At 72.5% G+C, this 55,840-nt stretch carries 57 protein-coding genes, 2 pseudogenes and 1 riboswitch; of the genes and pseudogenes, 11 read left to right on the forward strand and 48 right to left on the reverse strand.

The window, feature by feature from the left end:
* Positions 1–605 precede the first annotated feature (605 nt).
* Positions 606–1,898 (reverse strand): tyrosine--tRNA ligase, encoded by a 1,293-nt coding sequence (gene tyrS, locus O7620_RS12000; RefSeq protein WP_278126970.1) that lies wholly within the window; start codon positions 1,896–1,898, stop codon positions 606–608.
* A 106-nt stretch (positions 1,899–2,004) separates the two neighbouring features.
* Here tyrS and O7620_RS12005 point away from each other — a divergent pair, with 106 nt between their 5' ends.
* The gene (locus tag O7620_RS12005) at positions 2,005–2,388 is read left to right on the forward strand and encodes a PaaI family thioesterase (protein ID WP_192580100.1); all 384 of its coding nucleotides are present in this window, start codon (positions 2,005–2,007) and stop codon (positions 2,386–2,388) included.
* An 18-nt stretch (positions 2,389–2,406) separates the two neighbouring features.
* Here the strand turns inward: O7620_RS12005 and O7620_RS12010 are convergent, their stop codons facing one another.
* The 3 genes from O7620_RS12010 to O7620_RS12020 form a co-directional block, all read right to left on the reverse strand.
* Complete coding sequence (locus O7620_RS12010; protein ID WP_151487735.1) at positions 2,407–3,732, reverse strand: hemolysin family protein; 1,326 nt, start codon at positions 3,730–3,732, stop codon at positions 2,407–2,409.
* Between the two features lie 127 nt (positions 3,733–3,859).
* On the reverse strand, positions 3,860–4,501 hold the full coding sequence (locus tag O7620_RS12015) for a hypothetical protein (RefSeq protein ID WP_278123096.1): 642 nt from the start codon (positions 4,499–4,501) through the stop codon (positions 3,860–3,862).
* Positions 4,502–4,510: 9 nt separating this feature from the next.
* Positions 4,511–5,011 (reverse strand): GNAT family N-acetyltransferase, encoded by a 501-nt coding sequence (locus O7620_RS12020; RefSeq protein ID WP_278123097.1) that lies wholly within the window; start codon positions 5,009–5,011, stop codon positions 4,511–4,513.
* Between the two features lie 194 nt (positions 5,012–5,205).
* On the opposite strand from O7620_RS12020, the gene O7620_RS12025 reads away from it, so the two are divergent.
* Positions 5,206–6,084 (forward strand): universal stress protein, encoded by an 879-nt coding sequence (locus tag O7620_RS12025; RefSeq protein WP_278123098.1) that lies wholly within the window; start codon positions 5,206–5,208, stop codon positions 6,082–6,084.
* Here O7620_RS12025 and O7620_RS12030 read toward each other — a convergent pair.
* From O7620_RS12030 to O7620_RS12050, 5 genes are all read right to left on the reverse strand, one after another.
* Complete coding sequence (locus O7620_RS12030) at positions 6,077–6,712, reverse strand: FMN reductase (protein WP_151487739.1); 636 nt, start codon at positions 6,710–6,712, stop codon at positions 6,077–6,079. The two genes, O7620_RS12025 and O7620_RS12030, sit on opposite strands and share 8 nt — an antisense overlap.
* On the reverse strand, positions 6,709–7,851 hold the full coding sequence (locus O7620_RS12035) for an LLM class flavin-dependent oxidoreductase (RefSeq protein WP_278123099.1): 1,143 nt from the start codon (positions 7,849–7,851) through the stop codon (positions 6,709–6,711). The genes O7620_RS12030 and O7620_RS12035 overlap by 4 nt, the downstream gene beginning before the upstream one ends.
* A 161-nt stretch (positions 7,852–8,012) precedes the next feature.
* Entirely contained in the window at positions 8,013–8,288 is a 276-nt protein-coding gene (locus tag O7620_RS12040) for a MoaD/ThiS family protein (protein WP_151487741.1), read from the reverse strand.
* A 1-nt stretch (position 8,289) separates the two neighbouring features.
* Positions 8,290–9,375 carry an exo-alpha-sialidase gene (locus O7620_RS12045; RefSeq protein ID WP_278123100.1) on the reverse strand — a complete coding sequence of 362 codons (1,086 nt, stop codon included), beginning with the start codon at positions 9,373–9,375 and terminating at the stop codon, positions 8,290–8,292.
* A gap of 88 nt (positions 9,376–9,463) precedes the next feature.
* Positions 9,464–10,105: a DNA-3-methyladenine glycosylase gene (locus tag O7620_RS12050; RefSeq protein ID WP_278123101.1), complete on the reverse strand. Its 642-nt coding sequence runs from the start codon at positions 10,103–10,105 to the stop codon at positions 9,464–9,466.
* A gap of 176 nt (positions 10,106–10,281) precedes the next feature.
* Between O7620_RS12050 and O7620_RS12055 the strand changes: the two genes are divergently transcribed.
* The 3 genes from O7620_RS12055 to O7620_RS12065 all read left to right on the forward strand — a co-directional run bounded on the left by O7620_RS12055 (position 10,282) and on the right by O7620_RS12065 (position 11,807).
* Positions 10,282–10,791 (forward strand): hypothetical protein, encoded by a 510-nt coding sequence (locus O7620_RS12055; RefSeq protein WP_278123102.1) that lies wholly within the window; start codon positions 10,282–10,284, stop codon positions 10,789–10,791.
* Positions 10,792–10,822: 31 nt separating this feature from the next.
* The gene (locus tag O7620_RS12060; RefSeq protein WP_151487745.1) at positions 10,823–11,248 is read left to right on the forward strand and encodes a DNA-binding protein; all 426 of its coding nucleotides are present in this window, start codon (positions 10,823–10,825) and stop codon (positions 11,246–11,248) included.
* A gap of 205 nt (positions 11,249–11,453) precedes the next feature.
* Positions 11,454–11,807: an MmcQ/YjbR family DNA-binding protein gene (locus tag O7620_RS12065; protein WP_278123103.1), complete on the forward strand. Its 354-nt coding sequence runs from the start codon at positions 11,454–11,456 to the stop codon at positions 11,805–11,807.
* Positions 11,808–11,850: 43 nt separating this feature from the next.
* On the opposite strand, the gene argH is transcribed toward O7620_RS12065, so the two are convergent.
* From argH to O7620_RS12110, 9 genes and pseudogenes are all read right to left on the reverse strand, one after another.
* Positions 11,851–13,314, reverse strand: a complete 1,464-nt coding sequence (gene argH, locus O7620_RS12070; RefSeq protein ID WP_151487747.1) for an argininosuccinate lyase — start codon at positions 13,312–13,314, stop codon at positions 11,851–11,853.
* 76 nt (positions 13,315–13,390) lie between these two features.
* Positions 13,391–14,602: an argininosuccinate synthase gene (locus tag O7620_RS12075; protein ID WP_278123104.1), complete on the reverse strand. Its 1,212-nt coding sequence runs from the start codon at positions 14,600–14,602 to the stop codon at positions 13,391–13,393.
* Entirely contained in the window at positions 14,599–15,114 is a 516-nt protein-coding gene (locus O7620_RS12080; RefSeq protein WP_151487749.1) for an arginine repressor, read from the reverse strand. Before O7620_RS12080 ends, O7620_RS12075 begins: the two co-directional genes overlap by 4 nt.
* Positions 15,111–16,046, reverse strand: a complete 936-nt coding sequence (gene argF, locus O7620_RS12085) for an ornithine carbamoyltransferase (protein ID WP_278123105.1) — start codon at positions 16,044–16,046, stop codon at positions 15,111–15,113. The genes O7620_RS12080 and argF overlap by 4 nt, the downstream gene beginning before the upstream one ends.
* Entirely contained in the window at positions 16,043–17,350 is a 1,308-nt protein-coding gene (locus O7620_RS12090) for an acetylornithine transaminase (RefSeq protein WP_278123106.1), read from the reverse strand. Before O7620_RS12090 ends, argF begins: the two co-directional genes overlap by 4 nt.
* Positions 17,347–18,234 (reverse strand): acetylglutamate kinase, encoded by an 888-nt coding sequence (gene argB / locus O7620_RS12095; RefSeq protein ID WP_151487751.1) that lies wholly within the window; start codon positions 18,232–18,234, stop codon positions 17,347–17,349. The genes O7620_RS12090 and argB overlap by 4 nt, the downstream gene beginning before the upstream one ends.
* The gene (gene argJ / locus O7620_RS12100) at positions 18,231–19,403 is read right to left on the reverse strand and encodes a bifunctional glutamate N-acetyltransferase/amino-acid acetyltransferase ArgJ (protein WP_278123107.1); all 1,173 of its coding nucleotides are present in this window, start codon (positions 19,401–19,403) and stop codon (positions 18,231–18,233) included. Before argJ ends, argB begins: the two co-directional genes overlap by 4 nt.
* A complete protein-coding gene (gene argC, locus O7620_RS12105; protein WP_278123108.1) occupies positions 19,400–20,401 on the reverse strand; it encodes an N-acetyl-gamma-glutamyl-phosphate reductase in 1,002 nt (333 codons plus the stop codon). The genes argJ and argC overlap by 4 nt, the downstream gene beginning before the upstream one ends.
* Before the next feature lie 299 nt (positions 20,402–20,700).
* Positions 20,701–20,904 (reverse strand): annotated as a pseudogene (locus O7620_RS12110) (transposase family protein); the annotation flags it as partial.
* Between the two features lie 71 nt (positions 20,905–20,975).
* Here O7620_RS12110 and O7620_RS12115 point away from each other — a divergent pair.
* A complete protein-coding gene (locus O7620_RS12115; protein ID WP_278123109.1) occupies positions 20,976–21,335 on the forward strand; it encodes a peptidase inhibitor family I36 protein in 360 nt (119 codons plus the stop codon).
* 54 nt (positions 21,336–21,389) lie between these two features.
* On the opposite strand, the pseudogene O7620_RS12120 reads toward O7620_RS12115, so the two are convergent.
* From O7620_RS12120 to O7620_RS12165, 10 genes and pseudogenes are all read right to left on the reverse strand, one after another.
* Positions 21,390–21,967: pseudogene (locus O7620_RS12120) on the reverse strand (transposase family protein); the annotation flags it as partial.
* A 294-nt stretch (positions 21,968–22,261) separates the two neighbouring features.
* A complete protein-coding gene (gene pheT, locus O7620_RS12125; protein WP_278123110.1) occupies positions 22,262–24,808 on the reverse strand; it encodes a phenylalanine--tRNA ligase subunit beta in 2,547 nt (848 codons plus the stop codon).
* A gap of 41 nt (positions 24,809–24,849) precedes the next feature.
* Positions 24,850–25,917 (reverse strand): phenylalanine--tRNA ligase subunit alpha, encoded by a 1,068-nt coding sequence (gene pheS / locus O7620_RS12130; protein ID WP_151487758.1) that lies wholly within the window; start codon positions 25,915–25,917, stop codon positions 24,850–24,852.
* Positions 25,918–26,136: 219 nt separating this feature from the next.
* Positions 26,137–26,988: an RNA methyltransferase gene (locus tag O7620_RS12135; RefSeq protein WP_278123111.1), complete on the reverse strand. Its 852-nt coding sequence runs from the start codon at positions 26,986–26,988 to the stop codon at positions 26,137–26,139.
* Positions 26,989–27,017: 29 nt separating this feature from the next.
* Positions 27,018–27,410: a 50S ribosomal protein L20 gene (gene rplT, locus O7620_RS12140; RefSeq protein ID WP_184184750.1), complete on the reverse strand. Its 393-nt coding sequence runs from the start codon at positions 27,408–27,410 to the stop codon at positions 27,018–27,020.
* A gap of 32 nt (positions 27,411–27,442) precedes the next feature.
* Positions 27,443–27,637 carry a 50S ribosomal protein L35 gene (gene rpmI / locus O7620_RS12145; protein ID WP_007458415.1) on the reverse strand — a complete coding sequence of 65 codons (195 nt, stop codon included), beginning with the start codon at positions 27,635–27,637 and terminating at the stop codon, positions 27,443–27,445.
* A gap of 20 nt (positions 27,638–27,657) precedes the next feature.
* Positions 27,658–28,305: a translation initiation factor IF-3 gene (infC, locus tag O7620_RS12150; protein WP_151487760.1), complete on the reverse strand. Its 648-nt coding sequence runs from the start codon at positions 28,303–28,305 to the stop codon at positions 27,658–27,660.
* A gap of 623 nt (positions 28,306–28,928) precedes the next feature.
* On the reverse strand, positions 28,929–29,402 hold the full coding sequence (locus O7620_RS12155; RefSeq protein WP_278123112.1) for a PH domain-containing protein: 474 nt from the start codon (positions 29,400–29,402) through the stop codon (positions 28,929–28,931).
* Between the two features lie 191 nt (positions 29,403–29,593).
* Complete coding sequence (gene hisG / locus O7620_RS12160; RefSeq protein ID WP_151487762.1) at positions 29,594–30,439, reverse strand: ATP phosphoribosyltransferase; 846 nt, start codon at positions 30,437–30,439, stop codon at positions 29,594–29,596.
* A gap of 45 nt (positions 30,440–30,484) precedes the next feature.
* Positions 30,485–30,766 carry a phosphoribosyl-ATP diphosphatase gene (locus O7620_RS12165; protein ID WP_225854096.1) on the reverse strand — a complete coding sequence of 94 codons (282 nt, stop codon included), beginning with the start codon at positions 30,764–30,766 and terminating at the stop codon, positions 30,485–30,487.
* A 116-nt stretch (positions 30,767–30,882) separates the two neighbouring features.
* Between O7620_RS12165 and O7620_RS12170 the strand changes: the two genes are divergently transcribed.
* Genes O7620_RS12170 through O7620_RS12180 form a run of 3 tightly spaced genes read left to right on the forward strand, consistent with a single transcriptional unit; the run spans position 30,883 to position 33,334 of the window.
* Positions 30,883–31,746 carry a transporter substrate-binding domain-containing protein gene (locus tag O7620_RS12170; protein WP_278123113.1) on the forward strand — a complete coding sequence of 288 codons (864 nt, stop codon included), beginning with the start codon at positions 30,883–30,885 and terminating at the stop codon, positions 31,744–31,746.
* Complete coding sequence (locus O7620_RS12175) at positions 31,743–32,588, forward strand: amino acid ABC transporter permease (RefSeq protein ID WP_151487764.1); 846 nt, start codon at positions 31,743–31,745, stop codon at positions 32,586–32,588. Before O7620_RS12170 ends, O7620_RS12175 begins: the two co-directional genes overlap by 4 nt.
* Before the next feature lie 2 nt (positions 32,589–32,590).
* On the forward strand, positions 32,591–33,334 hold the full coding sequence (locus tag O7620_RS12180) for an amino acid ABC transporter ATP-binding protein (RefSeq protein ID WP_151487765.1): 744 nt from the start codon (positions 32,591–32,593) through the stop codon (positions 33,332–33,334).
* A gap of 89 nt (positions 33,335–33,423) precedes the next feature.
* Here the strand turns inward: O7620_RS12180 and ribH are convergent, their stop codons facing one another.
* The 7 genes from ribH to rpe all read right to left on the reverse strand — a co-directional run bounded on the left by ribH (position 33,424) and on the right by rpe (position 39,673).
* Positions 33,424–33,924, reverse strand: a complete 501-nt coding sequence (ribH, locus tag O7620_RS12185) for a 6,7-dimethyl-8-ribityllumazine synthase (RefSeq protein ID WP_151487814.1) — start codon at positions 33,922–33,924, stop codon at positions 33,424–33,426.
* A gap of 2 nt (positions 33,925–33,926) precedes the next feature.
* Positions 33,927–35,192 (reverse strand): bifunctional 3,4-dihydroxy-2-butanone-4-phosphate synthase/GTP cyclohydrolase II, encoded by a 1,266-nt coding sequence (locus tag O7620_RS12190; RefSeq protein ID WP_151487766.1) that lies wholly within the window; start codon positions 35,190–35,192, stop codon positions 33,927–33,929.
* A 61-nt stretch (positions 35,193–35,253) separates the two neighbouring features.
* Positions 35,254–35,943 (reverse strand): nicotinamide riboside transporter PnuC, encoded by a 690-nt coding sequence (gene pnuC, locus O7620_RS12195; RefSeq protein WP_278123114.1) that lies wholly within the window; start codon positions 35,941–35,943, stop codon positions 35,254–35,256.
* Positions 35,943–36,560 (reverse strand): riboflavin synthase, encoded by a 618-nt coding sequence (locus O7620_RS12200; RefSeq protein WP_151487768.1) that lies wholly within the window; start codon positions 36,558–36,560, stop codon positions 35,943–35,945. Before O7620_RS12200 ends, pnuC begins: the two co-directional genes overlap by 1 nt.
* Before the next feature lies 1 nt (position 36,561).
* Complete coding sequence (gene ribD / locus O7620_RS12205) at positions 36,562–37,623, reverse strand: bifunctional diaminohydroxyphosphoribosylaminopyrimidine deaminase/5-amino-6-(5-phosphoribosylamino)uracil reductase RibD (protein ID WP_278123115.1); 1,062 nt, start codon at positions 37,621–37,623, stop codon at positions 36,562–36,564.
* 160 nt (positions 37,624–37,783) lie between these two features.
* Positions 37,784–37,954, reverse strand: a riboswitch (FMN riboswitch).
* Between the two features lie 80 nt (positions 37,955–38,034).
* Positions 38,035–38,991 (reverse strand): response regulator, encoded by a 957-nt coding sequence (locus tag O7620_RS12210; protein ID WP_151487770.1) that lies wholly within the window; start codon positions 38,989–38,991, stop codon positions 38,035–38,037.
* Position 38,992: 1 nt separating this feature from the next.
* The gene (gene rpe / locus O7620_RS12215; RefSeq protein ID WP_278123116.1) at positions 38,993–39,673 is read right to left on the reverse strand and encodes a ribulose-phosphate 3-epimerase; all 681 of its coding nucleotides are present in this window, start codon (positions 39,671–39,673) and stop codon (positions 38,993–38,995) included.
* A gap of 253 nt (positions 39,674–39,926) precedes the next feature.
* Between rpe and O7620_RS12220 the strand changes: the two genes are divergently transcribed.
* Positions 39,927–40,817: a septum formation family protein gene (locus O7620_RS12220; RefSeq protein WP_151487772.1), complete on the forward strand. Its 891-nt coding sequence runs from the start codon at positions 39,927–39,929 to the stop codon at positions 40,815–40,817.
* A gap of 84 nt (positions 40,818–40,901) precedes the next feature.
* Positions 40,902–41,792, forward strand: coding sequence for a septum formation family protein (locus tag O7620_RS12225; RefSeq protein ID WP_278123117.1), 891 nt, complete (start codon positions 40,902–40,904; stop codon positions 41,790–41,792).
* 84 nt (positions 41,793–41,876) lie between these two features.
* On the opposite strand, the gene O7620_RS12230 is transcribed toward O7620_RS12225, so the two are convergent.
* The 13 genes from O7620_RS12230 to O7620_RS12290 form a co-directional block, all read right to left on the reverse strand.
* The gene (locus O7620_RS12230) at positions 41,877–43,355 is read right to left on the reverse strand and encodes a transcription antitermination factor NusB (protein ID WP_278126971.1); all 1,479 of its coding nucleotides are present in this window, start codon (positions 43,353–43,355) and stop codon (positions 41,877–41,879) included.
* The gene (fmt, locus tag O7620_RS12235) at positions 43,310–44,236 is read right to left on the reverse strand and encodes a methionyl-tRNA formyltransferase (protein ID WP_278123118.1); all 927 of its coding nucleotides are present in this window, start codon (positions 44,234–44,236) and stop codon (positions 43,310–43,312) included. Before fmt ends, O7620_RS12230 begins: the two co-directional genes overlap by 46 nt.
* Before the next feature lie 5 nt (positions 44,237–44,241).
* Complete coding sequence (gene def, locus O7620_RS12240) at positions 44,242–44,802, reverse strand: peptide deformylase (RefSeq protein ID WP_278123119.1); 561 nt, start codon at positions 44,800–44,802, stop codon at positions 44,242–44,244.
* Positions 44,803–44,847: 45 nt separating this feature from the next.
* Positions 44,848–46,116 (reverse strand): cytochrome P450, encoded by a 1,269-nt coding sequence (locus O7620_RS12245; protein ID WP_278123120.1) that lies wholly within the window; start codon positions 46,114–46,116, stop codon positions 44,848–44,850.
* A gap of 141 nt (positions 46,117–46,257) precedes the next feature.
* Positions 46,258–47,241, reverse strand: coding sequence for an AAA family ATPase (locus O7620_RS12250; protein ID WP_151487778.1), 984 nt, complete (start codon positions 47,239–47,241; stop codon positions 46,258–46,260).
* Positions 47,242–47,498: 257 nt separating this feature from the next.
* Positions 47,499–49,517 (reverse strand): primosomal protein N', encoded by a 2,019-nt coding sequence (locus tag O7620_RS12255; RefSeq protein WP_278123121.1) that lies wholly within the window; start codon positions 49,515–49,517, stop codon positions 47,499–47,501.
* Positions 49,518–49,576: 59 nt separating this feature from the next.
* On the reverse strand, positions 49,577–50,770 hold the full coding sequence (gene metK / locus O7620_RS12260; RefSeq protein ID WP_151487780.1) for a methionine adenosyltransferase: 1,194 nt from the start codon (positions 50,768–50,770) through the stop codon (positions 49,577–49,579).
* A gap of 87 nt (positions 50,771–50,857) precedes the next feature.
* On the reverse strand, positions 50,858–52,066 hold the full coding sequence (gene coaBC, locus O7620_RS12265) for a bifunctional phosphopantothenoylcysteine decarboxylase/phosphopantothenate--cysteine ligase CoaBC (RefSeq protein WP_151487781.1): 1,209 nt from the start codon (positions 52,064–52,066) through the stop codon (positions 50,858–50,860).
* A 14-nt stretch (positions 52,067–52,080) separates the two neighbouring features.
* Positions 52,081–52,344 carry a DNA-directed RNA polymerase subunit omega gene (gene rpoZ, locus O7620_RS12270; RefSeq protein WP_007075826.1) on the reverse strand — a complete coding sequence of 88 codons (264 nt, stop codon included), beginning with the start codon at positions 52,342–52,344 and terminating at the stop codon, positions 52,081–52,083.
* Positions 52,345–52,408: 64 nt separating this feature from the next.
* On the reverse strand, positions 52,409–52,942 hold the full coding sequence (locus O7620_RS12275) for a guanylate kinase (protein WP_278123122.1): 534 nt from the start codon (positions 52,940–52,942) through the stop codon (positions 52,409–52,411).
* Positions 52,943–52,967: 25 nt separating this feature from the next.
* On the reverse strand, positions 52,968–53,285 hold the full coding sequence (gene mihF / locus O7620_RS12280; protein WP_007458370.1) for an integration host factor, actinobacterial type: 318 nt from the start codon (positions 53,283–53,285) through the stop codon (positions 52,968–52,970).
* A gap of 178 nt (positions 53,286–53,463) precedes the next feature.
* Positions 53,464–54,300 carry an orotidine-5'-phosphate decarboxylase gene (pyrF, locus tag O7620_RS12285; RefSeq protein WP_278123123.1) on the reverse strand — a complete coding sequence of 279 codons (837 nt, stop codon included), beginning with the start codon at positions 54,298–54,300 and terminating at the stop codon, positions 53,464–53,466.
* Positions 54,301–54,371: 71 nt separating this feature from the next.
* Complete coding sequence (locus O7620_RS12290) at positions 54,372–55,646, reverse strand: adenosylmethionine--8-amino-7-oxononanoate transaminase (protein ID WP_278123124.1); 1,275 nt, start codon at positions 55,644–55,646, stop codon at positions 54,372–54,374.
* Positions 55,647–55,840 lie beyond the last annotated feature (194 nt).

The following is a 55,840-nucleotide window of genomic DNA, read 5'->3' on the forward strand; positions in this document are numbered from 1 at the left end:
TGCCAAAGGAATCCCAACCAGCCAAACCGAAGCCTGACCAGTCCGGGGTATAAATCATAATTGGCACTGGCTTTACAAGCACCCTGTTGAGTTCTCAAAGAACAACCACACACCGATCAGAAGCCCCACATTCCGTGGAACCCGTTTCGGGGCTTTTCCGCTCTGCGTCCCGGCGCTTTCCAGCGCCAGGCACTTTCACTACGTTACCCGCTCGTTTCCGCTGTGTCAAACCGGTGTTTCGCGGTTCGTCATGCTTCATCCGGTAATGCGGGCACCATGTCTCGACCGGCTCACGCCGCTCTCGTCACGGATTTGGCAGGCCGGCCGTCGCGGTTTCCCGCGAGCTCGCCCGGTGCCCTGCCGATTGCCAACCATACCCGGTCGGTTTCGCCGCACCAAATCCGCCTCGCGGCGTTTCTGGTGGCACCTCCCGGTCCGGGGTCCGGTGGGCAAGCCGCCCGACCCCGAGGCCTTCGCCGCGCTCCGGCCGCTTTCGGCTTTCGCCTGTTTCGTCCGTTCCGCGCTGGCAGAGAGAAAGTTACGCGTCCGGCGGAGTGATCGTCAAATCCGCCGGACGCGTCCCCCGTCACATTGTCGACGGTTGGCTATTCACCCAGCTCAACGCCCGCAAACGAGCGCTTGCCCCGGCGCAGCACCAGGTATCGCCCGTGCAGCAGATCGGCCGGGGACACCGTCGCGTCGACCTCGGTCACCCGGTCGTTGTTGACGTACGCGCCGCCTTCGGCGATCACCCGACGCGCCTCCTTGAGGCCGGTCGCGAGCCCGGAGTCCCGCAGGAGCCCGGCCACGTCGGGCAGCTCGCCGGTGAGGCGGACCAGGCCCGCCTCGGTCAGGGCGGCGCGCAGCGTCTCCGGGGCCAGCTCGTCGAGCGAACCCCTGCCGAACAACGCCTGGCTGGCGGCGACCGCCTGCCGGGCCTCCTCGGGGCCGTGCACCAACGTGGTGAGCTCCTCGGCGAGCGCCCGCTGGGCCAGCCGGGCGGCCGGCCGCTCGGCGGTGGCCTTCGCCAGCTCCTCCAGCTCGTCGCGGCTACGGAAGCTGAAGTACCGCAGGTAGCGGTCGACCTCCCGGTCGTCCACGTTGAGCCAGAACTGGTAGAACGCGTACGGGCTGGTCATCGTGGGGTCGAGCCAGACGGCGCCGCCCTCGCTCTTGCCGAACTTCGTACCGTCGGCCTTGGTGACCAGAGGCGTGGTGAACGCCTGCACCGGCCCCGCGCCTCGCCGGCGGACGTAGTCGACGCCGGCGGTGATGTTGCCCCACTGGTCGGAGCCACCGAACTGGAGCTGACAGCCGTGCCGACGGTGCAGCTCGAAGAAGTCGTTGGCCTGCAACAGCTGGTAGCTGAACTCGGTGTAGCTGATGCCCGTCTCCAGCCGGGCCCGCACCACCTCCCGGGCCAGCATCTTGTTGACCGGGAAGTGCTTGCCCACGTCGCGGAGGAACTCGATGATCGACATCTCGCCGGTCCACTCGAGGTTGTTGACCAGCTGGGCCGCGTTCTCACCGGTGTACGACACGAAGGGCGCGAGCTGGTCACGGATGCGGCTGACCCAGCCGGCGATCACGTCGGGCGGGTTGAGCGTCCGTTCGGCGCTCTCCTTCGGGTCACCGATCTGCCCGGTCGCCCCGCCGACCAGCAGCAACGGGCGGTGGCCGGCGAGTTGCAGCCGGCGGGCCATGAGGACCTGCATGAGGTTGCCGACGTGCAGGCTCGGCGCGGTCGGGTCGAAACCCACGTAATAGGTGGCGGCGCTCCCACCGTCGAGCAGCTCGCGCAGCTCGTCGAGGCCGGTCGAGTCCTGGATCAGGCCACGCCAGAGCAGGTCGTCGGTCAGGGAGTCCCGCCCGGGCGGCGGGGGGCTGCTGTCGGTCACGGTCACCGATTCTCCCCCATCGCCGGTGCCGACCCGTACCGGGTTTGGCGCAACCCGCCCCGGTTAGGCTTGCGCCCCGTTGATCGAGGAGGGTTTCGCCGTGGAGATGCCGGATCTGACGGGTGGGTTCGTCGCCCTGCTCGGCCTGACGTTCGAGGAGGCGACCGCCGACCGGGTGGTCATCACGTGGCGGGTCCGCCCGGAGCTGCACCAGCCGTTCGGCATCCAGCACGGCGGGGTGTACTGCTCGGTGGTGGAGACCGCGGCCAGCGTGGGTGGTTCGCTCTGGCTGGCCGACCGGGGAACGGTCGTCGGGGTGTCGAACCAGACCGACTTCCTGCGGGCCGTCCGCGACGGCGAGCTGAGCGCGGTTGGCACTCCGGTGCACCGGGGGCGCAGCCAGCAGCTCTGGCAGGTGGAGATCACCGACGCCGACGAGCGGCTGGTCGCCCGCGGACAGGTGCGTCTGCAGAACCTCTCCCGCGACTGAGCGGGCGACACCCGAGGGTCAGCTACGGGCGTCGTCCAGCACCGGCTCGACGTCGGGCTCGGCCTCCGCCTCGTCGGGCACCCGGCTCAGCCGTACCTCCGTGATGGCCCGGTGGTCGATGCCGGTGACCATCAGCTCCCAGCCGTCCAGGGTCACGTCCTCCCCGGCGACGGTGGGGATGTGCCCGAGGCGGGCCAGCACCAGCCCGGCGACGGTGGTGTAGTCGCCGGCCGGGCGCGAGGGCAGCTCGACGCCGATGTCCGGCAGGTCGTGCACCGGGAAGGTGCCGGGCAGCACCATCGCGCCGTCCGGCTCGCGACGCACCGAGCTCACGTCCCGGTCGGTCTCGTCGTAGATCTCCCCGACGATCTCCTCCAGGATGTCCTCCAGAGTCACGATGCCGTCGACGGCGCCGCGTTCGTCCACGACCAGCGCGATGTGCTGGCGCTCGGCCTTGAACTGGCGCAGCGCGTCCACCACCGGCAGGGAGTCAGGCAGCAGCATCGGCGGGCGGGCGATCTCGTCGACCGGCCGGTCGTCGGGCACGCCCACCAGGTCACGCAGGTGGATCACACCGGCGGTGTCGTCCAGGCCGCCGTGGCGCACCACCGGCGCCCGGGAGTGCCCGGTGGCGGCCAGCACGAGCCGCGCGGCCTCCGCGGTGGTCCCGCTGTCGAGCGTGAAGACCTGCAACCGGGGTACGAGCACAGCCCGCAACCGCCGGTCGGCGATCTCCACGGCGCCGGCGATGATGGTGCGCTGCTCCTTGGTGAAGCCGTGGTTGCCGGCGACGATGTCGCGCAGCTCGTCCGGGCCGATCTCCTCCGGCTGGTGCTTGGGGTTCAGCCCGACCAGGCGGACGACCAGGTCACTGGTGGCGCCGAGCGCCCAGACGGCCGGGCGGGTGAGGCTGGCGAGCAGGTCGAGCGGGCGGGCCACCAGCAGCGCCCACCGCTCGGCGGACTGCATGGCGATCCGCTTGGGGGCCAGTTCGCCGAAGACCAGGGTGACGAAGGTCAACGCGAGGGTGACCACCACGATGGCCACCGTCTCGGCGGCGTTCCCGAACACCCCGAGCAGCGGCACGAGAGGTTTGGCCAGGGAGACCGCCGCCGCGGCGGAGGCCAGGAAGCCGGCCAGGGTGATGCCGATCTGGATGGTGGCGAGGAAGCGGTTCGGGTCCTTGGCGAGCCGGGCCAGCACCCGTCCGGCCCGGCTGGTGCGTTCCAACCGTTGGATCTGGCTGTCCCGCAGCGACACCAACGCCATCTCACTGCCGGCGAAGAGCGCGTTGATGACGACCAGGATTCCGACCAGGGCCAGTTGGCTCCCGTAGCTCTGCACGCCCGGTTCGCTCCCTCTGCGGTGGTGGCGCCGGCCGGTACGCGCGGCGCCCGCCGGTCGGCTGGCCCGCCCGGCGTACGCGCTTCTGTGCCCCGTACGGCGTCGACCGAATCCTGCCGGGGTGACGCTACGCCGGATCGGTGGTCGCCGGCGCGGGCAGGTCGAGGACGTACGAGCCGCCCTCGGGGCGGAACCCGAGCCGGTGGTAGTAGGGGGCGACCATGCCGGGTGGGCTGACGACCCGGTGGAAGCCGCGTCCGGTGAAGAGGCGGCTGCGCCGGTAGACGAACTCGCCGGGGGTGAAGTCGCGGAACTTCGGGGTGACGTAGTCCAGGTCGATCTGGGCGACCCCGCGCGGCTCGGCGTGCGAGAGCACCACCCCGACGACCTCGTCGGCCGTGACCACCAGGAAGGCGGATCGGTCGGCGGTGTCCGACGCCCATCGGAAGTCGGGGTTGAAGCGGCTGATGTCCGGAGCGTGCACCCGCAGGGTGTGCGCCAGGAACTGGTCATCGACGCCGACCTCGACCACCTGGTAGGTCTTCTCGTCGTGCCGGGTGGCGAGCATGCCGCGCAGATACCAGATGTTGATCACCGCGAGCACGATGTTGAGCCCGACCATGGGCCAGACCGCGAGCGCGGCGTTGTAGCCGATCAGGACGACGCAGCCGACGAGGTTGATCGCGCGCAGCCGCAGAACGCGCGACTGCAGCAGCGACCAGACCAGCACCGCGGAGCCGGCCCAGCCGACGAGATCCAACCAGTTCACCCCGCGAGACTAGTGCCCGCCCAGGTCAGGGGCGTCGGCGGGCAGCTCCAGCAGCCACTCCTGCACGTCGGCGCCGCGGCCGTTGGCGTACCCCGAATCCTCGCCGACCACGACGAACCCGCACTTGCGCAGCACCGCGAGGGAGGCGGCGTTGTCCTTGGCGGCGCGGGCGTGCACGGGCCGGGGCAGCTCGCGCAGCAGGGCGGTCAGGGCCGCGGTGGCGTGACCGCGGCCCCAGCGGGCCGGGTCGATCCAGTAGCTGACCTCGGTCTGCTCGTCGACCGGGAAGGAGCTGACGTAGCCGACCACCTCGCCGTCGACCTCGATGGTGCGGACCAGGTTCGCCGGGTTGGTGAGCACCCGCGCCCAGTGCCGGGCGAACTCGCGGTGGTCGGACGGGTCCTTGGCGACGAAGGCGGCCATCCGGTTGGCCTCCGGGTCCTGCTGATGCAGGAAGAACTCCACGAGGTCGTCCTCGCGCACCGGGCGGAGCAGCACGTCGGAAGTCATCGCGTGAGGGTACGTCCCGGCTGTGACAACGCGGGACCTCCGGCCCGCCGACCGTGGCGTCCGGCCCTGCCGACAGCACCCCGACACATCGGTACGAACAGACGGAGAGGTCCGTGCGGCGCACCGCGGCGCGTACCGGCAAATGCCGGCCTTGTACGGCGGCTGCGCCGACAATGACCTGACCGACCCAGGGAGTGCCGATGAACCGACCTGTCGTGGTGGGTGTCGACGGATCGCCGTCCAGCCTCGTCGCCGCCGAACACGCGGCCCACGCCGCCCTGCTCCGGTCGCGCCCGTTGCTGCTGGTGCACGGCTACCTGCACCCGCTCGGCTACGGCGTGCCGCTCAACCCGTACGACCTCGGGGTGCCGGCGCCCTCCGAGGAGGCGCAGAAGATGTTGGAACGCGCCGCGGCCGACCTCAGCGACCGCTGGCCCGGCCTCACCGTCGAGGTACGCCAGGTCGCCGGCGGCCCCGGCGCCACCTTGGTCGAAGAGTCCCGCCGGGCCGACCTCGTCGTCATGGGCAGCCGTGGGCTGGGCGGGTTCGCCGGGTTGCTGCTCGGCTCGGTGGGCGCGCAGGTCGCCGCGCACGCGCACTGCCCCGTGCTGGTGGTCCGCCCGGCCGAGCAGCCCATCGGCGTGGACGCACCCGTGCTGGTCGGTGTGGACGGGTCAGAGTCGTCCCGGCTCGCCGCGGAGCAGGGCGCGCACGAGGCCGCGCTACGCGCCGTGCCGCTGGTGCTGGTGCACGTCGGCCCACCGGACACCGACCGGCCGGTGCCGGAGGAGATCGAGGAGTCGCAGGCCGCGTACCAGGCCGAGGCGGTGCGGTTGCTCGCCGACGCGTCCGCCGCCGTCCGGGCCGAGCATGCCGGCCTGGTGGTACGGGAACATCCGGTTCGTGGGGTCGGCCCGGCCCAGGCGCTCATCGAGGCCAGCGGTACGGCGTCGCTGCTGGTCGTCGGCACCCGGGGCCGGGCCGGATTCGCCGGGCTGCTGCTCGGCTCGGTCAGTCAGGCCGTCATCCACCACGCACACTGCCCGGTGCTGGTCGCCCACCCGGTCAGCTGACCGGGGTGTCGCCGCCGCGGCCGAGCATCTGCAGGAAGTCGGTGGTGAGGGCGAACGGGTCGGCGGGACCGCTGGCCGGCGGCCGACGCTCGACCTGGTCGGCCAGCTCCCCGGCGGCGCGCCGGATCCGACCCCGCAACGCGCCGTCGGCGGTGCCGTCCGACCAGTCCTCGGGTGCGGCGAAGACCGCGGTGGGGACCACCACCGCCCGCAGGTAGCTGAACATCGGGCGGGCGGCGTGCTCCAGGGCCAGGGAGTGCCGGGCGGTGCCGCCGGTGGCCCCGATCAGCACCGGCCGGTCGACCAGCGACCCCGAGTCCAGCACGTCGAAGAAGGACTTGAACAGCCCGTTGTACGACGCGCTGAAGATCGGCGTGACGGCGATGATGCCGTCCGCCCCGGTCACCGCGTCGATGGCCTCCTTCAGCGCGGTCGGCGGGAACCCGGTGAGCATGTTGTTCACCACGTCGTGGGCGTACTCCCGCAGGTCGACGACGTGCAGCTCCACCTCGTGGCCCCGCCGGGCCAGCTCGTCGCGGGTCGCCCCGGCGAGCTGGTCGGCGAGCAGCCGGGTCGACGAGGGCTGACTCAGCCCCGCCGAGACCACGGCCAGGGTGCGGCGGGTCATCGGGTCGCCCCCTCCGGTGCCCTGCCCGTCACGTCGTCCACGGCGTGCACGGTGCTGTCCTTGGCACCGCCGGCGGCGGCGACCAGCGAGGCGTGGGTGGGCGCCTGCGGCACGTGCGCGGGGCGCAGCGACTCGAACTCCTTGCGCAGCACCGGCACGACCTCCTCGCCGAGCAGGTCGAGCTGCTCCAGCACGGTCTTCAGGGGCAGCCCCGCGTGGTCGATCAGGAACAGCTGGCGCTGGTAGTCACCGACGTACTCGCGGAAGCCGAGCGTGCGGTCGATGACCTGCTGCGGGCTGCCCACGGTCAGCGGCGTCTCCCGGGTGAACTCCTCCATCGACGGCCCGTGGCCGTAGACCGGGGCGTTGTCGAAGTACGGCCGGAACTCCCGGATCGCGTCCTGCGAGTTGCGCCGCATGAACACCTGCCCACCGAGGCCGACGATGGCCTGGTCGGCGGTGCCGTGGCCGTAGTGCGCGTACCGCTCGCGGTAGAGGCCGACCATCCGCTGGGTGTGCTCCTTGGGCCAGAAGATGTGGTTGGCGAAGAAGCCGTCACCGTAGTAGGCGGCCTGCTCGGCGATCTCCGGGCTGCGGATGGAGCCGTGCCAGACGAACGGGGGCACCCCGTCGAGCGGGCGCGGCGTCGAGGTGAACGACTGCAGCGGGGTGCGGTACTTGCCCTTCCAGTCGACCACGTCCTCGCTCCACAGCCGGTGCAGCAGGTCGTAGTTCTCGATCGCGAGGGGGATGCCGGCGCGGATGTCCTTGCCGAACCACGGGTACACCGGGCCGGTGTTGCCGCGGCCCATCATGAGGTCCACCCGGCCGTCGGACAGGTGCTGGAGCATCGCGTAGTCCTCGGCGATCTTCACCGGGTCGTTGGTGGTGATCAGCGTGGTCGAGGTGGACAGCAGCAGCCGCTCGGTGCGTGCCGCGATGTGGCCGAGCATGGTGGTCGGCGACGACGGCACGAACGGTGGGTTGTGGTGCTCGCCCGCGGCGAAGACGTCCAGGCCGACCTCCTCGGCCTTCAACGCGATGGTGACCATCGCCTTGATCCGCTCATGCTCGGTCGGCTCCCGACCGGTGGTCGGGTCGACCGTGACGTCGCCGACGGTGAAGACTCCGAACTGCATGACCAGCTCCTCGCGTGTCAACCGGGTGCCGCCCTGGTACCCGGACGCAGCTCACAACTTATTTGACGACGCAACTATTCCGTGGGCGGCGTATCTCGGAGTGGCACCGGTCACGCCCGATAACCGGACATCCGGCGGGTTATCGGGCCTCCGCGGTCGGCTCAGCCGCCCGCCACCGACGGCAGGACCTGCACCTCGGCGCCCACACCGACCGGCGTCGCCAGCCCGCCCGAGTGCCGGCAGTCCTCGCCGTCGACGTAGACGTTGACGTAGCGACGAAGCTCGCCGCGCTCGTCGCGGAGCCGCCGGGCCAGCCGCGGATGCGCAACGGCCAGCTCGTCGAGGACCGCCCGCAGCGTGCCGACGGCGGAGACGCTCAGCCGGCTGGCACCACCGGCGTCGCCCCGCAGCGGGCCGGGCAGCAGCACGGTGACCACGTCAGACCGCCGCGGCGCGGACGCAGAGCACGTCGGGCAGGTGCGCGGCCACCAGCGACCAGGAGTCGCCCTCGTCGCGGCTCGCGTAGACCTCGCCGGAGCGGGTGCCGAAGTAGACCCCGCCCGGGGTGGAGTCGTCGGCGCACATCGCGTCGCGCAGCACCGCCGGGTAGAAAGGACCCTCGGGCAGCCCCACCGACAGCGACTCCCACTTGCCGCCGGCGTCGGCGGAGCGGAACACCCGGCAGCGGTGGTCGGCAGGGAACCTCTCGCCGTCGGCCACCAGCGGAAACGCCCACACCATGCCGGCCCGCGAGGGGTGGGCGACCATCGGGAACCCGAAGTCGCTGGGCAGCCCGTCGGCGATCGAGGACCAGGTGCGGCCGTCGTCGTCGGAGCGGTAGACGCCGTGGTGGTTCTGCGCGTACAGCCGGTCCGGGTTGCCGGAGTCGCGGGCGACCTTGTGCACGCACTGGCCGAACTCCGGCCACTCGTCGGGCAGGAAGTAGGCGCGGATGCCGGTGTTGCCCGGTGCCCAACTCGCCCCCGCGTCCTCCGAGCGGTAGACGCCACCGGTGGACATCGCGACCAGCACGCGGGCCGGGTCGTGCGGGTGGGGCAGCACGGTGTGCACGGCCTGGCCGCCGAACCCGGCCTCCCACCGCGGGCGGTGCGGGTGGTCCCAGAGCGAGCGGACCAGTTCGAAGCTCCGGCCACCGTCGGTGGAACGGAACAGCGCCGAGGGCTCGGTGCCGGCCCAGACGACGTCCGGCTCGTCCGGGCCGGCCGGCGTCAACTGCCAGACCCGCCCGAGGCTCGCCCCGGTGTCGGCCGGAAACGCGACCGGCGCCTGGTCGGGCTCGTCCCACGAGGCGCCGAGGTCGTCACTGGTGGCGACGCTGGGCCCGAAGTGGGAACTGGTCATCCCCACGAGCAGTCGCGGCGTGGCACGCCGGGTGTCGACCGCGACCGCGTAGACACCGGTCATCGGGAAGTGCGGGCCGGTGATCTCCCAGCTGCGCCGGTCGTCGGCGCTGGTGGCGAGAAACAACCCCTTGGCCGTACCAATCGCGAGCAGCGTCGCCATGACGTCCTCCGAACCGTCGGTGAGCAGGTGCGGTGATTATGGCCACTCCCCCCGACAGACGTCGCCGCGCACACGCCGGGCGCCGCGATCAGCGCCGGACGCGGGGGACGTGCCGGCGGTACGCGCTGACCGTCGGATCGCCGTCGAGCCAGAACCGCCAGGGCAGGTCGTGCGCGCCGGTCACGCCGACCCGAGGACCCGCCACCACCGCCTCCGGCGGCACCGGCCGGGCCGGCGGGCGCAACCGGACCGGGCCGTCGCCGAGCAGGTACCCGCCGTACGCCGCGCGGTCGATGCCGAGCGTGGCGCAAAGCCGGGCCGGCCCCCGGGCCAGATCCACGTCCCGCCGGATGGCCGGTCGGCGCTCCCGTGCGGTGGCCAGCCCGTCGACGACCTCACCGGCGCGCAGCAACACGGCGGCGGCCTCTCCCTCGGCCCCGGTGACCACGTTCATGCACCAGTGCATGCCGTAGGTGAAGTAGACGTAGGCGTGCCCGGCGGGGCCGAACATCACGGCGTTGCGCGGGGTGCGGCCCCGGTGGGCGTGCGAGGCCGGATCGCCAGCCGTGCCCGCGTACGCCTCGGCCTCGGTGATCCGGACAGTGACCCCGCCGGCGTGCAGCCGGCAGCCCAGCAGGCCCCGCGCGGCCGGCAGCGGTGGGCCGGCGAGCAGGTCAGCCAACGCCGCCAGGCCGGCGTCGGCGCCGCGGTCGTTCGGCGCGAGCTCCATGTCCCGAACGGTACCCAGCCCTGCACCCGGCCATTCCGCTGACGGATCGCACCGGCCACCCGTGCTGCCTCCAGCGTTCACCAGTTGGACGTCCACGCGGCGAAACGCGTCCGGTGGTCCAGGGGTGTATCCGGTGTCGTCGCACGGCGCGGCGGCACATTCGAAGAGGAGCCATCATGACCGTACGAAGCATCCGTCGGCCCCTGGTCACCATCGGCCTGATCGCTGCCGGTGCCACGCTCGCCTTCGCCCCGTCCGCGAGCGCCAACGCCCCGCTGCGGGCGGCTGCCCTGACCGACGGCGCCCCGCTGACCGCTGTCGCACTCGGGGGCACTGGCAAGATCGACGCCAACGGTGCGGCGGTCTTCGTTCCGGTCAGCCTGACCTGTTCGCAGCCGACGCAGGTCGACCTGACGGTGAAGGTCGCCCAGGCGATCGGGGAGTCGGTGCGGACCGGCACGACCACCCGGAAGGTGCCCTGCGACGCGACCACCCAGAAGGTGCGGATCGCGGTGACCGCGATCGAGCTCCCGTTCGCTCCCGGCGTGGCGTTCGGCGTCGTGACCGGCAACTCCTGCGACGCGCTGTGCAACTCCCTCACCGCGAGCACAGCTTCCAGCTGGCGCTCTGAATCGTGGCGTGGCGGCACGGCACACCCGTGCTGCCACGCTTCAACGAAATGTTGACAAGCATCCGTTGATGCGCTTTGCTCGGACCATGACCACGGAGGACCTGTTCAACCCGCCGGACCCGGCCCGGGCCCGCGCGCACCGCACCCACGAGGCGCTGCAACGGATCAGCGAGCGGCACGCCGGCTCCGACGCGCGGCGCGGGCGCTGGGCCCACCCGTACGTGCTGGACCCGTGGGAGGCGGTGGCCCTGGTCACCGCCCTGGCTGCCGGCGGAGCCGAGCGGGAGACCGGGGAGGAGCCGGTCGACGGCGCCGACCTCACCGCCGCGCTGACCCTGCTGCCGCACGTGCGCTCCGAGCTGGACGCGCTGGAGGCGGGCCTGTTGACGCTGGCCCGCGACCGGGGGCTGACCTGGCAGTCCATCGCGTACGGGCTGGGGCTGGGCAGCGCCCAGGCGGCCCGACAGCGCTACGAACGGGTCGCCGCCCGCTCGGCCGAGCAGGCTGACTGACGACCGCGCTCGTCGGTGCACGATCGTGCTCAGACAGGTAAGTAGTGGCCTCAACCTCGGCGGATGCCACAGGATCCTGGATCGAGCACGATCTTGCCCGGCGCGGCGAGGCGGGCTGAGAGTGCGAGCCGGCACCCGGATCGGCACGCCGCGCCTGCGACGGCGCTCGGGCGGGCAGACTGTGCGCACGACGAGGAGGCGACGCATGGAACGCGCGGAGATGCTGGCGTACTGCCTGGCCAAGCCGGGAGCGTGGCTGGACCGGCCATGGGAGGGCGACGAGGTGGTGAAGGTGGGCAGCCGGATCTTCGCGTTCCTCGGCAACGGCGACGGCAGACCCACCGTCGGCATCAAGTGCGGCCCGACCCGCGAGATCGCCGACGAGTGGCTGCACCGCCACCCCGACGACGCCCGGGTGATGGCCTACATCGGCCGGTCCGGGTGGAACACGCTGCGCATGGACGGTGGGATCGACGCCGACGAGCTGACCGAGGCGGTCGACGGGTCGTACGACATGGTGGTGGCGAAGCTACCCAGGCGGGAGCGTCCGGCGGCCTGAACCGGCCGTGGCGCCGGCGGTCCGCGCCGGCGCCACGGTGAGATCAGCGGGGTACGACCCGCTCGGTTGCCCACTCCCGCCAGCCGGCCAGCCGGTCCGCGGCGGCGGCGAGCTGGTCGGCGACCGGGCCGGGGCCGGTCGAGCCGGGGGTGGTCCGGGCCGCGAGAGCCGAGCGGACCGAGAGCACGTCGCGCACCGACGGGTCGAGGTGCTCGCTGACCGCGGCCAGGTCGGCGTCGGAGACGTCCTCCAGCTCGCATTCCCGAGCCGCGCACAGCGCCACCAGCCGACCGGTGATCTCGTGCGCGTCGCGGAACGGCACGTTGCGCCGGACCAGCCAGTCGGCGACCTCGGTGGCGAGGGAGAAACCGACCGGCGCGGCGGCGACGAGCCGGTCCACCCGGACCGTCATCGTGGAGATCATCCCCGCCAGGGCCGGCAGCAGCAGCTCCAGGGTGTCGACCGCGTCGAACGCGGGCTCCTTGTCCTCCTGCATGTCCCGGTCGTAGGTCATCGGCAGGCCCTTGAGCATGGTCAGCACGGTCATCAGGCCGCCGACGAGCCGGCCGGACTTGCCCCGGGCCAGCTCGGCGATGTCCGCGTTCTTCTTCTGCGGCATGATCGACGACCCGGTGGCGAACGCGTCGTCCAGCTCCACCCAGCCGAACTCGTGCGACGTCCAGAGCACCACCTCCTCGCCGAGACGGGACAGGTGCACCCCGATCAGGGCGGTGGTGAAGAGGAACTCCGCCACGAAGTCCCGGTCGGCGACTGCGTCCATCGAGTTGGCGAACGACGTCCGGAAACCCAGCTCCTTGGCGACGGCCACCGGATCCAGTGGAAGCCCGGAACCGGCGAGAGCACCCGCGCCGAGTGGGCTGACCGCGGCCCGGTGGTCCCAGTCGCGCAGCCGTTCCAGGTCACGCAGCAGTGGCTGCACGTGGGCGAGCAGCCAGTGCCCGAAAGTGACCGGCTGGGCGTGCTGCAGGTGCGTCATGCCGGGCGCGGCGGTGTCGATGTGCCGCTCGGCCTGCTCGACCAGCGCCTCGGCCAGTTCCACGAGCCGGCTGGCCACACCCCGCGCGTGGTCGCGCAGGTAGAGCCGCAGGTCGGTGGCGACCTGGTCGTTGCGGGACCGGCCGGCGCGCAGCTTGCCGCCGAGGCTGCCGAGCCGCTCCAGCAGCCCCCGCTCCAACGCGGTGTGCACGTCCTCGTCGTCGATGGTCGGGCGGAACGCCCCGGAGGCGCAGGCCGCCTCCAGGTCGTCGAGCGCGGCCAGGATCCGGCCCAGCTCTTCGGGGTCGAGCAGGCCGGCGCCGGCGAGGACCCGGGCGTGCGCCCGGGAACCGGCGATGTCGTACGGGGCCAGGCGCCAGTCGAACTGGACGCTCACCGACAGGCGGGCGAGCGCCTCGGCGGGGCCGCCGGCGAACCGGCCACCCCACAGGCTCGTCCGGTTGGTGCCGGCGCTGTTCTCGGTGAGGCTCTTGTCGTCCACGCCGCCCATCATTGCTCTGCTCGCCTTTCGCTCGCGACTGCGGGGCTCACTCGCTGCGCTCGCTCACTCCTCGCGCTCGCGCGTGTCACTGTCCGCCACCGCCCAGCCGGGCGTCCCGCGCGGCGGCCATCCGACTCGGCAGGCCCCACAGTTGCACGAAGCCCTTGGCCAGGGACTGGTCGAACGTGTCGCCGGTGTCGTAGGTGGCCAGCCCGAAGTCGTACAGGCTCGCCTCGGAGCGCCGACCGGTGACGGTGACGCGGCCGCCGTGCAGGGTCAGCCGCACCTCACCGCTCACGTACCGCTGCGCGTCGTCGATGAACGCGTCCAGCGAGTCCTTCAACGGGGAGAACCACAGGCCGTCGTACACCAGCTCACCCCAGCGCTGGTCCACGCCCCTCTTGAACCGGGCCAGGTCCCGTTCCACGGTCACCGCCTCCAGCTCCTGGTGGGCGGTGATCAGCGCGATCGCACCGGGCGCCTCGTACACCTCGCGGCTCTTGATTCCGACGAGGCGGTCCTCGACCATGTCGAGCCGGCCGACGCCCTGCGCGCCCGCGCGCCGGTTCAGCTCCAGGATCGCCTGGTACGGGGTGACCGTCTCACCGTCGATCGCCACCGGCACGCCGGCGTCGAAGGTGATCACGACCTCGTCGGCGTCGCGGTCCTGCGCCGGGTCGACGGTGTACGAGTAGATGTCCTCGATCGGGGCGTTCCAGATGTCCTCCAGGAAGCCCGTCTCCACGGCACGACCCCACAGGTTCTGGTCGATGGAGTACGGCGACTTCGCCGACACGTCGATCGGCAGCCCCTTCTCCTCGGCGAAGGCGATCGCCTTGTCCCGCGTCCACGCGAAGTTCCGGGCCGGCGCGATGATCTTCAGGTCGGGGGCGAGCGCGTTCAGGCCCACCTCGAAGCGGACCTGGTCGTTGCCCTTGCCGGTGCAGCCGTGCGAGACGATCGTGCCGCCGTGCTGACGCGCCGCCGCCACCAGGTGCTTGACGATCAGCGGCCGGGACAGCGCCGACACCAGCGGGTAGCGGTCCATGTAGAGGGCGTTGGCCCGGACCGCCGGCAGGCAGTAGTCGGCGGCGAACTCGTCGCGGGCGTCGACCACCTCGGACTCGGCGGCGCCGCAGTCCAGGGCGCGCTGTCGGATGGCGTCGAGGTCCTCGCCGCCCTGCCCGACGTCGACGGCCACCGCGATCACCTCGGCGCCGGTCTGCTCGGCCAGGTAGGGGATGGCGACGGAGGTGTCCAACCCTCCGGAGTACGCCAGAACGACCCGCTCGGTCATGGTGTGGTGTTCCCTTCAACGGTGTCTTCCCGGCGGGCCCAGCCGGCGAGCTTGTCTCCGAGTGCGGCGCCGCCGACGGACTCGCGGGCCACCACCAGGATGGTGTCGTCGCCGGCGATGGTGCCGACGATCTCGGGCAGGCCCGCCCGGTCCAACGCGCTGGCCAGGTACTGGGCTGCGCCCGGCGGGGTACGCAGCACGGCGATGTTGCCGCTGGAGTCCACCCCGTTGAGCAGTTCACGCAGCAGCCGTACCAGCCGGGCCGGTGCGGCCTCGGCGTCGCGCAGCGGCCGGTGGCCGTCCTCGGGGATCAGGTAGACGGCTGGGCCGTCGCCGCCGCGCACCTTGACCGCGCCCAGCTCCTCCAGATCCCGGGAGAGGGTGGCCTGGGTGACGCCGACGCCGTCGGCGGCGAGCAGGTCGGCCAGTTCGGTCTGCGACCGCACGGCCCGGTCCCGGATCAGCTCCACGATCCGGGCGTGCCGGGCGGCGCGGGTCAGCGGGGCGGTCATCGTGGCGTCCCGGTGGCGGCCAGCAGGAACGTCAGCAACGCCTTCTGGGCGTGCAGCCGGTTCTCCGCCTGGTCGAAGACCGCGCTCTGCGGGCCGTCGAGCACCTCGTCGGTGATCTCCTCGCCGCGGTGCGCGGGCAGGCAGTGCAGCACGATCGCGTCCGGTGCGGCCTGACCGAGCAGTTCCTTGTTCACCTGGTACGGCAGGAACGGCGTGACCCGGTCCAGACCGTCGGCCTCCTGGCCCATCGACGTCCACGTGTCGGTGGCCAGCACGTCGGCGTCGCGGGCCGCCTGCGCCGGGTCGGTGAGCACCCGTACCGACCCGCCGGTGTCGGCGGCGATCCGGGCCGCCCGATCCACCACGGCCGCGTCCGGTGCGAAACCGGCCGGCCCGGCGATCCGCACGTGCATCCCGGCCGTCGCGCCGGCCAGTAGGTACGACTGCGCCATGTTGTTCGCGCCGTCGCCCACGTAGGTGAGGGTGCGCCCGGCGGTACCGCCGAACCGCTCCCGGATGGTGAGCAGGTCGGCCAGCAGTTGGCAGGGGTGGAAACCGTCGGTGAGCGCGTTGATCACCGGCACGCTGGCGCCGCCCGCCACCTCGGCGATCCGGTCGTCGCCGTGGGTCCGCAACACGATGGCCGCGACGTAGCGGGACAGCACCCGCCCGGCGTCCGCGAGCGTCTCACCGCGGCCGAAGTGGGTGACCTGGGTGTCCACGACCAGCGGGTGCCCGCCCAGCTCGGCGATCCCGGCGTCGAAGGAGATCCGGGTCCGCAGGCTCTGCTTGTCGAAGAGCACCGCGACCGAGCGGGGGCCTGCGAGGGGCTGGTGACCGAACCGGTCGGCCTTCATCCGCTCCGCCAGGTCGAGCACCGTGGACTGTTCGGCGGGCGAGAGGTCGTCGTCGCGCAGGAAGTGCCGGATCATGCGGTCGTCCCCGTCGTGGTCGTGGTCGTGGTCGTCGGCGTCGGCATCGGCGTCGGCGTCGGCGTCGAGATCGTGGAAGGGTCCGGCCCTCGAAGGGGCGTTTTCCCGCCACGATCCGCGTCGGTTCCGGCGGCGGCCGGGGCTGCCGCGGCCAGGGCGGCGGGGAGAGCGGCGAGGAAGGCGTCCGCCTGGTCCACGCTGAGGATCAGCGGCGGGGCGAGCCGCAGCACACCCGGCTGCACCGGGTTGACCAGGAAGCCGGCCTCCCGCAGTGCCTCGGCGAGGACCGTCGCCACCGGCGCGGTGAGCGTCACGCCGAGCAGCAGCCCGGCACCGCGTACGCCACCGATCAGCGGATGGCCGAGCGCCTCGATCCCGCGACGCAGCCGCTCGCCGACCCGCTTGACGTGATCCAGCAGCCCCTCGTTGGCGATGGTCGCCACCACGGCGAGCGCCGCCGCGCAGCTCACCGGGTTACCGCCGAAGGTGGTGCCGTGCGAGCCGGGAGTGAGCAGGTCGGCGGCCCGGCCGAAGGCCAGCGTGGCACCGATGGGCAGCCCGCCGCCGAGCCCCTTGGCCAGCGTGACCACGTCCGGCTCCACACCCTCGGCCTGGTGCGCGAACCAGTGCCCGGTACGGCCGATGCCGGTCTGCACCTCGTCGAGCACCAGCAGCGCGCCGTGCCGGGCGGTGATCCGCCGCGCCGCGGCCAGATAGCCCGCCGGTGGGACCACCACACCGTTCTCGCCCTGGATCGGCTCCAGGATCACCATGGCGGTCGCGTCGGTCACCGCCGCCTCCAGCGCGGCGACGTCGCCGTACGCGACGTGGGTCACCTCACCCGGCAGCGGGCGGAACGGGTCGGCCTTGGCCGGCTGGCCGGTCAGCGCGAGAGCGCCCATGGTGCGGCCGTGGAAGCCGCCCACGGTGGCGACCACGTGGCTGCGCCCGGTGCGCCGGGACAGCTTGAACGCCGCCTCGTTCGCCTCCGCGCCGGAATTGGCGAAGAAGACCCGGCCGGGCCGGCCGGCGAGGGCCAGCAGCAGCTCGGCCAGGGCGACCGGCGGTTCGGCCACGTAGAGGTTGGAGACGTGCCCGAGGGTGGCGACCTGCTTCGACACGGCGGCCACCACAGCCGGGTGGGCGTGCCCGAGGGCGTTCACCGCGATGCCGCCCACCAGGTCCAGGTACTCCCGGCCGGCGTCGTCGACCACGACGGCACCGGAGCCGGACACCAGGGCCAGCGGCGGCGTGCCGTAGTTGTCCATCATGGTCTGACCCCAACGCTGCACGAGGGCGCTCATGACCCGATCACCATCGTTCCGAACCCTTCCGAGGTGAACACCTCGAGCAACGTGGAGTGCGCCACCCGACCGTCGACGACGTGTGCGGCGGGCACTCCCCCACGCACCGCCCGCAGGCAGGCCTCCATCTTGGGCACCATCCCCGACTCGAGGCTGGGCAACAGCTTGGCCAGGTCGTCCGCGGTGATCTCGGAGACCAGGCTGGTCGTGTCCGGCCAGTCGGCGTACAGGCCGGCCACGTCGGTGAGCACGACGAGCTTGCGCGCCTCCAACGCGATGGCCAGCGCCGCCGCGGCGGTGTCCGCGTTGAGATTGTGCAGGACACCGTCGGCGTCCGGCGCGACCGTGGAGATCACCGGAATCCGGCCGGCATCGATCAGGTCGGTCACCGCCGACACGTCGACCGACTCGACGTCGCCGACCTGGCCGACGTCCACGGGTTGCCCGTCCACGTACGCCGGGCGGCGCACCGCGGTGAACAGCCGGGCGTCCTCGCCGGAGAGACCGACGGCGAACGGGCCGTGCGAGTTGATCAACCCGACCAGTTCCCGGCCCACCTGCCCGACCAGCACCATCCGGACCACGTCCATCGCCTCGGCGGTGGTCACCCGCAGACCGCCCCGGAACTCGCTGGCAATGCCGAGCCGGCCCAGCATGGCCGAGATCTGCGGGCCACCGCCGTGCACCACCACGGGCTTGAGACCGGCGTAGCGCAGAAAGACCATGTCGGCGGCGAACGCCCGCTGCAACTCCGGGTCGGTCATGGCGTTGCCGCCGTACTTGACCACCACCGTGGAGCCGGAGAAACGCGCCAGCCACGGCAACGCCTCGATCAGTGTCTCGGCCTTGACCTGGGCACGGCTGAGATCGGTGCTGAGGCTCATGTCGAATACGCCGAGTTCTCGTGCACGTACGCGTGAGACAGGTCGTTGGTCCAGATCGTCGCGGCCGAGCCGCCGGCGTGCAGATCGATCCGGATGGTCACGTCCCGCCCGGCGAGGTCGACCTTCGACCGGTCCTCGGCGGCCGCGCCACCCCGACACACCCACACCCCGTTGACCGCCACATCCACCTCGTCCGGCTCGAACGCGGCAGCCGTGGTGCCGACCGCGGCGAGGATCCGGCCCCAGTTCGGGTCGTTGCCGAACAACGCGGTCTTGACCAGGTTGTTGCGGGCGACCGCGCGGCCCACCTCGACGGCGTCGTCCTCGTCGGCGGCGCCGACCACGTCGATGGCGATCTGCTTGGTGGCGCCCTCGGCGTCGGCGACCAACTGCTGGGCCAGGTCGTGACAGGCAACGGTGACCGCGGCGGCCAACTCGGCCGGGGTCGGCTCGATGCCGCTCGCGCCACTGGACAGCAGCAGCACCGTGTCGTTGGTGGACATGCAGCCGTCGGAGTCGACCCGGTCGAAGCTCACCCGGGTCGCCGCGCGCAGCGCCTCGTCCAACGCGGCCGGCCCGGCCACCGCGTCCGTGGTCAGCACGCAGAGCATGGTGGCCATCCCCGGCGCGAGCATCCCGGCGCCCTTGGCCATGCCGCCGACCGTCCAGCCGCTGCCCCGAGCCACCGTGGTCTTCGGCCGGGTGTCGGTGGTCATGATGGCCTCGGCGGCCGCCTGACCGCCGTCGCGGGAGAGCCCCCGGATCGCCGAGCGGACCCCGGGCAGCAGCTTCGGCATCGGCAGCCGCTCACCGATCAGGCCGGTGGAGCAGACCGCCACCTCACCGGCACCGAGGATCAGCCGCGGGCTTACCGAGGTCAACGCGGCGGCCGTGTGCTCGGCGGTGGCGTGCGTGTCCTGGAATCCGGCCGGGCCGGTGCACGCGTTGGCGCCACCGGAGTTGAGCACCACCGCGCGGACCACACCACCCTGCACGACCTGCTGCGTCCAGAGCACCGGCGCGGCCTTGACGCGGTTGGTGGTGAAGACACCGGCGACACCGGCGTCCGGGCCGTCGTTGACCACCAGCGCGACGTCCGCGCCGCCACTGGTCTTCAGCCCGGCGGCCACCCCGGCCGCCCGGAACCCCCGAGGGGTGGTGACGCTCATGGTGCGACTCCCCAGCTGGACAGGCCCGTCGTCTCCGGCAGGCCGACCATGAGATTGGCGTTCTGGACGGCCTGCCCGGCCGCGCCCTTGCCCAGGTTGTCCAACGCGCTGAGCACGATCAGCCGACCCGAGTCGACGTCGACGGTGGCCTGCAGGTGACACGAGTTGGAGCCCAGCGTGGCGGCCGTGTGCGGCCAGCGGCCCTCCGGCAGCACGTGCACGAACGGCGCGTCCGCGTACGCCTGCGCCAGCACCTCCTGCGGGTCGACGCCACGCGCCGGCCGCGCGGTGACCGTGGCCAGGATGCCGCGTGGCATCGGCGCGAGGACCGGGGTGAACGACAGGCCGGTCGCCCCGGTGGCCTGCTTGATCTCCGGCACGTGCTGGTGGGTGCCGACCCGGTACGGCGACAGGTCGCCCATCACCTCGCTGGCCAGCAGGTGCGCCTTGGTCGATCGGCCGGCGCCGGACGTGCCGGAGGCGGCCACCACCACCACGTCGGCGGGGTCCGCCGCGCCGGCCGCGATCAGCGGCGCGAGCGCCAGGGTGATCGCCGCCGCGTAGCAGCCGGTGTTCGCCACCCGGGTCGAGTTGGCGATCAGCTCCCGCTGGCCGGGCAGCTCGGGCAGGCCGTAGGTCCACTGCCCGGCGTGGGTGCCGCCGTAGTACTGCGCCCAGGCGTACGGGTCGGCGAGCCGGTGGTCGGCGCCCAGGTCGACGATGCGCACGTTGGGCGCGAGGTGGGCCGCGAGGGCCGCCGACTCGCCGTGCGGCAGGGCCAGGAAGACCAGGTCGGCGTCGGCGAGGGTGGACGGGTCGGTCCCACCGAGCACCAGGTCGAGCCCGGTGAGCTGCGGATGGACCACGTCGACGCGGTGCCCGGCCTGGCTGTGGGCGGTGGCGGCCACCAGCTCGAACTCCGGGTGCCCGGCGACCAGGCGCAGCAGCTCGCCCCCGGCGTAGCCGCTCGCACCGGCAACCGCGACTCGGATCCCCATACTCACCTCCGCATGACTATGCAGAGGAGATTAACAAGGACGACTCGCGAGTGCAAGTTCATGCAGCATGATGCATGGTAATGAACAGGTTGACCGCATCGCGATGCGTCCCCAAAGCCGGCGATCGTTGAGCTTATGCAGGTCATCGATGGCGTCATGGAGAAGACTGGCCAGGTAGAGGAGCAGGCTGACCGAATTGCCGTACTCGCTGACGAGAGCGAGCTTCGCCCCGGCCGCAGGGCCAGGGCCGAGCCAGATCGGGCGCAGCGGGGTGTGCTCCCGGCGCGTTCGTCCAGGTCGTGCAGCCAATCCGTGATCGCGGCGAACGACGCCCCGGCCATGACGGCGCAGACCGCCACCGCCAGCAGCGCGGTCAGCGGGTAACGCACGCCCCATGGAACGCGTGGATCAGGAACGGCGGCGAGCGCGTGCAGCAGCCCGCCGCGCGTCCGAACCGGGTGACCCGTCTCATCCAGTTCCTGTCCACAGCGTCGAACTAGCATAGTTAGAATTCGACCTAGAGAATGGATGAAACGTGTTGTCACGTCGGGGTTCTAGCTTCCTCCTTTCCATTGTGCTCGCCACCGGGGCGGCGCTGGCTGTGGCCAGCCCCGCAGCCGCCGCGACTCCAGCCTGCGAGGCCAACACCATCTGTCTGTGGGAACATAAGAACTGGGAGGGTCAGAAGGTCAGCCTGCCGCGGTGCACGCCGAGCCTCGGGGGTTTCGACAACAAGGCGTCGTCCTTCTACAACAACACCGGCCTTTACCTCAGGCTTTACGAGAACAACGACTACAGCGGCCGATACATCGAGATTCCTGCGGGCTTCAGTTACTGGAACCTGCACGACAGAAAGTTCACCGTCCGCCATGCGAACGGTGAACTCTTCGCAAGTCCCGGCGAATTCAACGACGTGACCTCCTCGGTCTGCTGATCGGACAGACCAACCGCAGTGAACCATTCTGCACCACGCGATCACAAGCGGTGATCACGTGGTGCAGTCGTGGTCGGTGTGGAGCAGGACGAGTGCGGCGGCCACGATCATGCCGATGCGCCATGGGTCGAGGCTGACGTTGCGTAGCGCCTTGGATGTGGTCTTGAGCAAAATTTTCCGCGTTCGCCGATGGCTCGCAAGCTGTTGTGGACCTTGTTGAACTGCTGCTGGATGGCGGTAAGCCGGCTGTTCTTCGGTTTCTTGAACGCCACGGCGTTGGTGCTGGACTCGCGGTTGTAGGCCAGATCGCCGAGGGGTCGCAGATCGGTGCCGGCCCCTCGGAGGCAGGGCAGGAGTTCGGGGTGGGTGCGTAGTGCGGTGGTGTCGTGCTCGCGGCCGGGTCGTGCGGGCGAGGTCCAGATGGGCCAGCCGTCGCCAACGATGATCGCCTGGATGTTGCCGCCGTGATTGTCGTGCTTGGCCGACCACCAGCGATCCACGCCCGGTGTCGGTCCAGGAGTACGACACCGGTCGGTCTCGATCAGCGTGCCGTCGATGGTGACGTGGGAGTATCCGGCTGCCTTGGCAGCGAGCAGTGCGCCGCGCAGTCCGGCCGCCTGCGCGGCGAGGACCCGGACGGGCGTTGACGCTGATAACGGCCCGGCCACAACGACAGCCTTCGACAAGGACGGATAGCAGTAGCCTCCGTCACCGCCGAACAGCGTCCCCGGAGACCCCGCCACACCGGCCCGGTCCACCGGCTCTCGAGCACCCACCGAGCGACCAATCCCGCCGCCGGACACGAATAAGGCCCCGACCCGGGATTAATCCCAGTTCAGGGCCTTGCTCGTTGCTACGCCGCCAGGGACTCGAACGCCGAGCCCGCAGGTTGAGAGATCGCGGTGCGGGGGACGGGCCGGGGCCAGTCAGGCGCCGCGCAGGGTGGCACCGAAGCGCTCGGCCGCGACGGCGACCGCCGCGTCCCGTGCGGCCACCGCCTCCTCGACGGTGAGCGTCCGGTCCGGGGCCCGGAACGTGAGCTTGTACGCCAGCGACCGCCGCCCCTCGCCGAGCTGCTCGCCGGAGTACACGTCGAACAGCCGCACGTCCTCCAGCAGCTCACCGGCGCCCGCCTCCAGCGCGCGGCCCACCTGCTCGGCCGGCACCGAGTCGTCCACCACCAGGGCCACGTCGATAAGCGCCGGCGGGAAGCCGGAGACCGTCGGCGCGGGCGTCACCGGGGTCGGCGGCAGCGCGTCGAGGTTCAGTTCCATCGCGCAGGTGCGGCGGGGCAGCTCCAGCGCCGCCACCACCGTCGGGTGCAGCTCACCGGCGTGCCCGACGACCGTGTCGTCGACCCGCAGCTCGGCACAGCGGCCCGGGTGCCACGGCGCGTACTCGGCCGCGCGCAACTCGACCCGCTCGTCGGGGATCCCGGCGGCGGCCAGCACGTCGCGGGCCGCCTCGATCGCGTCCGCCCAGCCGGCCGGTCGTCCCGCGCCCCACCAGCCGGCCGGATCAAGGTCGCCGGAGAGGACCACCGCGACGTGCACGGGCTGCGCCGGCACCACCGCGTCGGCGGCGGCGAACTCCGCGTCGGTGGGTCGCCGATCCACGCCCATCGCGGGCGGGCTGCCGGCACCGACGCGCGGGTGGAAGACCGCTCCGATCTCGTAGAGGGCGAGGTCGCGGTGACCTCGGCCGAGGTTGCGCTTCAGGATGCCGAGCAGCGGGCCGAGCAGCGTCGTGCGCAGCAGCGGCTCCTTTTCGGACAGCGGGTTGGCCAGCCGCACCGCGGGGCGGCGCGGGTCGTCGGCGGGCAGGCCGAGCAGGTCGGCCAGCTCCGGCGACACGAACGGGTGCGCGAGCACCTCGACGTACCCCCGCTCGGCCAGCGCCGTCGCGACCGCCCGGCGGCGACGCTGCCGCGGCGTCAGACCACGGCCGGGGGGCGCGGTCGGCAGCACCGACGGCACCCGGTCGTACCCGTCGAGGCGGACCACCTCCTCGACCAGGTCGGCCGGGTCGGTCAGGTCGGGTCGCCAGGTCGGCGGGGTGACGCTGAGCGCCGTCCCGGCGCCGCTGGCCACGCCGACCGCGCCCGCGTCCTCGGACAGCCGGTCCGCGCCCTGCGCGACCGTGCAGCCGACCCGCTCCAGCAGGGCGACGACCCGCGCCGGCGGGTACTCGACGCCGACCCGCCGGGTGGGCAGGTCCGCCGGCAGGGTGATCGGGGTACGCGGACGGACGTGGTCGATGTCCAGGATCTCGGCGCTCGGCGTGCCGCCGCCGTGCTCGGTGAGCAGCCTGACGGCCCGCTCCAGCGCGACCAGCGCCACGGCCGGGTCGACGCCCCGCTCCCAGCGCTTCGCAGCCTCGCTGAACAGCTTGTGCCGACGCGCGGTCCGCCCGACCATCGCCGGATCCCAGTGCGCCGCCTCGAACAGCACGGTGGTGGTGCCGGCGACGACCTCGCTGGTCTCGCCGCCCATCACCGCCGCGAGGGAGATCGGCCCGGTGTCGTCGCAGATGACCATGTCGTCGGCGGTGAGCACCCGGTTGACGCCGTCCAGGGTGGTGAGCTTCTCCCCCGCCTCGGCGCGGCGGACCACCAGCGGCCCGACGATCCGATCGGCGTCGAAGGCGTGCATGGGCTGGCCCAGCTCCAGCATCACGTAGTTGGTGATGTCCACCGGCAGCGAGATGCTGCGGATGCCGGCGGTGACGAGCCGCTGGGCCATCCACGACGGCGTCGGCGCGTTCGGGTCGATGCCGCGGACCAGCCGGGCGGCAAATCGGTCGCAGCCGACCGTGTCGCGGACCTCCACCGGGTACGCCGGGGTCTGCGTGCCGGCCGGGGCGGGCGCCAGGGCCGGGTCGCGCAGCGGCACGTCGAACGCGTGCGACAACTCCCGGGCCAGGCCGCGCAGGCTCAGCGCGTACCCACGGTCCGGGGTGATCTCGAGCTCGAACACCACGTCGTCGAGGCCCACGACCGGCCGCGCGTCGTCGCCCGGCTTGGCCGCCACATCCGGCGGAAGCACGATGATGCCGGAGTGGTCGTCGCCCAGGCCCAACTCCTTCGCCGAGCAGATCATGCCGGCCGAGTGGTGCCCGTACGTCTTGCGGGCGCCGATGGCGAACCCGCCGGGCAGCACACCGCCGGGCAGGATCACCACCACCCGGTCGCCGACGGCGAAGTTACGCGCCCCGCAGACGATCTCCTGCGGCTCGCCGGTGCCGTTGGCGTCACCCACGTCCACCCGGCAGAACCGGATCGGCTTCTTGAAACCGGTGAGCTCCTCGATCTCGCGCACCTCACCGACGACGAGCCGGCCGGTGACGCTCTCGCGCAGGTCCACCACGGACTCGACCTCGATGCCGAGGTCGACAAGCGCCTGCTCCACGTCACCGGTGGGCAGGTCGGCAGGGAGGTCGACGTACTCCCGCAGCCAACTGACAGAAACTCGCATGACTTTCAGACCACCGTTCCCGTGTCTCGTACCCGCATCGCCTACGCCCCGGTCCCGAGCGCGCGGCTGAACCGCACGTCGCCCTCGAAGAGATGGCGGATGTCGCTGACCCCGTGCCGGACCATCAGGGTCCGGTCGATGCCCATGCCGAAGGCGAATCCGGAGTAGACCTCCGGGTCGACGCCGCAGGCGCGCAGCACCCGCGGGTTGACCATCCCGCAGCCGCCCCACTCGACCCACTGCGGCCCGTCGCGGTGCTCCGGGAACCACACGTCGAACTCCGCCGACGGCTCGGTGAACGGGAAGTAGTGCGGCCGCCACCGGGTCTTCGCCTCCGGGCCGAACATCGCCCGCGCGAAGTGGTCCAGCGTGCCCCGCAGGTGCGCCATCGTGATGCCCTTGTCCACCACGAGGCCCTCGGCCTGGTGGAACACCGGGCTGTGCGTGGCGTCGATCTCGTCGGTGCGGTAGACACGGCCGGGCACGATCACGTAGATCGGCGGCTTGCGGCTGAGCATGGTGCGGGTCTGCACCGTCGAGGTGTGCGTCCGCAGCACCAGGCCGGAACCCTCCGGTGCGATGTGGAACGTGTCCATCAGGCCGCGCGCCGGGTGGTCGGCGGGGATGTTCAACGCGTCGAAGTTGACCCACTCCAGGTCGACCTCGGGCCCCTCGGCCACCTCGTAGCCCATCCCGACGAACAGGTCGCTGATCGACTCCATCAGGGTGCTCAGCGGATGCCGGGCGCCCCGCGGACGCCGGGCGTACGGCAGGGTGACGTCCACCCGCTCCTCGACGAGCATGCGCTCGGCCTGCTCACGCTCCACCACCTCGGCGCGGTCGGCGTACGCGGTCTCGATCGCCCGGCGGGCCTCGTTGACCCGCTTACCGGCGTCGGACTTCGCGGCCGGCGGCAACGCGCCGATCTCCCGGCGCGCGAGGGAGACCGGTGACCGGTCCCCCAGGTGCACCGAGCGCAGCGCGGTCAGGGCGTCCGGGTCGGTCGCCGCGGTGAACGCCTTCGTGGCGTCCGCGACGGCCTCGTCCAGGGCGGCGGGGTCGAGCAGGGCGACCTGCTTCGGGTCGTACGGATCGTTGCGGTAGCTCATGGCGTACGGGCACTCCCTCACGGCGGCGCCAGCCCTCACCGAGGCGGCTAAGCGAGTCTACGGACGCGCGGCTGCGCCGCAGCCCGCCGGTAGGAGTTTCGCAGGGAGCAGGTCAGGCCCGCCGCCCGCCGACACCGGCGGGCTGGCTAAACGAACGCCGTGGCGCGCTCATCGACGGACGCTCTCCCCTGCTGTCTGTCGCGCCGGGCGTGGACACCATCAGCGCTGTGCTCTCGCTGAAGCGTACAGGCAGACCGCGGCGGCCGCAGCCAGGTTGAGGCTCTCCGCGCGCCCGTACAGCGGCACCCGCACCCGCGCGTCGGCGGCCGCGATCAGCTCCTCGGGCAGCCCGTGCGCCTCGGAGCCGAACAGCCAGGCGGTGGGCCCGGCGAGCCGGCCGTAGTCGGTCAGGTCGTCCAGGTCGCTGTCGCCGTACCCGGTGGTGGCGAAGATCGACAACCCGGCGGCGCGCAGCGCGTCGACCACCGCGACCGGGTCCGGCGCGCGGACCACGTCGACGTGGAAGAGGCTGCCGGCGGAGGCCCGCACACACTTGCCGTTGTACGGGTCGACGGCGTCACCGGCGAAGACCACCGCACCCGCCCCGGCGGCGTCGGCGGTCCGCAGCACCGTGCCGGCGTTGCCCGGATCACGGATCTCGGCGAGCACCGCCACCAACCGGGGCGCACCCGCGAGGGCCTGCTCCAACGGCACGTCGAGGTGCCGGCAGACGGCGATCAGCCCCTGCGGGGCGACAGTCTCGGCGAGCGCGGCGAGGCCGTCGTCGGTCACCTCGGAGACCGGCACGTCGGCGTGGGCCGCCACGGCGGCCAGCTCCGGGTGCCGGTCCAGCGCGGTGGGCGTACCGAAAAGCTCGGTGACCACCCCCGGCCGCGCGAGGGCCTCGCGGACCGCCTGCGGTCCCTCGGCCAGGAACCGGCCGGTGGCGTCGCGGTCCCGGCGGCGCTGCAACCGCCGAGCGGCGACAACCCTGGGGGTACGCGCAGTGAAAGCCATGGTGTGCGCTCCTCCGGCACGATTGAGGCGCCCCCCGGACGGCGGTGCCGACACGGGAGACGCCTCGCTCTGGTGCGTGGGGATCAGGCCGCCTGAGCCGCCGCGCCGCCGGTGCCCTCGGCCGTGACCGCGGCCCGGGCCAGCTCGACGATCGCCGCGAACGCGGCGGCGTCGTTGACAGCCAGGTCGGCCAGGATCTTGCGGTCGACCTCGATGCCGGCCAGACGCAGGCCCTGGATCAGGCGGTTGTAGGTCATCCCGTTCGCCCGGGCGCCCGCGTTGATCCGCTGGATCCACAGCTGCCGGAAGTCGCCCTTGCGGTCGCGACGGTCCCGGTAGGCGTACTGCATCGAGTGCAGCACCTGCTCCTTGGCCTTGCGGTACAGCCGGGAGCGCTGACCGCGGTAACCGCTCGCGGTCTCCAGCAGGGTACGACGCTTCTTCTGGGCGTTCACAGCCCGCTTGACGCGTGCCATCTCAACTCCTTCTTACGTAAAGGTGGCGCGCGTCAGCGGCCGAGCAGCTTCTTGATGCGCTTGACGTCGGCCTTGGCCAGCACGACCGTGCCGGTCAGCCGGCGGGTCTGGGTGGAGGGCTTCTTCTCCAGGTTGTGGCGGAGGCCGGCCTGCTGGGCAACGATCTTGCCCTTGCCGGTCACCTTGACCCGCTTACCCATACCCGTGTGGCTCTTCATCTTCGGCATGTGGAACGTCTTCTCCCCTGTTACTCGCCGCTGGTGTCGGCGGCGGTGCCACCGTCAACGGCTGCTGCGGTCTCGCCGGCCGCCGCGGTCTCATCGGTAACCGGCGCGGACTCGTCCGCCCCCCGGTCCCGAGGTGCACCGCGGGACGCCGTAGCGGCGACCGCGGAGGCCTTGACGGCCCGATGCGGAGCGAGAACCATGATCATGTTTCGACCGTCCTGCTTCGGAGCGGCCTCGACGTATCCCAGGTCCGTGATCTCGGACTCGAGCCGACGCAGGAGCCGGTAACCCAGCTCCGGGCGGCTCTGCTCGCGACCGCGGAACATGATCGTCACCTTGACCTTGTCGCCCGCCTTGAGGAACCGCACCACGTGACCCTTCTTGGTCTCGTAGTCGTGCGGGTCGATCTTCGGCCGAAGCTTCATTTCCTTGATGACGGTCTGCTGCTGGTTACGCCGCGCTTCGCGCGCCTTCAGTGCGCTCTCGTACTTGAACTTGCCGAAGTCCATGAGCTTGCACACCGGCGGGCGCGCCATCGGCGCAACCTCAACCAGGTCCAGATCGACGTCCGCGGCCAGCTGAAGGGCGCGCTCCAGTGGGACGATGCCCACCTGCTCACCCTCGGGGCCGACCAGTCGGACCTCACGTGCCCGGATCTGATCGTTCACGCGTGGTTCGACGCTGATGGGGCCTCCTCGAGTCGTTTCTGCTCAGGTGCCGACCCCCGCGGCTCCCGGATGGGAACCAACCCGGAAAGCAGAAGGCCCCGGCGCATGCCAGGGCCCGCTCGACCGGTCGGCACGATCACAGGATCGCGCATCCGGCACCGGGACGTACCCGGAACCGGGGACCGGACCCGGCCACCGTAGCGGCGACTCGGGTGGGAGCAGGCGCTCCGCTTTCGTGGCTGTCTGCTCGCACGCGGAGACAGCCTGGTCGACTCCATAACACTACACCCCGGCCCCGGTCACCCCCAAACCGGACACGACCCAGGGTCGCGAGTCCCAGCGCCCACGCCGCGGGCGCGGCGCTGGTGCGGGTGCGGGTGCGGGCGCGGGTGCGGGCGCGGGCGCGGCGCGGGCGCGGCGCGGGCGCGGCGCGGGCGCGGCGCGGGCGCGGCGCGGGCGCCAAGATCCGCGCACTTTGCAGGAAACTCGTGCCTCCGGCCGCGGTGAGGCAGCAGTTTCCTGGAAGTTGTGCTGATCTTGGACGGCGGCGCGATCCTGGCCGGCGGCGCGGATCAGCGACCGGCCAGCGGCCGGCGGCGCGGGTCAGCGGCCGGCGGCGCGGGTCAGCGGCCGGCGGCGCGTTCGGCGAGGCGGGCCAGGTGGGCTTCGTGCAGTCGGCGCAGCGCGCGGACCCCGTCGACAGCCAACTCCTTGTCGGCGGCCTGCAGGGCGACCATCGGTAGCAGGTCGTCGTCGTGCAGCTCCAGGCTGGCCCACGGCGCGCCCCGGTCGAAGCGGACCCCCCGGACGACCTCCCAGGGCAGCTCGTACGAGCTGATGACGTTCCGTACGCGGATGCTACGTGCGTCCGCCTCCACCCGTGGCCGGGTGAACAGCAGGAAGCCCAGCGCGCCGAAGATGCCCAGGCCGATCATGGCGATCTGGTCGCCGCGCTGGAAGCTGCCGTAGCCATCGCCGGTCGGCCCACTCAGCGAGGTGGCGACCAGGCCGAACACGACCACCAGTGCGACCGCGGCCGACCAGCAGACCACCCGGATCCGGCGGGGCTTCAGGCGGACCAGCTCGGTTTCACTCACCCCACCAGTCTGCCATCCGCACCCGCCCACCGACCGCACCACCCGCCGAGCCGTCACTCAGCCCAGCGCCGGACCCGCAAGATCGTGCTCGATCCTGGTTCGAGTGGCCTCGGTGGCGCGGGGAGGCCACTACTTCCATGTTCGAGCGCGATCTTGCGGGTGCCGGCACCGAGTCGATCAAGCAGGGGCGGTCAGAGGCGGCAGGCGTGGATGTTGGTGACCAGGATGGCGCGGGCGCCCAACTCGTACAGCTCGTCCATGATCCGGTGCACGTCGTCGCGGAGCACCATCGCCTGCACCGCCACCCAGCCCTCGCGGTGCAGCGGCGACACGGTGGGCGACTCGATGCCCGGGGTGAGCCCGCTGGCCCGGTCCAGGAGGCCGGCCGGCACGTCGTAGGCGAGCATCACGTAGCGGCGGGCCACCAGCACCCCGTGCAGGCGACGCAGCAACTGCTCGGCCTGCTGGTGCGCCGGGGCGCCGGCGCGGCGGACCAGCACCGCCGAGGAGCGCAGCAGCGGCTCTCCGAAGACCACCAGGCCGGCCTGGCGCAGGGTGGCGCCGGTCTCCACCACGTCGGCGACCACGTCGGCGACGCCCAGGCGGACGGCGTTCTCCACCGCGCCGTCGAGGCGGATCACGTCGGCCTTGACGCCCAGGTCGCCGAGGTGCCGCTCGACCAGGCCGGGGTACGCGGTGGCGATCCGGTGCCCGCCCAGGTCCTGCACGGAGGCGATGTCGTCGGGGCGGGCGGCGAAGCGGAAGGTAGCCCGGCCGAAGGCGAGGTCGACGACCTCCTCGGCGGGTGCGGCCGAGTCGATCAGCAGGTCCCGGCCGGTGATGCCGAGGTCGAGGTCACCGGAGCCGACGTAGGTGGCGATGTCCTTGGGGCGCAGGTAGAAGAATTCGACGTCGTTGCCCTCGTCGCGGCAGACGAGGTCCTTGGGGTCGGTGCGCTGGCGGTAGCCCGCCTCGCGCAGCATCTGGGCGGCCGGCTCGGCCAGGGTGCCCTTGTTGGGGATGGCGACACGCAGCATGACGGAGTGCTCCTTCGATCGGGTCTGATCAACGACGGGGCGCACTCACAGATGTCGGTAGACGTCCTTCAGCTCGAGACCGCTGGCGAGCATCAGCACCTGGACCTGGTAGAGCAGCTGGGAGATCTCCTCGGCGGTCCGCTCCGGGCCCTCGTGCTCGGCGGCCATCCACGACTCGGCCGCCTCCTCGACGACCTTCTTGCCGATGAAGTGCACGCCCTTGTCCAGTGCGGCGACGGTGCCCGAGCCCGGGGTGCCGGCGGCGGCCTTGGCCTGCAGCTCGGCGAACAACTCCTCGAACGTCTTCACGGGGAGCGATTCTTCCAGCCGCCGGGCCGGCACCCGGAGTCCGGGTCCACGCGAACCCAGCAAGCGGACAATTCCCTATCGACATGGTGGGACAGTCTCCAAGCGGACCGGTCGATGCCTCTACGCTGTCCGCCATGGCCAGCAGCTCACGTCTCCTCGCGCTCACCCTCGCCGGTGCGGTCGTCGCCGCCACCGCCGGGTGCGCGCCACAGGACGAGACACCGACCCCCACCGTCACCGTGTCGCCGTCCTGCACCAGGGACAGCCTGCCCACCCGTACGCCGGGCAAGCTCACCATCGCCACCGACCAGCCCGCCTACGAGCCGTGGTTCCGGCAGGACAAACCGGACAACGGCGAAGGCTTCGAGGCCGCCGTCGCGTACGCGGTGGCCGAGAAGCTCGGCTACGCCCGTGCCGACGTGACCTGGACCCGGGTCAAGTTCGACTCCGCGATCGCACCCGGGCCGAAGAGCTTCGACTTCGACATCAACCAGTTCTCCATCACCGAGGAGCGCAAGCAGGCGGTGGACTTCTCCGCGCCGTACTACCTGGTGCGGCAGACCGTCATCGCGTTGAAGTCGTCGAAGATCGCCGGTAAGACGTCGTTGGCCGACCTGCGGGACGCCCGGCTCGGCGCCCAGGTGGGCACCACCAGCTATCAGGCGATCACCGACGTGATCAAGCCGGCCGCGAAGCCGCAGGTCTACAACAGCAACGACGACGCCAAGAAGGCGTTGCAGAACGGGCAGCTCGACGGTCTGGTGGTGGACCTGCCGACGGCGTTCTACATCACCGGCGCGGAGATCACCGATGCGACGATCGTCGGGCAGGTGCCGCAGGTCGGTGTGCCCGAGGCTTTTGGGCTGCTACTGGACAAGAACTCCCCGCTGACCCGCTGCGTGAGCACCGCCGTCGGTCAGCTCAGCGAGGCCGGCACGCTGACCGAGCTGGAGCAGAAGTGGCTCGCGCAGGTGGCGGGGGCGGCCGAGCTGCGGTGACCCTGCTCGAGCACACCCCGTCGCCGGCGCAGCTGCGGCGCTCGGCGTACCGGCGGCGGCAGACCGTGTACAGCGTGCTGGTGGCGGCGTCCTCCACGGCGGCGCTCGGCACGCTGCTGGTCGTCGCGGTGACCGGCGCGCCGGGCTGGGATCGGGTCCGGCGGTCCTTCCTGGACCCGGAGATCGCCGTCGACGCGCTGCCGGCGGTGCTGAGCGGGCTCTGGCTCAACGTCCGGCTGCTGGTGTGCTGCGCGGCCGGCGCGCTGCTGCTCGGGTTGGTGATCGCCGTGCTGCGGACGCTACGCGGCCCGATCTTCTTCCCGGTGCGGGCGCTGGCCGCCAGCTACACGTACACCTTCCGCGGCCTGCCGTTGATCATCGTGCTCTACCTGCTCACCCTCGGCGTGCCGGGGCTGCGGCTACAGGGCACGCCGCCGGTGCTGGTGCTCGGCGGGCTCGCGCTGGTGCTCACCTACGGCGGCTATCTCGCCGAGGTGTTCCGGGCCGGCATCGAGTCGGTGCACCCCAGCCAGCTCGCCGCGGCCCGGTCGCTGGGTCTCACGTACCGGCAGACGATGCGGCACGTGGTCCTGCCGCAGGCCGTCCGCCGGGTGGCGCCACCGTTGCTCAACGACGTGGTGGCCCTGCAGAAGGATGTCGGCCTGGTCTCGCTGGCCGGGCCGATCGACGCGGTCCGCGCCGCCCAGATCGCCACCGCCCAGTCGTTCAACTACACGCCGTACGTGGTGGCGGGCGTGCTCTTCGTGCTGCTCGCGATCCCGCTGATCGCGGTCACCGACTGGGTGACGTTGCGTGCGGCCCGTCGCCAGTCGGGAGGCTGAGCATGGCTCTGCTGCGGTGCCGGGGGCTGCGCAAGGAGTTCGCCGGAAACATCGTGCTCGACCGGCTCGACCTGACGGTCGCCGAGCACCAGGTGGTGGCGTTGATCGGTGCCTCGGGGTCGGGCAAGTCCACCCTGCTGCGCTGCGTGAACCTCCTGGAGGAGCTCGACGACGGCACCATCGAGCTGGACGGGGAGGACATTTCCGATCCCCGGGTGGACCCCGACCGGGTACGCCGACGGATCGGCATGGTGTTCCAGGCGTACAACCTGTTTCCGCACCTGAGCGTGCTGGAGAACATCACCCTCGCGCCGCGACGGGTGCACCGGCGGGCCCGCGCGGAGGCCGAGGCGCAGGCCCGGGAGCTGCTCGACCGGGTGGGGCTGGGCGCGAAGGCGGACGCCTACCCGGATCGGCTCTCCGGCGGGCAGCAGCAGCGGGTGGCGATCGTGCGGGCGCTGGCCAACTCGCCCCGGCTGATGCTGCTCGACGAGGTGACCTCCGCCCTGGACCCGGAACTCGTCGGTGAGGTGCTGGCGATGATCCGGGACCTGAAGGCCGACGGGATGACCATGGTGCTGGCCACCCACGAGATGGGCTTCGCCCGGGACGTCGCCGACGAGGTCTGTTTCCTCGACGCGGGACGGGTCGTCGAGAGCGGCCCACCCGAGCAGGTCCTCGGCGAGCCGACGCAGCCCCGTACCCGGCAGTTCCTGCGCCGGATCATCGAGGCCGGCCGTCTCTGAAGGCCCGCCCTCAGAGACGGCCGAGACAACCCAGACGCCCAGCGGCAGAGCCGGCCAAGACAACCGAGACGACCCAGACGGCCGAGGCGTCAGCCGCCGAAGCCGACCCGCTGGGCGTTACCGGCCGCCACGGTCCGCACGGCCAGCGCGGCGTCGAGCGCGGCGACGGTGGCCGCCCAGCCCTTGTCCTCCGCCGAACCGGGGAGTCCGGCTCGGTCCCGGGCCTGCTCGATGGTCTCCACGGTGAGCACACCGTGGGCGACCGGCTTGCCCTCGTCCAGGGCGACCCGGGTCAGCCCGTCGGTGACCGAACGGCAGACGTAGTCGAAGTGCGCGGTGGCGCCACGGACCACCACGCCGAGCGCGACCACGACGTCGCAGCGGCGCGCCAGGGCCTGGGCGACCACGGGCAGCTCGACCGAGCCGGCGACCCGGGCGACCACGGACCGGGCGCCGCACGCCTCGGCGGCGGCCACCGCGCGCTCCAGCATGTGGTCGGTCAGGTCACCGTGCCAGCGGGCGGCGACCACCCCGACGGTCAGCCCCGCGGCGTCCACCGCGTCGACTCCCGGCTCACCGAAACCCGCCATCGTCATGCTCCGATCTCGTCGTTGGCGACGGGACGCCCCATCGGCGCCTCGGTCACCTCGTCCAACTCGTCCAGCAGGTGACCCATCCGGTCCCGCTTGGTACGCAGGTAGCGCAGGTTCTCCGGGTGCGCCCCGGCCGGCAGTCCCTCCCGGCCGCTGATGGTCAGCCCGTAGCCCTCCAGTCCGGCGCGCTTGGCCGGGTTGTTGGTCAGCAGTCGCATCGAGCGCACGCCCAGGTCGTAGAGGATCTGCGCGCCGGTGCCGTAGTCGCGGGCGTCGGCGGGCAGGCCCAGGTCGAGGTTGGCGTCCACGGTGTCGCGGCCCTGGTCCTGCAACTGGTACGCCTGCAGCTTGTGCAGCAGGCCGATGCCGCGCCCCTCGTGTCCGCGGACGTAGAGCACCACGCCCCGACCCTCGCGGGCGACCCGGGCCAGCGCGGCGTCCAGCTGCGGCCCGCAGTCGCAGCGCAGCGAGCCGAACACGTCCCCGGTGAGGCACTCGGAGTGCACCCGGACCAGGACGTCCTGGCCGTCGCCGAGGTCGCCGAGCACCATCGCGACGTGCTCGGCCGGATCGTGCTCGGCGCGGTAGCCGAGTGCCCGGAACACACCGTGCCGGGTGGGCATCCGGGCGTCGGCGACCAGCTCGACCTGCTTCTCGGTGCGCCGCCGGTAGGCGATCAGGTCGGCGATGGTGATCAGCGTGAGGCCGTGCTCGGCGGAGAACTTCTCCAGGTCCGGCAGCCGCATCATGGTGCCGTCGTCGTTGATCAGTTCGCAGAGCACGCCCGCCGGGCGCAGCCCGGCCAGCCGGGTCAGGTCGATCGCCGCCTCGGTGTGCCCCGGTCGGCGCAGCACGCCGCCCTCGCGGGCGCGCAGCGGCACCACGTGCCCGGGGCGGGCCAGGTCGGTCGGGTCGGTCGCGGCGCCGGCGAGCAGCCGACTGGTGTGGGCGCGGTCGGCCGCCGAGATGCCGGTGCTGATCCCCTCCCGGGCGTCCACGGTCACCGTGTACGCGGTGCCGCGCCGGTCCTGGTTGGTGTGGTGCATCGGCGGCAGGTCGAGCCGGTCGGCCTCGCTCTCGGTCAGGGCCACGCAGACGTACCCGGAGGTGTAGCGCACCATGAACGCCATCTGCTCCGGCGTGGCCAGCTCGGCCGCGAAGATCAGGTCGCCCTCGTTCTCGCGGTCGGCGTCGTCGACCACGACGACCGGCCGACCGGCCGCGATCTCGGCGATCGCCTGCTCGATATCTCCGAAGCTGGTCATGCCGCTACTCCGCTTCGCTGCGTGGCGGCATGACCCACCACGACATCGATGATTCGCTCGCTCATGCCACGGCCTCCGTGTAGATGGGCGTACGGGCGGCGGCCGGCCGGGCGGCGCGCGAGGTGCGCCACCAGGCGGCGAAGCCCCAGGCGCAGAGGGCGCCGTAGATGAGGTACATGACGGCCGACGGGTAGAACCCGCCGCGCAGCAGCAGCGGCACACCGACCGCGTCCACCGCGATCCAGACCAGCCAGAACTCCACCCAGCCACGGGCCATGCCGTAGGTGGCCAGCAGGCTGCCGGTGAGGATCCAGGCGTCCGGCAGCGGCCCCCAGGACCCCAGCGCGGCGAGCACCGGGTACGCCGCGGCGGTGCCGACGGCGGCGGCCAGCAGCATCGCCAGCCGTTCCCGGCCGGTGGCCCACCGCGGCTGCACCGCGGCGTGCCCGGCGTCGGCCCGACGGTTGCGCCGCCAGCGCCACCAGCCGTAGACGCTGACCGCGAAGAAGAACACCTGCCGGCCGGCCTGCCCGTACAGGTCGTGTGCCTGCGGGGTGGCGAACACCCCGCCCAGGAAGACGGTGAGCAGCAGCGCGTTGCCGATCATGCCGACCGGCCAGGCCCAGACCACCCGGCGCAGCCCGAGCAGCGCGGAGACCAGCCCGAACACGTTGCCGACGATCTCCCGGACCAGCACCGGCGAGCCGGCGATCTGCACCTGGGCGTCCAGCAGCCAACCGAGGGCGCCCATCAGGCCACCTCCCCGGCCTCGGTGAGCCGGGTGCCGAGCAGCCGCTCCACGTACTTCGCCACCACGTCGACCTCCAGGTTGACCGGGTCGCCGACGCCCTTCGCGCCGAGCGTGGTCAGCTTGAGCGTGGTGGGGATCAGCCCGACGGCGAACTCGTCCGCGCCCACCTCGGCCACGGTCAACGAGACGCCGTCGATGGTGATCGAGCCCTTCTCCACCACGTACCGGGACAGGGCGGCCGGCAGCCGGAACCGGACGGTCTCCCACTGCTCGGCCGGCTCGCGGGAGATCACCGCACCGACGCCGTCCACGTGGCCCTGCACGAGGTGCCCGCCGAGTCGGCTGCCCAGTGCGGCGGCCCGCTCCAGGTTGACCGGGTCGCCGGGGCGCAGCGCGCCCAGCGCGGAGCGGCGCAGCGTCTCGCCCATCACGTCGGCGGTGAAGACGCCGTCGGTCGCCTCCACGACGGTCAGGCAGACGCCGTTGACCGCGATGGAGTCGCCGTGGCGGGCGTCGGAGGTGACCAGCGGACCGCGGACGGCGACCAGCGCCGAATCGCCCGCCGTGGGAGTCACCCGGACGACCTCGCCCAACTCCTCGACAATGCCGGTGAACATGTCAGCCCTCCCTTTTCCGGGGCAAAGCGGTGATCCGGAGATCCGGACCGACCTGCGTAACGTCGACGAACTCCAGATCGATCGCCTCAGCGATGGTCGTCACTTTCGCGTCGACCAGAGCGGTCGGGCCGGCGCCGAGCAGCCGGGGCGCGACGTACCCGACGATCTTGTCGACCAGGCCGGCGGCGAGGAACGCGCCGGCCAGTCGGGGGCCGCCCTCCAGCAGCACCGCGCGGACCCCGCGCTGGTGCAGCGCCGCGAGCAGCGCCGGCAGGTCGACCCGGCCGTCCGGGTCGGCGCCGACCTCGGCGGCGGTCGCGATCCACGTCCGTGCGGCGCCGTCGCGGACCCGGGCGTCGACCGGGGTACGCCCCGAGCTGTCCACCACCACCCGCAGCGGCTGCCGGATGGCCAGGCTGCCGTCGCGCAGGTTGCGGGCGGTCAGCCGGGGATCGTCGGCGAGCACGGTGCCCACCCCGGCGATGACCGCGTCGACCGTGCCGCGCAGCGCGTGCACGTCGATCCGGGCCGCCTCCGAGGTGATCCACATGCTGGTGCCGTCCGCCGCGGCGGACCGGCCGTCCAGCGTCGCGGCGTACTTCCAGATGACGTACGGCCAGCCCCGGCGCATCGAGGTCAGCCAGGCGATGTTGCCGGCCTGCGCCTCGTCGCCGCGTACCCCCAGATCGACCCGGACCCCGGCGGAGCGCAACGTGGCGGCACCGCCGGAAGCGACCGGGTTGGGGTCGGGCACGGCGATGACCACCCGGGCGACGCCGGCCTGCACGAGCGCGGTGCTGCAGGGGCCGGTGCGACCGGTGTGGTTGCAGGGTTCCAGAGTGACGACCGCGGTGCCGCCCTTGGCGCGTTGCCCGGCCTGGGCCAACGCGACGATCTCGGCGTGCGGCCCGCCGGCGTAGGCGTGGAAACCCTCCCCGACGACCTGGCCGTCCTCGTCGAGCAGCACGCAGCCGACCACCGGGTTGGGACTGGTCGTGCCCAGCCCACGTGCGGCCAGCTCGATCGCACGCCGCATCGCCTCATCGACGGAGACGCTGGCCATCGCGCTTCCCTGCCCTCTCACTCGCCGGTCCGCGCGCGGGCGGTCAGGGAGGCGGCATGGGCCGCGGGCAGGCGGTGGCGGATTCCGGGAACGGCAGGGCCGCCCCGGGGGGTCGGCACGGCACGCTGACGCTAGCGGCCGGCTCGGACCCGTCCGTCCCGCGCGCTGTCTCCCATCCGGACTGTCTGGGCGCGGACGAACCGCCCCCAACCGTCGGCCCCGGATTTTCACCAGGTCCACCGGACGACAGAGCCGTCCGGGTCGCGGGCTGACCACGGTCGGACCGTGGATCACCGCCGGTTCGGAATTTCACCGAGTCCCGCCAGCGCGTGGTGGGTACACCGGAAGTCTTACACGCTTCTCCGGCTCCGACACCTTCTAGGCGAGCTACTTCACAGCGGGAATCACGCCTCAGGTGACGCCGCGCCGCCGGTCCACCGCCACGTACGACCCGGGCTGACTCTTGGCCACCGTCTTCATCTCCGAGGCCACCGCGATCGCTTCCAGAGGGTCGGTGAACCGCTTGCCGGCGTCGGAGAGGGAGACCCCGATGGAGAGGGTGACCAGGGCGGCCCGGCGGATGGCGCCGCGCCGGTCCTTCAGCTCCACGAAGCCCCGCTCCCGGTCGGTCGGGTCGTAGAGGGTGTCGGCCGACTTCTCGAAGTCGACGACGGCCCGGGAGGTCAACGGACGGACCTGGTCGGGAGCGCAGACGATGACGAAGTCGTCGCCGCCGACATGGCCGAGGAAGGCCGGCGGCAGACCCACCGCCACCACGGCCCGATGCAGGCTGCGGGCCAGCGCGGAGATGAAGTCGTCGCCGCGCACGAAGCCGTACCGGTCGTTGACGCTCTTGAACCGGTCGATGTCGATGTAGCCGACCGCGTAGTCCACACCCTGCCGGACCCGGTCGCTGATCTCCCGACGGATCCGGCTGTTGCCGGGCAGCCCGGTCAGGGGGGAGACCTCCCGGAACTCCTTGTTGCGGCGCAGGGTCGACGAGACCCGGGCCACCAGCTCGGCGGTGTCGAACGGCTTGACCAGGTAGTCGTCGGCACCGGCGCTGAGCCCGTGCACCTTGTCCACGGTCATGCCCTTCGCGGTCAGCATGATCACCGGCAGGGCGGAGGTCATCGGGTCGGCGCGCAGCCGCCGGGTCAGCTCCAGCCCGTCGATCCGGGGCATCATCAGGTCGACCACGGCCAGGTCGGGCCGCTGCCGTTCGATGACCTCCAGGGCCTCCTGGCCGTCGCTGGCATGGATGACGTCGAAGCCGTGCAGCCGCAGGTTGAACTCGACGAAACGAGCGATGTCGTCGTCGTCGTCGACGACGAGGATGATGTCCTTGCGGTCGCCGTCCGGATCCATCTCAGGCCCCGGCGGTCGCGCGTTCCGCCAGTGCCCGCAGGTGCCGCACGGCCTGGGCCGGGTCGGCGGCGCCGTAGACGGCGGTGCCGGCCACGAACGCGTCGGCGCCGGCGGACGCCGCCTGCTCGATGGTGTCGGCGGCGATCCCGCCGTCCACCTCGATGCGCAGCTCCAGGTGCCCGGCGTCGACGTGCCGGCGGGCGGCACGCACCTTGTCCAGCAACTGCGGGATGAACCGCTGGCCGCCGAAGCCCGCCTTGATCGTCATGATCAGGAGGGTGTCGAAGCTGGGCAGCAGGTCCAGGTACGGCTCGATCGGAGTGTCCCGGTCGATGGCGAGCCCGGCCTTCGCGCCGGCCGAACGCAGGTCCTTGGCCAACGCCACCGGGTCGTCGCACGCCTCGGCGTGAAACGTCACGTTGTACGCCCCGGCGTCGGCGTAACCGGGGGCCCACCGACGCGGATCCTCGATCATCAGGTGCACGTCGAAGGGCATCTCGGTGACCGCCCGCATGCTCTGCACCACGGGCAGCCCGATGGTCAGGTTCGGCACGAAATGGTTGTCCATCACATCCACGTGCAGCCAGTCCGCGGCGTCCTCGACGGCACGGACCTCTTCGGCGAGATGGGCGAAATCGGCGGCCAGGATGCTCGGCGCGACGATCGGCGGCGGTACGGTCACGGGGCCAGTGTACGAACGCGGTCACCCGCCGCCCGCATCGCGGCACCATCTCCGACGCGCTGTGATGCGGCAGTGACCAGTGGTGCAGAATTGGTCGACCCGGTCCGGTGAATCCGGACGAAGAGACATCAGCGACTGGCCGATCGACGGAAACGCGACGACACTCCAACGGGGATGGTGCCTTAGGCTGCACGCCCGCCGGGGTTTCGCCGCGGGGGCGGTGACCGGCCGTCAGCTCCCGGGAGGGCGGACGATGCGACGGTGGCTTCCAGTGCTGGCGCTGGCCTGCGTCACGACGGTGCTGCTGGCCGGCTGCGGTCCGGCGCGAGGCGCGGATGGTGATCTGACCGACGACTGGCCCGAACTGGGCGCCCCGAAGCCGTTCACCCCCGCCACCGACACCTGCCTGCCCCGCATCACCTCGATCGTGCAGGCCAGCACGTACGAGACGGTGGACTGCGCGCGCAGCCACCTGGCCGAGTCGATCCACGTCGGCGCGTTCACCGGCCCCGCTGCGAAGGCCGGGGCGCGACCCGGGCCGGGCTCACCGGCGCTGCGCGCCGCCCGCGGCGAGTGTGACCAGCGGGCCCGGGAGATGCTCGGCGGCGACTGGCACACGGCCCGGCTCACCCTGTCGCTCGCGCTGCCCTCGGCGCCCGCCTGGGCCGGCGGCGCCCGCTGGTTCCGTTGCGACCTGAGCGAGACCGACAGCATCGACAACACCCGGCCGGTGAACCGCAGCGGCAGCCTGCGCGGAGCACTGATCGGCGACGCCCCCCTCACCCACCGCTGCTTCGATCCCAAGCTGATCGGCGACAACCTCAACTACATGGCGCCGGTGCTCTGCACCGAGCCGCACCGCGCCGAGTTCGTCGGCGTCTACGTGGAACGGGACATGAGCTGGGTGGAGTTCACCCGCTCCGCCGAGCAGGCGCACCGACGCTGCATGGCGCTGATCGCCGGGTACGCCGCCGTGCCGAACAACGCCGACCTGCCGTACCGGGCCGGGTCCATCTACTACCCACCGTCGCAACGGGAATGGGAGGAGGGCGACCGTGGTGTGCGGTGTTTCCTGTGGAGCGACGACCGCAAACTCACCCGCTCGATGCGCGGTGCGGGCCCCGAGGGACTACCCGCGATCTGAGTATCGGTGCCGTATGCTGCTGCGCCGTGGCGCTACCGACCAGCCGAGGGTCGGCCGGAGGCCACCAGCGGCGGGAGGTCGACGATGCGACGGTGGTTGACGGCGGTGGCCGGGGGCGCGGCGGTGGCCCTGGCGCTCGCCGGGTGTGGCGCACCGGCCGGAGTCGACCGTGACCTCACCGACGACTGGCCGGCGCCCGTCGCGGCGCAGCAGTTCGTGCCCGCCGCCGACGTCTGCCACCACTCCTCCCAGCAGGTCGGTTTCCTGACCGGCTACAACCCGATGGCGTGTGCCGAGTCGCACCGGGTGGAAACCATGTTCGTCGGCACCCTCACCGGGCCGGGAGCGGAGCGCGGCACGCCCCCGCCGCCCGGCTCGGAGGGCATGCGGGCCGCGCAGGCGAGCTGCGACAAGGAGGTCAACAAGGCCGTCGGCGCCGACTGGCGCTCCGGTCGGCTCGGCCTGACCGTCGTGCTGCCCTCGCCGCAGGCCTGGACCGGCGGGGCCCGCTGGTACCGCTGCGACGTCACCGAGATCGCCAGCATCGACGACACCGCCGTCGACCTGCGCACCGGCAGCCTCCGGGGGGCGTTGACCGGGGCGGCGCCGTTGGCGTACCGCTGCTTCAACCCGAAGCTCGTCAAGGACGACATCGACGAGATGGTCCCGGTGCCGTGCACCGCCAAGCACCACGCCGAGTTCGTCGGGATCTGGCAGGCCCCGGACATCAGCTACGCCGAGTTCACCCGCACCACCAAGCGGACCCACCGGGCCTGCCAGACGATGACCGCGACGTTCGCCAAGGTGCCGGACAACTCGCAGCTCGACTTCCGCGCCGGAACGATCTACTACCAGCCGTACGAGCAGGAGTGGAAGAACGGCAACCGCGGTGTGCAGTGCTTCCTGTGGATCAGCGACCGGGACCTGACCCGTTCGCTGCGCAACGCGGGCACGAAGGGCCTCCCGGTCACCTGACCGGCCGCACGACCGCACCCGGCCAGGTCGGCCGGGTGCGGTGCCGTGTCGGCCCGTGCGTCAGCCCTCCGCGCAGGACGGCGGTCAGCCCTTGCGCAGGACGGCGAGGAACATCGCGTCGGTGCCGTGCCGGTGCGGCCAGAGCTGCAAGGTCGGGCCGTCGCCCAGGCCGGGCATACCGGCCGGCAGCAACGGTCGGGCGTCGACGAAGTCCACCGACACACCGCTGCGGCGAGCCGCCTCGGTCACCGTCACGTGCGTCTCGACGGTGTGCGGCGAGCAGGTGACGTAGGCGACCAGACCACCCGGGCGCACCGCCCGCAGCGCCGCGCCGAGCAGCTCGCGTTGCAGCCGGGTCAGCGGCGGCAGGTCGGATGGCTGGCGACGCCACCGTGACTCCGGCCGGCGGCGCAGCGACCCGAGCCCGGTGCACGGGGCGTCCACCAGGACCCGGTCGAAGTGCCCCTCGGGCAGCTTCGGGTCCGCGCCGACCTCACGGCCGTCGGTGGCCAGCACGGCCACCGGCAGCCCCCGGGTCGCCTGGGACACCAGCCGGGCGCGGTGCTCGGCCACCTCCACCGCGGTCACCCGGGCACCACGCTGCGCGGCCAGCGCGCCGAGCAGCCCGGCCTTGCCGCCGGGGCCGGCGCACAGGTCCAGCCAGCGCCCGTCCGGGCCGTCGAGCGGCGCGTCGGCCAGGGCGGCGGCCACCAGTTGGGAGCCCTCGTCCTGGACGTGGGCGCGGCCGTCGACCACCGCCGGCACATCGCCCGGCGAGCCACCGGGCAGATAGACGGCGTACGGCGAGAACGCGCCCGGCGCACCGCCGACCTGGTCGGCCAACTCGACCGGGTCGATCAGGCCGGGCCGGGCGCACAGGTGCACCGGCGGACGCTCGTTGTCCTCGATCAGAAGGCGGGCCGTCTCGCCCAGATCACCGTCGAGCGCCTCGGAGAAGGCCCGCACGATCCACTGCGGGTGGCTGTACGCGACCGCCAGGTGCCCGACCGGGTCGGTCTCCATCGGCGGGGCGAGCTTCGCCACCCAGCCGTCGGAGTCGAGGGTCGACACCTCCCGCAGCACCGCGTTGGCGAACCCGGTCGCACCCGGCGCGACCGAGCGGACCAGGTCCACCGTCGACGAGACCGCGGCGTGCGCCGGCACACGGGTGTGCAGGAGCTGGTACGCCCCGAGCCGCAGCGCGTCACGCACCGGCGGGTCGATCCGGGCCACGTCCCGGCCGGCCGCGTCGGTGAGGATCGCGTCCAACGTGCCCAGGTGACGCAGGGTGCCGTAGGTCAGCTCGGTGGCGAACGCCGCGTCCCGGCCGAACAGGCCCTCCTCGCGCAGGATGATCGGCAGCACCAGGTTGGCGAACGCGTCGTCGCGGTGCACGGCGGCCACCGCCTCGTACGCCGCGCGGCGCGGCCGGTCCAGCGGCGGTCGTACCGGCCGGCGGTCCGCGCCGCGACCGGCGGGCGGGCCGGAGCGCGGCGGGCGCGTCCCCTCCGGGGCGCTCACGCGAGGTCCTCGCCGGCGCCGACGCGGACGCCACGCGCCCAGTCGGTCGCCGACATGGCCCGCTTGCCCGCGGCCCGCACCTCGCCGAGACGCACCGGCACGGTGGCCGTACCGGCCAGCACGCGGGACTTCTCCACCAGCAACTCCCCCGGCTTCAGCTCCGGCCCGTCGGGCACCGGCACGACCGGGCCGAGTTTCACCCGCTCACCGCGGAACGTGGTCCAGGCGCCGGGGGCCGGGGTGCAGGCCCGGATCCGGCGGTCCACCGCGAACGCCGGGTCAGCCCAGCGGACCCGGGCGTCGTCCACGGTCAGCTTCGGTGCCAGCGACACACCGTCGGCCGGCTGCGGCTCGGCACGGGCGGTGCCGTCCTCGATCGCGTCCAGCACCGCCACCAGCAGGCCCGCACCGGAGTCGGCGAGCCGCTCCAGCAGGTCGCCGGACGTGTCGGCGGGACGGATCTCGTCGGTCAGGGTGCCGTAGACCGGGCCGGTGTCCAGGCCCTGCTCCAGCTGGAACACGCTGGCGCCGGTCAGCTCGTCGCCGTGCAGCACGGCGTGCTGCACGGGCGCGGCGCCCCGCCAGGCCGGCAGCAGCGAGAAGTGCAGGTTGATCCAGCCGTGTCGGGGGATCTCCAGTGCCGCCGGCGGCACCAGCGCGCCGTACGCGACCACCGGCACGCAGTCCGGTGCCAGCTCGCGCAGCCGGTCGAGGAACTCCGGGTCCCGGGGGCGGGCCGGCGTGAGCACCTCGACGCCCTGCTCGTCGGCCCACTCGGCGACCGGGGAGCGGGACAGGCCACGCCCCCGCCCGGCGGGCGCGTCGGGCCGGGTCACCACGGCGACCAGCTCGTGCCGCGAGGCGGCGACGGCGGACAGGGCGGGAACCGCGACGGCCGGCGTACCGGCGAAGATCACGCGCATCCGGGTCACCGACCCAGACCGAAGGGACTGCCCGCACCGTGCGGGTTGACCTTGACCACCGGCGGGGCGGCCGAGTCGTACCACTCGGCCTGGCGGATCGCCTTCATCGCCTCCTTGCGACCGGCGGCGTCGAGCCGGTCCAGGAAGAGCACACCGTCGAGGTGGTCGGTCTCGTGCTGCACGCAGCGGGCCATCAGACCGGTGCCGACGATCTGCAACGGGTCACCGTAGCCGTTGAAGCCCTTGGCGACGACGTTCTGCCGCCGCTTGGTGTCGAAGTAGAGCCCGGGGATCGACAGGCAGCCCTCGGGGCCGTCCTGCTCCTCCTCGTCGGGGAATTCGAGCACCGGGTTGACCAGGTGCCCGAGCACGTCGTCGACGTCGAAGGTGAACACCCGCAGGCCCACACCGAGCTGCGGGGCGGCCAGGCCGGCGCCGTTCTGCTCACGCATCGTGTCGGTCAGGTCGGCGATGAGCCTCCGCAGCTCGACGTCGAAATCGACCACCGGATCAGCCGGCGTGCGCAGCACCGGATCCCCAAAAAGACGGATGGGCTGGACGGTCACGCGGGACGGCTCCTTCATGGGTGGGACGAGCGGTGCCGTACCAGTCTACGGAGTGCCCGGCCGGACGCCGGCCGGCGTACCGCGATCGACCACCGCCGGTGTGCCCAGCGTCACCGGCAGGCTGTCGTAGCCGCGCAGGGTCAGCCGGGTCCGGTGCCGGGGCGGCCCGGCCAGGGCCAGCTCGGGCAGCCGGCGCAGCAGCAGCGGGAACGCCAGTTGCGCCTCCAGCCGGGCCAGGCCGGCGCCGAGGCAGTAGTGCGGGCCGGCGCCGAAGGACAGCGGGTGCGCCTGCTCGCGGGTCGGGTCGAAGCAGCGCGGATCGGGAAAGCGGCGCGGATCCCGGTTGGCCGCGCCGAGCAGCAGCAGCGCCGTGCTGCCCGCCGGCAGGTCGAGCCCACCGCAGCGCACCGGCGCCGTGCTGGTGCGGGTGGTCAGCTGCACCGGGGAGTCGTAGCGCAGCAGCTCCTCGACGTACGCCGGGGCGAGCGCGGGGTCGGCGCGCAGCGCGTCGGCGGCCGCCGGGTGACGCAGCAGCACGACGAGCCCGTTGCCGAGCAGGTTGGTGGTGGTCTCGAAGCCGGCCACCAGCAGCACCACCAGGTTGGCCAGCAGCTCGTCGCCGGTGAGCCGCTCACCGTCGGCGTCGTGCACCTGGACCAGCGCCGTGGTCAGGTCGTCGGCCGGTGCCCGGCGCCGGGCGACGATCAACTCGACGAAGTAGTCGCGCAGCTCGGCGGCACCCGCGTCGGCGACCGCCAACTCCTCGGTGGTGATCTCCGGCTCCAGCACGCCGGTCAGGTCACCGGCCCAGCGGCGGAACAACGGCCGGTCGGCCGCGGGCACGCCGAGCAGCGCGCAGATCACCCCCACCGGCAGCGGGTACGCGAAGTCGGCCAGCACGTCGACCGGCGCGCCGTCCTCGGCCCGGTCGACCATCGCGTCGAGCAGTTCCTCGGCCTGGGCCAGCACCACGTCCCGCATGCCGGCGATCCGGCGCGGGCTGAACGCCCCGGCGGCGAGCCGACGCATCCGGCTGTGATCGGGCGGGTTGGTGCGCAGCATCGACCGGGCGATCGACGACACCGCCGGGCTCTGCCGCCAGTTCGGCCAGACCTGGTCCCGCAGCGCGTCGTCGAGCACCCCGAGCCGGGGGTCGCGCAGCAACTCATCGGCCTCCGGATAGCCGGTCACCACGTACAGGCCGGGCAGCGCCTGCACCACCGGCCCGTGGGCGCGCAACCGCTCGTACGTCGGGTACGGGTCGACACGCCCCTGCGGCGACATGAGCAGTGTGAGCGCCTCGGCAGCATCCATGGCCGGCCTCCCCCGTCGATGCGTCGGAGGCTCCATCATCCCGGTGCCGGCGTCATCCGGCAGCCCGCAGGCCTCAGGCCCTCAGGCCTCAGGGCACAGGCCGAGGATTCGACGCCGAGGGCTGGGACCGCCCAGGGGGGGTCAGGCGTTGACGCCCGGATCCCCGGCCAGGACCGCGTCGCCACCGAGCAACGCGGGCTCCGGCAACGGCAGCTGGATCTTGTGAGCCGCCTCCCAGTCGTAGACCAGGCCGGGGCGCACCTGCGCGGCAAAGTAGTCGATGGCGCTCATGCCGCCCACCACCGGCTCGTCGACCTCCGCGACGAGCTGGGCGGGGACGAGGGAGAAGCCGTTCTGCAGGGCTGCGCTGAGCCGGCGGTGGCCGTCCACGACGAAGAAGTACTCGCCGGTGAACCCGATCTTCAACGGTTCGAGGGCCTCGTCACCGGCCTCGGCCACGTCACCGACGAACTCGGTGTCCCACAGTCCGCGCAGGGTGGCGATGTCCTCGGTCGGGTAGACCCGGGCCGGGTCCAGCAGCAGCAGCGGCGGGCCGTCGCGCAGCACCTCGGCGCCGAGCGTCCCCTCGTGCGCCGCGATGATGTGCTCGACCACCTCGGCGGCCGAGGCCCGGGTGGTGTCGCAGATCAGGTCGTAGTTGCGCAGCCGCGCCTTGTCCACCCCGTAGCGGACGATGAACCGGCTGCGCTCGCTCTCGCTGCGCTCGCGGAGCTTGGCCTTGGCCTCCTCCAGCGAGGCGTAGCTCTCCGCCGGCCCGGAGGGGCGGGCCAGCACCCGGCGGGCCGCCTCACCCGGCTCGGTGATCATGTGCACCTTGAGCGCGTCGGTGAAGAAGTGCCACGCCAGCCGGGAGTCCATGACGAGGCGCTCGCCGGACGCGGCGATGTCGCGCTGGAGCTGGTCGACGTAGCCGTCGACGGCCTGGTCCAGCTCGGCGTGCAGGTTGAGCTGCAGGGCGGTCATCTGCCGCTGCTGGGCCATCTCCCGATAGAGATCACCCACGCTGACCCGGCGCATGCCGAGCCGGTTGGCGATCTCGACCGACACGGTGCTCTTGCCGCTGCCGAGGTCGCCGTTGAAGACGATCGATTGTCGAACGGTCACGACTGGTCCACCCCTGATAACCGGCTGTTTGACATCATCGACATTCGCGTCCGACCGACGCGTTCCCGCCACCGTCGCGCCGTCCTGCGGCGGCTCCGGCTCGGCGTGTCTGACGCCGCACCGCAACCAGGAACCGTCGTACGCCCGGGCATGACGGGCGATGCTACCACCCGGGCGCCAGCGCTTTGCCGGACGCGGTGTGCGGGGGCCACCACCGCGGACCAGGTCGGGGGGGCCGCCGGCATCGGCCGAACCGGTCAGAACAGGCTCAGCGGATCGACCTGGAGACGAACCGGATCGGCGGCCTTGCGGGCGGCGCGCGCCCCGGCGGCCGAGTGCAGCGCCTCGGCGAGCGCGGCGGCCCGCGCCCGGGGCACCCGGACCAGCATCCGCTCCCGCCCCTCGTCGGCGGGCACGGGCCCGAGCACCTCGGCGTCGGCGGGCAGCCGGGCGGCGGCGAGCAGGTCGGCCACCGCCTCGGCCGGGCCGGTGACGCTGGCCATCCGCACCGCCGGAGGGAAGCCCAACTCCCGGCGCTCGGCCAGCTCGCGGCCGGCGAACCAGGCCGCGTCCCAGCGCAGCAGCGCCTGCACCGGGGCGAGCGCGCCGTCGGCGACGACCACCACCCGGCCGGCCGGGGCCGGCCGGGCCAGCGCCGCGGCGGCCAGCCAGCGCCGCAGCGCCTCCTCGCCGGCACGCAGGTCGGCCCGGGTCAGCAGGGCCCACGAGTCGAGCAGCAGCACCGCGCCGTAGCCGCCCTCGGCGACCGGCTCGGCACCCGGGGTGGCCACCACCAGGGCCGCCCCGCCGGGCACGTCGGTGAGCACCTCCTCCCGCCCCGAGGTGCGCACGGACACGCCGGGGAACGCCCGGCCCAGCTCCTCGGCGGTACGCCGGGCGCCGGTCACCGCGGCCCGCAGCCGCCGACCACCGCACTGCGGGCAGGCGTACGCGGCGGCCACCCGGGCGCACCAGCGGCACGCCGGGGTGCCACCGGACGAGGGCAGCGCGAGCGGGCCGGCGCAGTGCGCGCACCGCGCCGGGGTGCGGCAGTCGGCGCAGGAGATCGACGGCAGGTAGCCGCGCCGGGGCACCTGAACGAGCACCGGCAGGTCCGCCCGGATGGCGTCCCGGGCGGCCGTCCAGGCCAGGCTGGGCAGCCGGGCGGTGGCCGCACCCGGGTCACGCGCCAGCTGGGGATCGTCGCCGGTGGGTGCGATGGCCGCAACGCGGGCCCGCACCGTCGCCCGGTCGGCGACGACCTCCCGGGCCCAGCCGGTCTCCAGCAGCAGCTGCGCCTCGGCGGTGCGGGCGTACCCGCCGACCAGCGCGCCGGCCTCGGCGAGCTGGGCGCGGGTGAGCAGCACGTCGCGGGCGTGCGGATAGGGCGCCCGGGGCTCGGAGTGCAGGTCGTCGCCGTCATCCCAGACGGCGACCAGGCCGAGCCGGTCCACCGGGGCGAACATCGCCGCCCGGGTGCCGATCACCACCGGCACCTGCCCACGCCGCGCGGCGAGGAAGGCCCGGTAGCGCCGGGCCGGCCCGAGCGCGGCGGAGAGGCTGACGTGCCGCCCCGGGCCGAGCACGGCGGTGAGCGCGGCGTCGAGGCGGTCGAGGTCGCGGGCGTCGGCCACCACCACCACGGCCCCGCGTCCCCCGGCCACCGTCGCGGCGACCGCGTCGGCGTAGCGGGCCGCCCAGTCCTCGCCGGGCAACGCCGACCAGACCGCGCGGGGCGCCCGGCCGTCGGTGAGCGCCCGCAGCAGGGCCGGGCCGGTCGGGTAGTCCCGCCACCCGCGCGGGTCCACCACGGGCGCGGCCGCGCCGTCCGCACCGGGCACGGTCGTACCGCCCACCACGGGCGCGGTCGTACCGTCCGCCCCGGTGACCGGCGGCCCGGCGTCGACGCGCTCCGCGCCGTCGGCGGTGGCCCCGGGGGCGGGCTGGTCGTCGCGGGGCTCCTTCTCCACCCGGGCGTGCCGGGGCGGCACCGCGAGCCGGAGCACGTCGGCGAGGCTGCCCGCGTACCGGTCGGCCACCGCGCGGGCCAGCCGGGCGATCTCCGGCGCCAGCACCGGCTCCGGGGAGACCACCTTCTCCAGGTACGCGAGGCGGCCGGTGTGCCCGGAGTCGTCGGCGCGGGACAGCAGCCACCCGTCGACGAGCTGCCCCGCGAAGCGCACCTTCACCCGGGTGCCGGGCACCGCCACGTCGTCCAGCTCGGCCGGCACCAGGTAGTCGAACGGGCGGTCCAGGTGCGCCAGTGGCACGTCCACGCAGACGCGCGCGACCGGCGACCCGTCCGCGGGTCGCCGGTCGCTGCGCCTGGTGGCGGTCAGGCTCCCGCGGCCGACTTGAGGTCGGCGGCCCGGTCGGTGCTCTCCCAGGTCAGGTCCGGCAGCTCCCGGCCGAAGTGGCCGTACGCGGCGGTCTGCTGGTAGATCGGGCGAAGCAGGTTGAGGTCCCGGATGATCGCGGCCGGGCGCAGGTCGAACACCTCGGCGACGGCCTTCTCGATCGAGGAGACCGGCACCGTCTCGGTGCCGAACGTCTCGATGAACAGGCTCACCGGGTGCGCCTTGCCGATGGCGTAGGCGACCTGCGCCTCGCACCGCTCGGCCAGGCCGGCGGCGACCACGTTCTTGGCCACCCACCGCATCGCGTACGCGGCCGACCGGTCCACCTTGGACGGGTCCTTGCCGGAGAACGCGCCACCGCCGTGCCGGGCGTACCCGCCGTAGGTGTCCACGATGATCTTGCGGCCGGTCAGCCCGGCGTCACCCATCGGGCCACCGATCTCGAACCGGCCGGTCGGATTGACCAGCAGCCGGTAGCCGTCGGTGTCCAGGCCGAGGCTCTCCAGCTCGGGGGCGATGACGTGGTCGCGCACGTCCGGGGTGAGCAGCGAGTCCAGGGAGATGTCCGCGGCGTGCTGGCTGGACACGACCACCGTGTTCAGCCGGACCGGGCGCAGCCCCTCGTACTCGATGGTGACCTGGGTCTTGCCGTCCGGCCGCAGGTACGGGATCGTGCCGTCCTTGCGGACCGCGGCGAGCCGGCGGGCCAGACGGTGCGCCAGGGCGATCGGCAGCGGCATCAGCTCGGGCGTCTCCGAGCAGGCGAAGCCGAACATCATGCCCTGGTCGCCGGCGCCCTGCGCGTCCAGCGCGCTCTCCGACGCGCCGGTACGCAGCTCGAACGCGTTGTCCACGCCCTGCGCGATGTCCTCGGACTGCGCGCCGATGGAGACGCTGACCCCGCAGGAGGCGCCGTCGAAGCCCTTCTTCGACGAGTCGTAGCCGATGTCGAGGATGGTCCGCCGGACGATCGTCGGGATGTCGGCGTACGCCTTGGTGGTCACCTCACCGGCGATGTGCACCTGGCCGGTGGTGATCATGGTCTCGACCGCTACCCGGCTGTGCGGATCCTCGGCGAGCAGCGCGTCGAGGATGCCATCGCTGATCTGGTCGGCGATCTTGTCCGGGTGGCCTTCCGTGACCGATTCGGACGTGAAGAGGCGGCGTGTCACGGCACTCCTAAGCGTGTGATGTCGTTCCGCGGGAGTCTAATCACCACTGCGGCGGGCGTGGAGTTCAGTCGTGCTCTGTTCCACTCGTCAGGAGCGGTCGGCCAGCCGCGCCACGACGAGATCCCACACGGTGTCGGCCACGTCCTCCTTGGCCTGCTCCGGCAGTCGGCTGACCGAGCCGTCCGCGCCGATGACCGTCACCGTGTTGGTGTCGGCGCCGAAGACCAGATCCGGACCAACCTCGTTGACGACGATCAGGTCGGCCCGCTTCCGGGCGAGTTTCGCCCGGCCGTTGGCCTCGGCGTCGCCGGTCTCGGCGGCGAACACCACCAGCACCTGCTCCGGTCGTTTGCGCTGGCCGAGCTCCGCCGCGATGTCCGGGTTCGTGACCAGCTCGATGGTGGGAGCGACGCCGTCGTCCGACTTCTTGATTTTGCCAGGCGCGTACGTCGCCGGCCGGAAATCGGCCGGAGCCGCCGCCATCACCACCGCGTCGGCCTCGTCGGCGGCCTTGACGGTCGCGTCGCGCAGTTCGGCGGTGGAGCCGACACGGACCAGGTCGACCCCGGCGGGGGCGGCGAGGGAGACGTTGGCCGCGATCAGGGTCACCTGGGCGCCCCGGGCCACCGCCGCGCGGGCGAACGCGTAGCCCTGCTTGCCCGACGACCGGTTGCCGAGGAAGCGGACCGGGTCCAAGGGCTCGCGGGTGCCACCCGCGGTGACCACCACCCGCCGGCCGGCCAGGTCGGCGGGGGCGGAGTCACCCCGGGCGAGGACCCGACGGGCGACGGCGAAGATCTCCGCCGGGTCGGGCAGCCGGCCCTTGCCGCTGTCGGCGCCGGTGAGTCGCCCGACGGCCGGCTCGATGACCCGGACCCCCCGGGAGCGCAGCGTGGCGACGTTGGCCACCGTGGCCGGGTGCTCCCACATCTCGGTGTGCATGGCCGGGGCCAGCACCACCGGGCAGCGGGCGGTCAGCAGCGTGTTGGTCAGCAGGTCGTCGGCGAGCCCGTGCGCGGCCTTGGCGAGCAGGTCGGTGGTCGTCGGCGCGACCACCACCAGGTCGGCCTGCTGGCCGAGGCGCACGTGCGGCACCTCGTGCACGTCGGACCAGACGTCGTCGGCGACCGGCTGGCCGGACAGTGCCGCCCAGGTCGGCGCTCCGACGAAGCGGAGCGCCGACGCGGTCGGTACGACGCGGACCCGGTGACCCGACTCGGTGAAGAGCCGCAGCAGCTCACACGCCTTGTAGGCGGCGATGCCGCCGCCGACCCCGAGGACGATCGAGGCGGACATCGACGGGTGCGGTCTTACGGCTGGTCGGTCGGCTCGGCGGTGAGCAGGCCCGCGTTGATCTCGCGCATGGCGATGGAGAGGGGCTTCTCCTGCGGGGTGGTCTCGACGAGCGGGCCGACGTACTCCAGCAGGCCCTCACCGAGCTGGCTGTAGTAGGCGTTGACCTGGCGCGCGCGCTTGGCGGCGAAGATGACCAGCGCGTACTTCGACGTCGTCTTCTCGAGGAGCTCGTCGATCGGCGGGTTGGTGATGCCTTCGGGGTTGGCGATGGATCCCACGAATTAACCTCTGCGTCTTTCGAGCCGCGCGAACGCGGTGCTGAGTCTCAACGGCGGCCGACCGTCAGCCGCGCACACGCGACCAGGTCGGATCCGGATAAGAAGAACCGAGTAAGCCTACCAGCTCGCCGACGACCCGCTCGGTGTGGTCGTGGGTCAGGGCGTGGTCGAAGCTCGCCGCGACGGCCGGGTCGGGACGCTTCCCGGGCGGGCTCAGCAGCACCAGCCGGACGTCGGGCAGGCGCGCCCGGACCAGCGGGGCGCCGCGCAGGTCGAGCGGGAGCAGCACCGGCTGCCCGGCGTCGAGCCGGGCGCGCAGCGGCGGGTACGGCGTACCCCGGTGGTGTGGGCCGGCCCTGGACCACTCCAGCAGCTCGCCCGCGGCCACCCGCCGGTCGAACTCGGCCGGCGCGAGGAAGACCCGGTCGACACCGTCGACCTCCTGCTCCCGGCGCGGCCGGGTGGTGGCCGGTACCGGGATCCACACGAACGGAGAACGCGCCCGGACGAGCTCGACGACACTCTCCCTGCCGGAACCCGAAGGTCCAGCCAGGACAGTGAGCCGAGCCGCCGGGCGCGCCTCGTCATCCGTGCTCACTGCTTGTTTCTACACGCTGCCAGGTTCAGTTGGCGGCGAACTCTCCAAGCAGTGCCTTGCGCTGCTGCTCGCCGAGGCCACGCAGGCGACGGCTGTCAGCGATCTTGAGCTTCTCCATGATCTGGGTAGCCCGGATCTTGCCAATGCCCGGCATCGCCTGCAGGACGGCCGAAACCTTGAGCTTACCCACGACGTCGTCGCTCTCGGCGCGCTCGAGGACGGCGCCAAGGGTGGTCTTGCCCTGCTTGAGCTGCTCCTTCAGCTCGGCACGGGCCTTGCGGATCTCCGCGGCCTTCTCGAGCGCGGCAGCGCGCTGTTCGGGGGTCAGTGACGGGAGCGGCACCAGTTCTCCTCAGGTCCCTATCGCGGCGGGCGGGGCGCACCGCCGCATCTGTGAAACGTGGTGTCGCTGTGAACCAAGGGGTCCGTGGTTCCCAGCGCGGGGAAAACTAGCGGTCAACGGAGCTTTCGGCAACGTGGGCGCGCGACGATCACCGCACAGTGACCGAGCCGTCAGTCAGTCAACGGGCAGCCAGAACGGCCCGGCACTCGCCCAGCACCCGGTCCGCGGCGGCCCGCAGCGCGGCGACGTCGGGGCCCGCGGAGAGCACTTCCCGGGAGTACGACGGGAGCACCGTGGCGAGGCTCGAACCGAAGACGGTACGCAGATCGGCCGCGCCGGCACCCTGCGCGCCGAGCCCCGGCGCGAGCAGCGGACCCCCCACGCCGGAGAGGTCGTGACCGGTGTCGCCGATGGTCGCGCCGACCACCAACCCGAAGCTGCCGAGGGGGGTCGCACCCTTGTTGAGCTGGGAAATCTCGTCGATCACGGTCTGCGCGACGGTGCGGCCGTCGGCCGTGCGGGCGCGTTGCACGGCGGCGCCCTCGGGGTTGGAGGTGAGGGCCAGCACGAAGACCCCGCCGCCGTGCTCGGCGGCCAGCTCGAACATCGGGGCCAGCGAACCTACTCCCAGGTAAGGGCTCGCGGTGACCGCGTCGACATACAACGGGCTGGATGGATCAAGGTACGCGGAGGCGTACGCGCGCACCGTCGAGCCGATGTCTCCGCGCTTGACGTCGAGCAGAACGAGCGAACCGGCATCGCGTAACTGTCGGATAGTTGACTCAAGAATCGCCACACCGCGGGATCCGAAACGCTCGAAAAAGGCCGACTGAGGCTTCACCACCGCAACCCGGTCACCGAGCGCTTCCACGACGGTTTGGGTGAACCGGTCAAGACCCGCGACGTCGTCGTCGAGACCCCACCGAGCCAGCAGACCGGGATGCGGGTCGATGCCCACGCAGAGCGGCCCCCGCTCGGTGACCGCCCGGTGCAGCCGGGTTCCGAAGCTCTCCATCGGCGTACTCCCTCTCTCCTCGTCCCGGGTGGCGGACCCGCCCTCCGGGGTACCCGTTGCCGGCGGCCGGCTCAGCCGGCCACCACCGCCGCCGCCACGCCGGACGCGATCCGGGCCAGGTCGGCGTCGTCGGTGACGTACGGCGGCATCGTGTAGATCAGGTCGCGGAACGGCCGCAGCCACACCCCCTGCCCGGCCGCCGCCGCGGTGGCCGCGCCGATGTCGACCTCGTGATCGAGCTGGACGACGCCGATCGCGCCGAGCACCCGCACGTCGGCGACGCCGGGCGCGCCGCGCAGGGGCTCCAGACCGGCGCGCAGGCCGGCGGCGATCCTGGCGACCTGCCCCGCCCAGTCCCCGGCCCGCAGCAGCCCGATGGAGGCGTTGGCCACCGCGCAGGCCAGGGGGTTGCCCATGAACGTGGGCCCGTGCGCGAGCACGCCGGCCGCGGAGATGCCCCGGGCGACCTCCGGGGTGCACAGTGTCGCCGCCAGGGTCAGGTAGCCGCCGGTGAGGGCCTTGCCCACGCACAGCACGTCCGGGCTGACCCCGGCGTGCTCGGCGGCGAACAGGCGCCCGGTTCGACCGAAGCCGGTGGCGATCTCGTCGAAGATCAGCAGGATTCCGTGCGCCCGGGTCACCTCGCGCAGGACCCGCAGGTATGCCGGATGGTGAAAGCGCATCCCGCCGGCGCCCTGCACGACCGGCTCCACGATCACCGCGGCCAGCTCGTCGGCGTGCCGCTCGACCGCGTCCACCAGCGCCGCCACGTACGCCTCGTCGGGCGGATCGGTGAAGCCGCCCGGCGGGACCGGTGCGAAGACCTGCCGCGGCAGCACGTCACCCCACAGGTGGTGCATCCCGCCCTCCGGGTCGCAGACGCTCATCGGGTGGAACGTGTCGCCGTGGTAGCCGCCCCGCCAGGTCGCCAGGCGGCGCCGCTGCGGCCGGCCGACGGCGCGTTGGTACTGAAGGCACATCTTCACCGCCACCTCGACGCTGACCGAGCCGGAGTCAGCCAGGAAGACGTGCTCCAGGCCGTCCGGGGTCAGCTCGACCAGCGTGCGGGCCAGCTGGACGGCGGGCTCGTGAGTGAGCCCGCCGAACATCACGTGACTCATCCGGCCGAGCTGGTCGGTCACCGCCGCGTCCAGCACCGGGTGCCGGTAGCCGTGGATCGCCGCCCACCAGGACGACATCCCGTCCACCAGCTCCCGCCCGTCGGCCAGGGTCAGCCGTACCCCCTCGGCGCCGCGCACCACGTACGGCTGGGTCGCCGGCGGCAGCGCCGCGTACGGATGCCAGACGTGCGCCCGGTCCGCGGCCAGGATCTCCTCGGGTGTCACGCGTACTCCTTCCAGGCACGGACGGGCCGCGCGGCGGTCGTCAGGCGGCCGGTCGGGCCCCTCCTTCTGCGCCTTTGCTCTGCTTCAACGGAGGCAACGCCTGGTGTCCGGATACCGGACGCCGGCCGTTGCGTGGGTTGAAGCAGAGCAAAGGGACAGCGGAGCGGGTGGGCACCCCGGCGCAGAGCCGGCCC

Origin of the sequence: Micromonospora sp. WMMD710, from assembly GCF_029626045.1 — a bacterium.
Taxonomy (GTDB): domain Bacteria; phylum Actinomycetota; class Actinomycetes; order Mycobacteriales; family Micromonosporaceae; genus Micromonospora.

Coding starts and splice junctions, on each gene's coding strand:
- O7620_RS12190 (WP_151487766.1), bottom strand. CDS start 35,192: ATGACCAGCTTCGGAGATATCGAGCAGGCGATCGCCGAGATCGCGGCC.
- pheS (WP_151487758.1), bottom strand. CDS start 25,917: ATGAGCTACCGCAACGATCCGTACGACCCGAAGCAGGTCGCCCTGCTC.
- O7620_RS12210 (WP_151487770.1), bottom strand. CDS start 38,991: ATGGATCCGGACGGCGACCGCAAGGACATCATCCTCGTCGTCGACGAC.
- argJ (WP_278123107.1), bottom strand. CDS start 19,403: ATGAGCGTCACCACCCCTCGGGGGTTCCGGGCGGCCGGGGTGGCCGCC.
- O7620_RS12225 (WP_278123117.1), top strand. CDS start 40,902: ATGCGACGGTGGTTGACGGCGGTGGCCGGGGGCGCGGCGGTGGCCCTG.
- hisG (WP_151487762.1), bottom strand. CDS start 30,439: ATGCTGCGTGTCGCCATCCCCAACAAGGGCACCCTGGCCGAGCCGGCC.
- O7620_RS12060 (WP_151487745.1), top strand. CDS start 10,823: ATGACCACGGAGGACCTGTTCAACCCGCCGGACCCGGCCCGGGCCCGC.
- O7620_RS12180 (WP_151487765.1), top strand. CDS start 32,591: ATGGCTCTGCTGCGGTGCCGGGGGCTGCGCAAGGAGTTCGCCGGAAAC.
- O7620_RS12055 (WP_278123102.1), top strand. CDS start 10,282: ATGACCGTACGAAGCATCCGTCGGCCCCTGGTCACCATCGGCCTGATC.
- O7620_RS12090 (WP_278123106.1), bottom strand. CDS start 17,350: ATGAGCGCCCTCGTGCAGCGTTGGGGTCAGACCATGATGGACAACTAC.
- ribD (WP_278123115.1), bottom strand. CDS start 37,623: ATGGCCAGCGTCTCCGTCGATGAGGCGATGCGGCGTGCGATCGAGCTG.
- O7620_RS12170 (WP_278123113.1), top strand. CDS start 30,883: ATGGCCAGCAGCTCACGTCTCCTCGCGCTCACCCTCGCCGGTGCGGTC.
- O7620_RS12035 (WP_278123099.1), bottom strand. CDS start 7,851: ATGCAGTTCGGAGTCTTCACCGTCGGCGACGTCACGGTCGACCCGACC.
- ribH (WP_151487814.1), bottom strand. CDS start 33,924: ATGGCGGGTTTCGGTGAGCCGGGAGTCGACGCGGTGGACGCCGCGGGG.
- O7620_RS12065 (WP_278123103.1), top strand. CDS start 11,454: ATGGAACGCGCGGAGATGCTGGCGTACTGCCTGGCCAAGCCGGGAGCG.
- argF (WP_278123105.1), bottom strand. CDS start 16,046: ATGATCCGGCACTTCCTGCGCGACGACGACCTCTCGCCCGCCGAACAG.
- coaBC (WP_151487781.1), bottom strand. CDS start 52,066: ATGTCCGCCTCGATCGTCCTCGGGGTCGGCGGCGGCATCGCCGCCTAC.
- O7620_RS12075 (WP_278123104.1), bottom strand. CDS start 14,602: ATGACCGAGCGGGTCGTTCTGGCGTACTCCGGAGGGTTGGACACCTCC.
- O7620_RS12080 (WP_151487749.1), bottom strand. CDS start 15,114: ATGACCGCCCCGCTGACCCGCGCCGCCCGGCACGCCCGGATCGTGGAG.
- argH (WP_151487747.1), bottom strand. CDS start 13,314: ATGGGCGGCGTGGACGACAAGAGCCTCACCGAGAACAGCGCCGGCACC.
- O7620_RS12020 (WP_278123097.1), bottom strand. CDS start 5,011: ATGACTTCCGACGTGCTGCTCCGCCCGGTGCGCGAGGACGACCTCGTG.
- O7620_RS12245 (WP_278123120.1), bottom strand. CDS start 46,116: ATGGATGCTGCCGAGGCGCTCACACTGCTCATGTCGCCGCAGGGGCGT.
- pnuC (WP_278123114.1), bottom strand. CDS start 35,943: ATGGGCGCCCTCGGTTGGCTGCTGGACGCCCAGGTGCAGATCGCCGGC.
- O7620_RS12045 (WP_278123100.1), bottom strand. CDS start 9,375: ATGGCGACGCTGCTCGCGATTGGTACGGCCAAGGGGTTGTTTCTCGCC.
- pheT (WP_278123110.1), bottom strand. CDS start 24,808: ATGCGAGTTTCTGTCAGTTGGCTGCGGGAGTACGTCGACCTCCCTGCC.
- pyrF (WP_278123123.1), bottom strand. CDS start 54,300: ATGGAGAGCTTCGGAACCCGGCTGCACCGGGCGGTCACCGAGCGGGGG.
- rplT (WP_184184750.1), bottom strand. CDS start 27,410: ATGGCACGCGTCAAGCGGGCTGTGAACGCCCAGAAGAAGCGTCGTACC.
- O7620_RS12050 (WP_278123101.1), bottom strand. CDS start 10,105: ATGGAGCTCGCGCCGAACGACCGCGGCGCCGACGCCGGCCTGGCGGCG.
- fmt (WP_278123118.1), bottom strand. CDS start 44,236: ATGCGCGTGATCTTCGCCGGTACGCCGGCCGTCGCGGTTCCCGCCCTG.
- argB (WP_151487751.1), bottom strand. CDS start 18,234: ATGAGCCTCAGCACCGATCTCAGCCGTGCCCAGGTCAAGGCCGAGACA.
- O7620_RS12200 (WP_151487768.1), bottom strand. CDS start 36,560: ATGTTCACCGGCATTGTCGAGGAGTTGGGCGAGGTCGTCCGGGTGACT.
- O7620_RS12005 (WP_192580100.1), top strand. CDS start 2,005: ATGCCGGATCTGACGGGTGGGTTCGTCGCCCTGCTCGGCCTGACGTTC.
- O7620_RS12220 (WP_151487772.1), top strand. CDS start 39,927: ATGCGACGGTGGCTTCCAGTGCTGGCGCTGGCCTGCGTCACGACGGTG.
- O7620_RS12030 (WP_151487739.1), bottom strand. CDS start 6,712: ATGACCCGCCGCACCCTGGCCGTGGTCTCGGCGGGGCTGAGTCAGCCC.
- argC (WP_278123108.1), bottom strand. CDS start 20,401: ATGGGGATCCGAGTCGCGGTTGCCGGTGCGAGCGGCTACGCCGGGGGC.
- rpmI (WP_007458415.1), bottom strand. CDS start 27,637: ATGCCGAAGATGAAGAGCCACACGGGTATGGGTAAGCGGGTCAAGGTG.